Origin of the sequence: Micromonospora sp. NPDC023814, from assembly GCF_040639595.1 — a bacterium.
In the GTDB taxonomy this organism is placed as follows: Bacteria; Actinomycetota; Actinomycetes; order Mycobacteriales; family Micromonosporaceae; genus Micromonospora.
Genome location: NZ_JBFAAF010000027.1, coordinates 1 through 56,528 on the forward strand (window position 1 = coordinate 1; position 56,528 = coordinate 56,528).

At 75.0% G+C, this 56,528-nt stretch carries 53 protein-coding genes (1 of these 53 running past the window's edge); 22 read left to right on the top strand and 31 right to left on the bottom strand.

Annotated elements, in window-relative coordinates; all coding sequences use genetic code 11:
* Positions 1–221 precede the first annotated feature (221 nt).
* A complete protein-coding gene (locus AB0G14_RS16505; RefSeq protein WP_357459430.1) occupies positions 222–1,643 on the top strand; it encodes a WGR domain-containing protein in 1,422 nt (473 codons plus the stop codon).
* A gap of 67 nt (positions 1,644–1,710) precedes the next feature.
* On the opposite strand, the gene AB0G14_RS16510 is transcribed toward AB0G14_RS16505, so the two are convergent.
* The gene (locus AB0G14_RS16510) at positions 1,711–2,979 is read right to left on the bottom strand and encodes a hypothetical protein (RefSeq protein WP_357698074.1); all 1,269 of its coding nucleotides are present in this window, start codon (positions 2,977–2,979) and stop codon (positions 1,711–1,713) included.
* The gene (locus AB0G14_RS16515; RefSeq protein WP_357698076.1) at positions 2,976–3,497 is read right to left on the bottom strand and encodes a SigE family RNA polymerase sigma factor; all 522 of its coding nucleotides are present in this window, start codon (positions 3,495–3,497) and stop codon (positions 2,976–2,978) included. Before AB0G14_RS16515 ends, AB0G14_RS16510 begins: the two co-directional genes overlap by 4 nt.
* Positions 3,498–3,568: 71 nt before the next feature.
* Here AB0G14_RS16515 and AB0G14_RS16520 point away from each other — a divergent pair, with 71 nt between their 5' ends.
* Entirely contained in the window at positions 3,569–4,465 is an 897-nt protein-coding gene (locus tag AB0G14_RS16520) for an aminoglycoside phosphotransferase family protein (RefSeq protein ID WP_357698078.1), read from the top strand.
* A 12-nt stretch (positions 4,466–4,477) separates the two neighbouring features.
* On the opposite strand, the gene AB0G14_RS16525 is transcribed toward AB0G14_RS16520, so the two are convergent.
* On the bottom strand, positions 4,478–5,287 hold the full coding sequence (locus tag AB0G14_RS16525; protein ID WP_357698080.1) for a DNA-formamidopyrimidine glycosylase family protein: 810 nt from the start codon (positions 5,285–5,287) through the stop codon (positions 4,478–4,480).
* A 138-nt stretch (positions 5,288–5,425) separates the two neighbouring features.
* Between AB0G14_RS16525 and AB0G14_RS16530 the strand changes: the two genes are divergently transcribed.
* The 3 genes from AB0G14_RS16530 (at position 5,426) to rocD (ending at position 8,721) form a co-directional block, all read left to right on the top strand.
* Positions 5,426–6,223, top strand: coding sequence for a UbiA family prenyltransferase (locus tag AB0G14_RS16530; protein ID WP_357698082.1), 798 nt, complete (start codon positions 5,426–5,428; stop codon positions 6,221–6,223).
* Positions 6,224–6,694: 471 nt separating this feature from the next.
* Positions 6,695–7,510 carry a dimethylargininase gene (gene ddaH, locus AB0G14_RS16535; RefSeq protein WP_357698221.1) on the top strand — a complete coding sequence of 272 codons (816 nt, stop codon included), beginning with the start codon at positions 6,695–6,697 and terminating at the stop codon, positions 7,508–7,510.
* Positions 7,507–8,721: an ornithine--oxo-acid transaminase gene (gene rocD, locus AB0G14_RS16540; RefSeq protein WP_357698084.1), complete on the top strand. Its 1,215-nt coding sequence runs from the start codon at positions 7,507–7,509 to the stop codon at positions 8,719–8,721. The genes ddaH and rocD overlap by 4 nt, the downstream gene beginning before the upstream one ends.
* A 63-nt stretch (positions 8,722–8,784) precedes the next feature.
* Here the strand turns inward: rocD and AB0G14_RS16545 are convergent, their stop codons facing one another.
* Together AB0G14_RS16545 and AB0G14_RS16550 are read right to left on the bottom strand one after the other, a co-directional pair.
* Positions 8,785–9,930, bottom strand: coding sequence for an FHA domain-containing protein (locus AB0G14_RS16545; protein WP_357698086.1), 1,146 nt, complete (start codon positions 9,928–9,930; stop codon positions 8,785–8,787).
* Positions 9,927–10,220 (bottom strand): 4a-hydroxytetrahydrobiopterin dehydratase, encoded by a 294-nt coding sequence (locus AB0G14_RS16550; protein ID WP_357698088.1) that lies wholly within the window; start codon positions 10,218–10,220, stop codon positions 9,927–9,929. Before AB0G14_RS16550 ends, AB0G14_RS16545 begins: the two co-directional genes overlap by 4 nt.
* A 185-nt stretch (positions 10,221–10,405) precedes the next feature.
* Between AB0G14_RS16550 and AB0G14_RS16555 the strand changes: the two genes are divergently transcribed.
* Entirely contained in the window at positions 10,406–11,173 is a 768-nt protein-coding gene (locus AB0G14_RS16555; protein ID WP_357698090.1) for a hypothetical protein, read from the top strand.
* A 56-nt stretch (positions 11,174–11,229) separates the two neighbouring features.
* Here the strand turns inward: AB0G14_RS16555 and AB0G14_RS16560 are convergent, their stop codons facing one another.
* From AB0G14_RS16560 to AB0G14_RS16625, 14 genes are all read right to left on the bottom strand, one after another.
* On the bottom strand, positions 11,230–12,279 hold the full coding sequence (locus AB0G14_RS16560) for an acyl-CoA desaturase (protein WP_357698092.1): 1,050 nt from the start codon (positions 12,277–12,279) through the stop codon (positions 11,230–11,232).
* 154 nt (positions 12,280–12,433) lie between these two features.
* The gene (locus AB0G14_RS16565) at positions 12,434–16,180 is read right to left on the bottom strand and encodes a hypothetical protein (protein ID WP_357698094.1); all 3,747 of its coding nucleotides are present in this window, start codon (positions 16,178–16,180) and stop codon (positions 12,434–12,436) included.
* Between the two features lie 47 nt (positions 16,181–16,227).
* Positions 16,228–16,548, bottom strand: coding sequence for a divalent-cation tolerance protein CutA (gene cutA / locus AB0G14_RS16570; protein ID WP_350703705.1), 321 nt, complete (start codon positions 16,546–16,548; stop codon positions 16,228–16,230).
* Positions 16,549–16,557: 9 nt separating this feature from the next.
* Positions 16,558–17,574: a 1-acyl-sn-glycerol-3-phosphate acyltransferase gene (locus AB0G14_RS16575; protein WP_357698096.1), complete on the bottom strand. Its 1,017-nt coding sequence runs from the start codon at positions 17,572–17,574 to the stop codon at positions 16,558–16,560.
* Complete coding sequence (locus tag AB0G14_RS16580; protein ID WP_357698098.1) at positions 17,574–18,407, bottom strand: patatin-like phospholipase family protein; 834 nt, start codon at positions 18,405–18,407, stop codon at positions 17,574–17,576. Before AB0G14_RS16580 ends, AB0G14_RS16575 begins: the two co-directional genes overlap by 1 nt.
* A 125-nt stretch (positions 18,408–18,532) precedes the next feature.
* Positions 18,533–19,594 carry a glycosyltransferase family 4 protein gene (locus tag AB0G14_RS16585; protein ID WP_357698223.1) on the bottom strand — a complete coding sequence of 354 codons (1,062 nt, stop codon included), beginning with the start codon at positions 19,592–19,594 and terminating at the stop codon, positions 18,533–18,535.
* Positions 19,595–19,781: 187 nt separating this feature from the next.
* Positions 19,782–20,453: a BON domain-containing protein gene (locus AB0G14_RS16590; RefSeq protein ID WP_357698100.1), complete on the bottom strand. Its 672-nt coding sequence runs from the start codon at positions 20,451–20,453 to the stop codon at positions 19,782–19,784.
* Positions 20,454–20,626: 173 nt separating this feature from the next.
* Positions 20,627–22,279: a trypsin-like peptidase domain-containing protein gene (locus tag AB0G14_RS16595; RefSeq protein ID WP_357698102.1), complete on the bottom strand. Its 1,653-nt coding sequence runs from the start codon at positions 22,277–22,279 to the stop codon at positions 20,627–20,629.
* A gap of 62 nt (positions 22,280–22,341) precedes the next feature.
* The gene (locus tag AB0G14_RS16600) at positions 22,342–23,898 is read right to left on the bottom strand and encodes a HAMP domain-containing sensor histidine kinase (RefSeq protein WP_357698104.1); all 1,557 of its coding nucleotides are present in this window, start codon (positions 23,896–23,898) and stop codon (positions 22,342–22,344) included.
* Positions 23,895–24,596: a response regulator transcription factor gene (locus tag AB0G14_RS16605; protein WP_091103329.1), complete on the bottom strand. Its 702-nt coding sequence runs from the start codon at positions 24,594–24,596 to the stop codon at positions 23,895–23,897. The genes AB0G14_RS16600 and AB0G14_RS16605 overlap by 4 nt, the downstream gene beginning before the upstream one ends.
* A gap of 75 nt (positions 24,597–24,671) precedes the next feature.
* Positions 24,672–25,289: a PadR family transcriptional regulator gene (locus AB0G14_RS16610; RefSeq protein ID WP_357698106.1), complete on the bottom strand. Its 618-nt coding sequence runs from the start codon at positions 25,287–25,289 to the stop codon at positions 24,672–24,674.
* Positions 25,286–26,116: a DUF4097 family beta strand repeat-containing protein gene (locus AB0G14_RS16615; RefSeq protein WP_357698108.1), complete on the bottom strand. Its 831-nt coding sequence runs from the start codon at positions 26,114–26,116 to the stop codon at positions 25,286–25,288. Before AB0G14_RS16615 ends, AB0G14_RS16610 begins: the two co-directional genes overlap by 4 nt.
* Before the next feature lie 108 nt (positions 26,117–26,224).
* Positions 26,225–27,238, bottom strand: coding sequence for a lysophospholipid acyltransferase family protein (locus AB0G14_RS16620; protein WP_357698110.1), 1,014 nt, complete (start codon positions 27,236–27,238; stop codon positions 26,225–26,227).
* Positions 27,235–28,008, bottom strand: coding sequence for a GNAT family N-acyltransferase (locus AB0G14_RS16625; protein WP_357698112.1), 774 nt, complete (start codon positions 28,006–28,008; stop codon positions 27,235–27,237). Before AB0G14_RS16625 ends, AB0G14_RS16620 begins: the two co-directional genes overlap by 4 nt.
* Positions 28,009–28,169: 161 nt before the next feature.
* Here AB0G14_RS16625 and AB0G14_RS16630 point away from each other — a divergent pair, with 161 nt between their 5' ends.
* The 7 genes from AB0G14_RS16630 to AB0G14_RS16660 all read left to right on the top strand — a co-directional run bounded on the left by AB0G14_RS16630 (position 28,170) and on the right by AB0G14_RS16660 (position 38,382).
* Complete coding sequence (locus AB0G14_RS16630) at positions 28,170–28,832, top strand: hypothetical protein (protein WP_357698114.1); 663 nt, start codon at positions 28,170–28,172, stop codon at positions 28,830–28,832.
* A gap of 131 nt (positions 28,833–28,963) precedes the next feature.
* On the top strand, positions 28,964–29,899 hold the full coding sequence (locus AB0G14_RS16635; RefSeq protein ID WP_357698116.1) for an ATP-binding cassette domain-containing protein: 936 nt from the start codon (positions 28,964–28,966) through the stop codon (positions 29,897–29,899).
* Entirely contained in the window at positions 29,896–30,708 is an 813-nt protein-coding gene (locus tag AB0G14_RS16640; protein ID WP_357698118.1) for an ABC transporter permease, read from the top strand. Before AB0G14_RS16635 ends, AB0G14_RS16640 begins: the two co-directional genes overlap by 4 nt.
* A 282-nt stretch (positions 30,709–30,990) precedes the next feature.
* Positions 30,991–34,716, top strand: a complete 3,726-nt coding sequence (locus AB0G14_RS16645) for a multifunctional oxoglutarate decarboxylase/oxoglutarate dehydrogenase thiamine pyrophosphate-binding subunit/dihydrolipoyllysine-residue succinyltransferase subunit (RefSeq protein ID WP_357698120.1) — start codon at positions 30,991–30,993, stop codon at positions 34,714–34,716.
* Positions 34,717–34,874: 158 nt separating this feature from the next.
* Positions 34,875–35,054, top strand: a complete 180-nt coding sequence (locus AB0G14_RS16650; RefSeq protein ID WP_357698122.1) for a DUF6104 family protein — start codon at positions 34,875–34,877, stop codon at positions 35,052–35,054.
* A 143-nt stretch (positions 35,055–35,197) separates the two neighbouring features.
* Positions 35,198–37,267 (top strand): phosphate acetyltransferase, encoded by a 2,070-nt coding sequence (gene pta / locus AB0G14_RS16655; RefSeq protein WP_357698124.1) that lies wholly within the window; start codon positions 35,198–35,200, stop codon positions 37,265–37,267.
* Complete coding sequence (locus AB0G14_RS16660; protein ID WP_357698126.1) at positions 37,264–38,382, top strand: acetate kinase; 1,119 nt, start codon at positions 37,264–37,266, stop codon at positions 38,380–38,382. Before pta ends, AB0G14_RS16660 begins: the two co-directional genes overlap by 4 nt.
* Before the next feature lie 83 nt (positions 38,383–38,465).
* Here AB0G14_RS16660 and AB0G14_RS16665 read toward each other — a convergent pair whose 3' ends face one another.
* The gene (locus AB0G14_RS16665; protein WP_357698128.1) at positions 38,466–39,125 is read right to left on the bottom strand and encodes a DUF3592 domain-containing protein; all 660 of its coding nucleotides are present in this window, start codon (positions 39,123–39,125) and stop codon (positions 38,466–38,468) included.
* 5 nt (positions 39,126–39,130) lie between these two features.
* The gene (locus tag AB0G14_RS16670) at positions 39,131–39,301 is read right to left on the bottom strand and encodes a hypothetical protein (protein WP_357698130.1); all 171 of its coding nucleotides are present in this window, start codon (positions 39,299–39,301) and stop codon (positions 39,131–39,133) included.
* Positions 39,302–39,459: 158 nt separating this feature from the next.
* Here AB0G14_RS16670 and AB0G14_RS16675 point away from each other — a divergent pair, with 158 nt between their 5' ends.
* From AB0G14_RS16675 to AB0G14_RS16685, 3 genes are all read left to right on the top strand, one after another.
* Positions 39,460–40,350, top strand: a complete 891-nt coding sequence (locus AB0G14_RS16675; RefSeq protein WP_357698132.1) for an alpha/beta hydrolase — start codon at positions 39,460–39,462, stop codon at positions 40,348–40,350.
* An 80-nt stretch (positions 40,351–40,430) separates the two neighbouring features.
* Positions 40,431–40,970: an aminoglycoside adenylyltransferase gene (locus AB0G14_RS16680; RefSeq protein ID WP_357698134.1), complete on the top strand. Its 540-nt coding sequence runs from the start codon at positions 40,431–40,433 to the stop codon at positions 40,968–40,970.
* Between the two features lie 149 nt (positions 40,971–41,119).
* Positions 41,120–42,088 (top strand): chlorophyllase, encoded by a 969-nt coding sequence (locus tag AB0G14_RS16685; protein ID WP_357698136.1) that lies wholly within the window; start codon positions 41,120–41,122, stop codon positions 42,086–42,088.
* Between the two features lie 48 nt (positions 42,089–42,136).
* Here the strand turns inward: AB0G14_RS16685 and AB0G14_RS16690 are convergent, their stop codons facing one another.
* The 3 genes from AB0G14_RS16690 to AB0G14_RS16700 form a co-directional block, all read right to left on the bottom strand.
* Positions 42,137–43,099 carry a zinc-binding dehydrogenase gene (locus AB0G14_RS16690; RefSeq protein WP_357698138.1) on the bottom strand — a complete coding sequence of 321 codons (963 nt, stop codon included), beginning with the start codon at positions 43,097–43,099 and terminating at the stop codon, positions 42,137–42,139.
* Between the two features lie 106 nt (positions 43,100–43,205).
* Complete coding sequence (locus AB0G14_RS16695) at positions 43,206–44,381, bottom strand: NADP-dependent malic enzyme (protein ID WP_357698140.1); 1,176 nt, start codon at positions 44,379–44,381, stop codon at positions 43,206–43,208.
* A 140-nt stretch (positions 44,382–44,521) separates the two neighbouring features.
* The gene (locus tag AB0G14_RS16700; RefSeq protein ID WP_357698142.1) at positions 44,522–44,872 is read right to left on the bottom strand and encodes a S24 family peptidase; all 351 of its coding nucleotides are present in this window, start codon (positions 44,870–44,872) and stop codon (positions 44,522–44,524) included.
* An 83-nt stretch (positions 44,873–44,955) separates the two neighbouring features.
* Between AB0G14_RS16700 and sodN the strand changes: the two genes are divergently transcribed.
* The 3 genes from sodN to AB0G14_RS16715 all read left to right on the top strand — a co-directional run bounded on the left by sodN (position 44,956) and on the right by AB0G14_RS16715 (position 46,374).
* Positions 44,956–45,360: a superoxide dismutase, Ni gene (gene sodN, locus AB0G14_RS16705; protein ID WP_357462334.1), complete on the top strand. Its 405-nt coding sequence runs from the start codon at positions 44,956–44,958 to the stop codon at positions 45,358–45,360.
* A gap of 62 nt (positions 45,361–45,422) precedes the next feature.
* Complete coding sequence (locus AB0G14_RS16710) at positions 45,423–45,941, top strand: GNAT family N-acetyltransferase (protein WP_357698225.1); 519 nt, start codon at positions 45,423–45,425, stop codon at positions 45,939–45,941.
* 25 nt (positions 45,942–45,966) lie between these two features.
* Positions 45,967–46,374, top strand: coding sequence for an anti-sigma regulatory factor (locus tag AB0G14_RS16715; protein WP_357698145.1), 408 nt, complete (start codon positions 45,967–45,969; stop codon positions 46,372–46,374).
* Between the two features lie 54 nt (positions 46,375–46,428).
* Here the strand turns inward: AB0G14_RS16715 and AB0G14_RS16720 are convergent, their stop codons facing one another.
* The gene (locus AB0G14_RS16720; protein ID WP_357698147.1) at positions 46,429–46,818 is read right to left on the bottom strand and encodes a hypothetical protein; all 390 of its coding nucleotides are present in this window, start codon (positions 46,816–46,818) and stop codon (positions 46,429–46,431) included.
* Between the two features lie 43 nt (positions 46,819–46,861).
* On the opposite strand from AB0G14_RS16720, the gene AB0G14_RS16725 reads away from it, so the two are divergent.
* A complete protein-coding gene (locus AB0G14_RS16725) occupies positions 46,862–47,812 on the top strand; it encodes a diacylglycerol kinase family protein (RefSeq protein ID WP_350703759.1) in 951 nt (316 codons plus the stop codon).
* Positions 47,813–48,261: 449 nt separating this feature from the next.
* Positions 48,262–48,519: a WhiB family transcriptional regulator gene (locus AB0G14_RS16730; RefSeq protein ID WP_007072794.1), complete on the top strand. Its 258-nt coding sequence runs from the start codon at positions 48,262–48,264 to the stop codon at positions 48,517–48,519.
* A gap of 97 nt (positions 48,520–48,616) precedes the next feature.
* Here the strand turns inward: AB0G14_RS16730 and AB0G14_RS16735 are convergent, their stop codons facing one another.
* The 4 genes from AB0G14_RS16735 to AB0G14_RS16750 form a co-directional block, all read right to left on the bottom strand.
* Positions 48,617–49,357 (bottom strand): CbiX/SirB N-terminal domain-containing protein, encoded by a 741-nt coding sequence (locus AB0G14_RS16735; protein WP_357698228.1) that lies wholly within the window; start codon positions 49,355–49,357, stop codon positions 48,617–48,619.
* Between the two features lie 62 nt (positions 49,358–49,419).
* Positions 49,420–50,205: a phosphoadenylyl-sulfate reductase gene (locus tag AB0G14_RS16740; RefSeq protein ID WP_357698149.1), complete on the bottom strand. Its 786-nt coding sequence runs from the start codon at positions 50,203–50,205 to the stop codon at positions 49,420–49,422.
* Positions 50,202–50,360: a hypothetical protein gene (locus tag AB0G14_RS16745; RefSeq protein WP_350703763.1), complete on the bottom strand. Its 159-nt coding sequence runs from the start codon at positions 50,358–50,360 to the stop codon at positions 50,202–50,204. Before AB0G14_RS16745 ends, AB0G14_RS16740 begins: the two co-directional genes overlap by 4 nt.
* A gap of 67 nt (positions 50,361–50,427) precedes the next feature.
* Positions 50,428–52,143, bottom strand: a complete 1,716-nt coding sequence (locus AB0G14_RS16750; RefSeq protein ID WP_357698151.1) for a nitrite/sulfite reductase — start codon at positions 52,141–52,143, stop codon at positions 50,428–50,430.
* A 407-nt stretch (positions 52,144–52,550) separates the two neighbouring features.
* Here AB0G14_RS16750 and AB0G14_RS16755 point away from each other — a divergent pair, with 407 nt between their 5' ends.
* Positions 52,551–54,005, top strand: a complete 1,455-nt coding sequence (locus AB0G14_RS16755) for a glycosyltransferase family 39 protein (RefSeq protein WP_357698153.1) — start codon at positions 52,551–52,553, stop codon at positions 54,003–54,005.
* Between the two features lie 17 nt (positions 54,006–54,022).
* Here AB0G14_RS16755 and AB0G14_RS16760 read toward each other — a convergent pair whose 3' ends face one another.
* Positions 54,023–55,573 (bottom strand): histidine kinase N-terminal domain-containing protein, encoded by a 1,551-nt coding sequence (locus tag AB0G14_RS16760; RefSeq protein ID WP_357698155.1) that lies wholly within the window; start codon positions 55,571–55,573, stop codon positions 54,023–54,025.
* Between the two features lie 25 nt (positions 55,574–55,598).
* A protein-coding gene (locus AB0G14_RS16765) for an SIS domain-containing protein (protein WP_357698230.1) crosses the window boundary here: on the bottom strand, positions 55,599–56,528 show its 3' portion. Its footprint extends 102 nt past the window's final position; 930 of the gene's 1,032 nt are visible here — the last part of the coding sequence; its start codon lies off the right edge, out of view; the stop codon is at positions 55,599–55,601.

Below are 56,528 nucleotides of genomic sequence, written 5' to 3' on the forward strand. Positions count from 1 at the left end.
AGCTTCTTCGGACCCTGCGGCCTGCGATCCCCACGGATCTCGAACACTGCAACCCCTGATCACGTCAGGCGTTGCAACGATCCCTAGAACCCGAGCACCTGAGGTTAGGAAGGGGCCTTCCTTACCAAGCGGTCGATCCTTGTCGGGGGTGGCGGTTACCGTGTGCCCGCTGTCGCCGCGCCGGCCACATCGGGCCGGTCGCTGACCCCTCGGAGGCCCCCTTGTCGCAGGAGACGACCTACCTCGAACTGTCCGAAGTGGATGGTGGCGCGCACAAGTTCTACGAGGTCGTGGTCGACGACGCCGCGCTGACCGTCCGCTACGGCCGGATCGGCGACCAGGGCCAGGTCAAGACCACGGCATACCCGGACAACGCCCGGGCCCGCGCGGCCGCCGCAAAGAAGATCGGCGAAAAGGTCCGCAAGGGATACGCGCCGGCCGTACGCGGTGCACGGCAGAAGCGCGCCGTCTCCCGGCGACAGATCGTCAGCACCCGCTCCACCGCCCGCACCGCCCCGGTGCTCTGGCGCTACGACTCCGGCGCCCCGGCCTTCGGCATCTTCGTCGACGGGCAGACCTGCATGGTCGGCAACGAGCGCGGGGTCATCACGACCCTCGGTCACGACGCCCGGGTGCTGGACCAGGTCCGCCTCCCCGACGGGGTGAAGTGCATCGTCGCCGACGACGCCTGGATCTACGCGGGGTGCGACGACGGCAACGTCTACGACCTGTCCGGCAAGGTGCCCCGGGTGGCGTACGCGATCGCCCCCGACATCGACATCTACTGGCTCGACATCCACGACGGGGTGCTGGGCGTCTCCGACGCGGACGGCGGCATCGCCGCCGTCGACCACGAGGACGAGTTCCTCTGGCGCCGGGCGGGACGCGGCCGGTCGGCCTGGATGGTGCGCTGCGACGCCGACGCGGTCTACCACGGCCACTCGCAGGGGGTGACCGGCTACGACTGGCGCACCGGGCAGGAGCTGTGGCACACCCGCACCGGCTCGGTGCTCTTCGGCTGGCAGGAGCCCGGCGCGGTGTTCGCCGGCACCGGCACCCGTGAGGTGGTGCGGCTGGCGAAGGACGGCCGCACCGAGCGCACCTACCGGTGCGACGCCCCGGTCTTCTCCTGCGCCACCGCCGAGGGCGGCCGGTTCGTCTTCGCCGGTGACAGCCAGTCCTCGATCTACTGCTTCGACGCGGCCGGCAACCGGCTGTGGAAGCTCGGCACCGGCTGTGGCTCGGCCTACTCGATGCAGTACCACGAGGAGCGGCTCTACGTGGTCACCACCGGCGGCTACCTGGCCTGCGTCGACGCCAGCGAGCCGGCGATCCGGGCGGCGGAGGCCGGCAGCGTGCCGGAGGTGGTCGACGTCAAGGCCCCGCCCCGGCTGCCGGAGCCGGCGGCGTGGACGACGGTCGAGGTGACCAGCGACGTCGACGGCGGCGTGGTGGTGCAGTGCGTCGAGGACCGCGGCCGGCTGCGCGTGCACGTGCTCTCCCCCGGCTACCGCCAGGACTGGTCGGTGCAGTTCCCCAAGGGCATCCGCGAGCCGGGCGCGCGCTACCTGGTCACCCAGGTCCGCGAATCCGGCCGGGGCGGCTTCTACCGGGCGTACGGCGACATCCGCCGGCTGCGCTGAGATGCTCCGGTCCGGGGGGCGGTGCGGGACCGCCCCCCGGACCGGTCAGCGCCAGGCCAACGGCCCGTCAGCGGCAGGTCCAGCGCACCGCCCAGCCCCTGTTGTTCAGGTAGAGCTGCCCGCCGAGTACGCGAGCGTCATCGCTGATGCTCCGCACCCAGCCGTCTACGCCGGTCTTACCGTCCGGCCCGGGCAGTGTCACCGTTTTCGTGTCGGTGACCACGACGGGGACGTTGGATGACAGCACGCCGGCTATCCAACCCCGACTGTTCACGGCTCCGGTGGTCACGTCGGCCGACAGCACGTCCGCCTGCCCGGTCCGCAGATCGATCCGCACTCGGTACCCCTTCAAGCTGCCCCGCTCTCCCGGTTTCGTCTCCCGGTAGGCGGTCCCGGTCACCCAGCCCCCGGCCAACGAGACGGGAAAGAACTGAAAGGCGACCCCGCCAGGCACCCGGGGCAGCGGCAGCACCTCAGGCCGGGTGGCGCCCGGCCGCCACACGACCGCGCGCCGCGGCTGGCCCGGATCCCCGTTGGTCAGGTCGGCCATGTTGGCCAGGACGGTGCCGTCCTCGTCGATGCCGATCGCCGAGCCCGCCCACCCTGGGCCGGGCAGCGGCAGGTCGACCGCCTTGGCCTCGTACGAGTCCCAGACCACGGGCCGATCCTGGCGCCAGGGCTCCCGCACCTCCTCCGCCCTCCGGTAGCCGACGATCCGGCCGGCGTCGTTGACTGCTCTCGCCGCCCCGGGGCCAATCACGGACAGGCGTACGGGCTGGCCGTCGCGTACCGCCCACGCCTCCAGCCCTCCGCCAATGCGCCTCGTCGAGCCCACCGCCAGGCCGGCCCGGTTGACGTCGCGCAACTCCTGGTACGTGCCAGGGATCTCGACCTCCCGGGCCCGGCCGGCGTCCCAGATCAGCACGCGGTGGTCCGGCGACCCGTTCGGGCTCAGGTGGCCGACCAGCCACCGGCCGTCGGGGTCACCTCCGGTGACCTCGCTCCCGGGAGCGGCACTGTCCGGCGCCGGCAGCAGCGCGGCTTCGCACTTTCCCTGCCACGGGCCGGGCGGCGACGGCTTCGGGGTGGGGGGCACGGGGCTGACGCTCACTCCCGCCGGAGCAGGGGTCGCCCCGTCGCCGCCGTGCAGGGCCGCCGGCAGGGCGGCCGCCGCCAGCACGCCGAACGCGGCTGCGCCGGCCACCGCCACCCGGCGGTTGCGCCGGCGGCGGCGCGCCTCCCGGATCGCCCCCGGCACATCGATCCGGGGCGGCCCGGCGGGCTCGTCGTCGAGCCGACGCAGCAGGTCGGTGACGCGCTCCTCGTCCATCCTCATGATCTCCGCTCCCCTCCGGCCCGACCGGCCAGTTCCCGGCCGCCGAGTAGTCGTCGCATCGCCGCCAGCCCGTGCGAGGTCTGGCTCTTCACCGTGCCGGCCGAGCAGCCCAGCGTCCGGGCCACCTCGTCGACCGGCAGGTCGTGCACGAACCGCAGCACCAGCACGGCCCGCTGGCGTGGCGGCACCTGGGCCAGCGCCTCGCGCAGCACGGTCCGCTCCTCGGCGCCCCGGTCCTCGGTGGACCGGACGTCGGGCGGCCCGCCGAACAGGTGCACCCGCCACCAGCCGCGCCGTCGGGTGTCCAGGAAGAGCCGGACCAGCACCGTGCGGACGTACGCGTCGAGCTGCTCGACCTCCCCGATCCGCGCCCAGCGCCGATAGAGCCGGGTCGCGGTCTCCTGCACCAGGTCGTCGGCCTGGTCGGCGTCGCCGCAGAGCGCGTACGCGAGCCGGCGCAGTGCGGGCAGGCGTGCGGTGACGTACTCGATGTATTCCTGGTCCGATGCGTCCGGCATCCGGCCACCTCCGTGGGGTTCCCTGTTCCAGACGGTCCCGGCCCGGAAACGGTTGTACGCGACGAGCCGGCGTGGCCGAGGATGACCGGATGGCCGTGGACCTGGAGATCCCCGACGGGCTGCGCTGGACCGAGGAAGTCGAGGCGGGCCGGGCGTGGCGGGCGGTGCTGCCGGCCCGGCTGGCGGAGTGCGTCGAACGCTGGCACCTGCGGGTGGGACGCCCCTTCCCGTACGCCTTCGCGTCACTGGCCCTGCCGGCCGCGCTGCCCGACGGCACGCCGGCGGTGCTCAAGCTCCAGTACCCGGACCCGGACAGCGTGCACGAGGCGACGGCGCTCGAACACTGGGCCGGGGCGGGGGCGGCCCGGCTGCTCGCGCACGACCCGGACCGGCGGGCGCTGCTGGTGGAGCGATGTGTGCCCGGCAGCGCGCTGCACGAGCTGCCCGCCGACGCGGCGCTGGACGTGGCGGTCGGGCTGCTGCCCCGGCTGTGGCGACCGGCCGGCCCACCGTTCACCCCGCTCGCCGAGGAGGCCGCCGGGTGGTGCGAGCGGCTGCCGGTGAACTGGGAACGGGCCGGCCGGCCGTACGAGCGGCGGCTCCTCGACACGGCGCTCGGGCTGCTCGGCGACCTCGTCGGCAGTCAGGGCGAGCAGGTGCTGGTCAACCAGGACCTGCACGCCGGCAACGTGCTGCGGGCGACCCGGGAGCCGTGGCTGGTGATCGACCCGAAGCCGCTGACCGGCGAGCGGGAGTTCGGCGTCGTGCCGCTGGTGCGCGGGGCGGAGCTGGGGCACTCGCCGGACGCCGTCCGGCACCGGCTGGACCGGCTGAGCGCGGAACTGGGGCTGGACCGGGAGCGGGTGCGGGGCTGGACGGTCGGGCAGACGCTGGCGTGGAGCATCGGCGAGGGGCAGGTCTTCCCGCAGCAGGTCGAGGTGGTCCGCTGGCTGCTCGGCCCAGGGTGAGCGCGGCGGACGTCAGGCCGGTTGGCAGGTGGGGCACCAGTAGAGGTTGCGGCCGGCCAGCTCGCCCCGGCCCACCGGCGTGCCGCAGACGTGGCAGGGCGCGCCGGGGCGGCGGTAGGCGTACACCTCGCCGCCGTGCCGGTCGACCCGGGCGGCGCGGCCCATCGCCTCGGGCAGGTGCGCGTCGCGGACGGTGTCGATCCGGCCGCGCGCGACGGCGAGCCGCATCAGCGTCACCAGGTCGGCCCAGAGTGCGTCCCAGCCGGCGCGGGGCAGCCGCCGCCCCGGTAGCGTCGGCGGCAGCCCGGCCCGGAACAACGCCTCGGTGACGAAGATCAGCCCGGTGCCGGCCACCACCGACTGGTCCAGCAGCAGCGCGGCCAGCGGCGTGGGGCTGCGGGAGATCCGGGCGTACGCCCGGTCGGGGTCGGCGTCGGCGCGCAACGGGTCGGGGCCGAGCCGGCCACGCAGCGCCGCCACCTCGGGTGGGGTGAGCAGTTCGCAGGCGGTCGGGCCGCGCAGGTCGAGCCAGTGCCGATCGCTGGTCAGCCGCAGCCGCACCTGGCCGACCGGCTCCGGCGGTTCCCCCGCGCCGTCGGTGAACTTGCCGTAGAGCCCGAGATGGACGTGCAGCGTCAGCTCGCCGGCGTGGTGGTGCAGCAGGTGCTTGCCGTACGCCTCGGTTGCCTCAAGCACGGTGCCGGTGAGCCGGGCCGCGCCCTCGGCGAAGCGGCCCTGCGGGCTGGCGGCGTGCAGCTTGTCGCCGGCGAACAGCTCGGCGTGCCGCGCGGCGAGTCGGTGGATGGTGTGTCCCTCAGGCACGACGGCAACGGTAGCCGGGACGGGGCCGGCGCCGACGCGGCCGGGTGTCGCGGAGTTCGCGGCTGGGTACCTCGGGTTCGTTACCGCGCGGGCGCCACCCGCTCCATCGGCCGCCGCGCATTCATCAGGAGGTGTGTTGTGGTCAAGATTCCTTCCCTGTCGCGCCGGACGGAGCCGGCCCCGACGGACGACGACGCGGGCGGCCGGGACCGGGCCGAGGACACGGGCCGGGCCGACCGCCCGGTGGTGACCGACCGGGACAGCGACCAGGCGACCTACCGCAGCAGCGCCGCGGCCGGAACCGACGGTCGGGCGACCGGACCCGACGGGCGGGGCGGCGACGCCGAGCGGCGGGCGGCCGAGCGCGCCGCCGTCGCGCGGGCGGCCACCGCCCGGCCGACCGACGCCGACACCCGGCGCAGCCCCCGGATCTCCGACGCCGACTCGGCCCTCGAACGGACCGTCGACGGCCGGACGGTCGACCTGGACCGGGACGCGGCGGCGGCGCGGGCCGCCGGGACGGACCTGGACCGCCCGGTGGACCACCCCGTGGACCGGGACGGCGACGTCGTCGCCGACCGCGCCCCGGAGCGGCCGGTGGTCGCCGGCCCGAAGCCCCGGGCCAGCCTGCTCGCGACGCTCGGCCTGGTCGTCGGCGTCGCCGGCGCCCTCTTCGTGCTCACCGGCACCCTCGCCGGGTACGGCATCGGGCTCGGTGCGGTCGGCGCGGTCCTCGCCGTGCTGGGTCTCCTGGCCACCCGGCGCCGGCACATCGCGGGCAAGACCGACGCCCTGCTGGGCATCGCGTTCGGCCTCGGCGCGGTGGTCCTGGGCGTGCTCGCGATGACCGGCCAGTTCGACTGGCCGACCACCGACGGCGACTGGGTGGGGCGCCTGCGGGAGTGGCTCGACTCACAGTTTGCGGACCGCTTCTAGCGGGCACTGTCGGGCTCGCCGGCGGTGCGCCGGCAGTGCCGGTGGTGCACCGGCGACGCCCGACCAGCCTGGTGGTTCACCAGCCGGGCACATCCTTTCGGGGGCGGCGGTTCGCCGCCCCCGAAGTGCGTCCGGGGTCGGTCGGTCCCGCACCGGGTCCGGCCCCGCACCGGGTCCGGGCCCCGCCATGCCCTCGCGGGCGTCCGACAGGTCGTCGCGGCCCGGAGCCGCGTGCGGGGGTGCCGGACCCGGGGTGGCCGACGGACGGGCGGGCGGTGACCGCGGCCCTCTCCCGCCAGGACGCAACGATTCGACGGCAGCGCGGTCTCATACGCAACGATCGTCCGCCCCACGCAACCATCACCGGTGGATCCTGTCGGCCCGGCCCGCATAGCGTTGACGGACGGCGCCAGCCCCGTGGGTCGAAGATGGCCGGGGCGCGCCCGACCCCCTGGGAGCAGGACAATGACGATGGACGCCACCAGCCAGCGCTTCCTGATGTGCCGGCCGACGTACTTCGCCGTCGACTACGCGATCAACCCGTGGATGGACCCGACGGCCCCGGTCGACGCCGACCTCGCCGTCCGGCAGTGGGAGCAGCTGCGCCAGATCTACCGGGACCTGGGCCACACCGTCGAGGAGATCACTCCGGTGCCCGGGCTGCCCGACATGGTCTTCGCCGCCAACGGCGGCACGGTGATCGACGGCAAGGCGATGGCCGTGCAGTTCCGCGACCCGCAGCGCGCCGACGAGGCCCCCGCGTACCGTTCCTGGTTCGAGGCCGCCGGCTTCGAGATGCACGACCCGAAGCACGTCAACGAGGGCGAGGGCGACATCCTCCTGGCCGGCGACTTCCTGCTGGCAGGCACCGGCTTCCGCACCGCGCACGCCTCGCACGCGCAGCTCCAGGAGGTCTTCGGCTACCCGGTGGTCACGATGCAGCTGGTCGACCCGCGCTTCTACCACCTGGACACCGCGCTCACCGTGCTCGACGAGCGGACCGTGGCCTACCTGCCGGAGGCGTTCTCGCCCGGCAGCCGGGCCGTGCTGCGCCGGCTCTTCCCGGACGCGGTGCACGCCACCCTGGCCGACGCCGAGGTCTTCGGGCTGAACGCGGTCAGCGACGGCCGGCACGTGGTGCTGCCCGCGCAGGCCACCGGCCTGGCCGCGAAGCTGCGCGACCGGGGCTACGAGACCATCGGCGTCGACCTGTCCGAGCTGCGGAAGGCCGGCGGCGGGCCGAAGTGCTGCACGTTGCGACTCCGTCAGGGAAAGGCGAGCAAGTGATCGAGGACATGCTGCGGACGCCGGAGGCGGTCCGCGACGCGGAGCGGTGGACCGCGCACAACTACCACCCGCTGCCGGTGGTCATCTCCTCCGCCGAGGGCTCCTGGCTGACCGACGTGGACGGCCGCCGCTACCTCGACTGCCTGGCCGGCTACTCCGCGCTGAACTTCGGGCACCGGCACCCGCAGCTCGTCGCGGCCGCGCACGCGCAGCTCGACAAGCTGACCCTCACCAGCCGGGCGTTCATCCACGACCAGTTCGCCGACTTCTGCCGGGAGCTGGCCGAGCTCTGCGGCAAGGACCTCGTGCTGCCGATGAACACCGGCGCCGAGGCGGTGGAGACCGGCATCAAGGTGGCCCGCAAGTGGGGCTACCAGGTCAAGGGCGTGACGCCGGGCCAGGCCAACATCGTGGTCGCCGAGGGGAACTTCCACGGCCGCACGACCACCATCGTCAGCTTCTCCACCGATGAGGACGCGCGCGCCGACTTCGGGCCGTACACCCCGGGCTTCACGGTCGTGCCCTACGGCGACCTGGACGCGCTGACCGCCGCCATCGACGAGAACACCGTCGCGGTGCTGCTCGAGCCCATCCAGGGCGAGCAGGGCGTCGTCGTGCCACCGGAGGGCTACCTGCCGGGCGTACGCCGGGTCTGCACCGAGCGGAACGTGCTCTTCGTCGCCGACGAGATCCAGTCCGGCCTGGGCCGCACCGGCGCCACCTTCGCCTGCGAGCACGAGGGCGTCGTGCCGGACATGTACCTGCTCGGCAAGGCGCTGGGCGGCGGCATCGTGCCGGTCTCCGCGGTGGCCGCGAACTCCGACGTGCTGGGTGTGCTGAAGCCGGGCCAGCACGGCTCGACCTTCGGCGGCAACCCGCTGGCCTGCGCGGTCGCCACCGAGGTGGTCCGGCTGCTGGCCACCGGCGAGTTCCAGCGCCGCTCGACCGAGCTGGGCGCCCGGCTGCACGCCGGCCTCCAGTCGCTGGTCGGCAAGGGCCTGGTCGCCGTGCGGGGCCGCGGACTGTGGGCGGGGCTGGACATCGACCCGGCGCTGATGAGCGGCCGGGAGGCGTGTGAGCGGCTCGCCGAGCGCGGCGTGCTGGCCAAGGACACCCACGGCTCCACCATCCGGCTCGCCCCGCCGCTGGTGATCACCGAGGAGGAGATCGACCACGCGGTGGCCCAGCTCGCCGCCGTGCTGGCCGGCTGACCCCGTACGACGGCGGCGGGCGCCGGGACCATGGTCCCGGCGCCCGCCGCCGTTTCCCGGCAGTCAGCGGGGCAGGCGCATCGCCATCGTGGGGGCCTCGGCCATCACCGAGTTCGGCGTGTACGGGGCGCCGGCGGGAAGCTCGCCGGGCCGGCCGACCTGCACCCCGGGGTAGAGCTCGACCATGTCACCCTCGGTCAGCACCCGCGACTGCTTCGGCGCCAGCGGGACGCGGTCACCCTCCGCCATCGACCCGCCCGGCCGGATGCCGGAGCCGTTGGTGCTCACGTCGGTCACGATCACCTCGCCGACCCGCAGCTCGAACCGGACGTGGCTGCGGCTGATCCAACGGCGCGCCTCGTCGTTGAGCCACTGGCCGAGCACGATCCCGCCGGCCTGGTCGGGCGCCCGGCCGACCAGCGCCGGCTGGTCCTCGGTGAGCACGAAGCGGCGCCGGATCAGCCCGCCGACGCGGACGGCCAGGACCTCGCTGCGCGGTCGCGGACCGGCGTCGCCGAGCCGGGCGCCGTGCCGCGGGCAGGTGGGCGCGCCGCCGCGCAGGGAGGGCGGCGGCTGGGCGGCGGGGCTGCGCTCCACCCGGGCCAGGTCGGCGAAGGACCCGCCGCCCCCGCCGCCGAAGAGCGCGCAGCCCGGCTCCGGGCAGCGCCACTGCCGGGAGAGCAGCTTCACCCCGGCCGGCGACCGGTCGCCGGCGACCGGGGTGTGCCCGCCGCCGACGTGGGCGACGAAGGCCGGCCCGCCGGCGCCCGGCACCGGGGCGAGCACGCGGCCGGGCTGCTCGACCAGCCACGGGTAGCGCCCGCGCAGGCCGTCCGTCCGCACCCGGGTGAGCACCGGCAGCCCGAGCAGGTCGGCCACCTCCAGCATCCGGTCGCCCGGGTTGTCGAGCACCTCGACCAGCCCGTCGTCGGCCCACCGGCGGACCACCATCCGCTCGTTGGAGGTGAGGTCGGCGTCGGAGAGCAGCGCCCGGTGGACGACCGCGTAGACGGGGACGCTGTCCTCCTCCAGCTCCCGGGCGAGGGCGTCGATCACCATGCCGAGGCGGAGCAGGCTGGCCGGCCGGCCGCCGTCGAGGTCCTGGTAGCGGATCACCTCGGCCAGGTCGAGGACGGCCCGGGCCAGCGACGGGTCGGTGCAGACCCGCCCCTCGATGGCGTCGAGCACCTTGCTGATCTCGAATCTCATCGGACGCTCCCCACGATCTCGTCGATCCGCCGGGCCAGTTCCAGATCCCGCCGGGTGACCCCGCGCGCCGAGTGCGTCACGCAGCGGAACGTCAGGGTGCGCCAGCGGATGTCGATGTCGGGGTGGTGGTCCAGCTCCTCCGCCGTCACGGCGACCCGGTCGACGACCGCGATGGCCTCCGGGAAACTGGCCAGCTCCACGGTGCGGGTGATCCCGGTCGGGTCTCCCGACCAGCCCGCCAGCCCGCTTAGCTCGTCTCGCACCGCCTCGGCGGTGAGCACGTCTGCCATGGGGAGACCCTACCGGGAGGGGTCGGAACGACGCCGACCAGCGGCGGGAGGTGTGTCCCACCCGGCGGGCGGCGGGGTGGGGCATAGATCCGCGGCTGTGGACGGCGGACGTTAGGCTGACCGGCGGCCCGGCCGGGCCGCGACCGGCGTCGCCCCGGCCCACCCTGCCAGAGGAGATTCTCAGCATGAACACTCGACGGCTGGCGACCACGGGGGTCGCTATCGTCGCCGCGCTCAGCCTCGGTCTCACCGGGTGCGGCACGAAGACGGACGCGGACGCTCCAGCCGGCAACGGCACCAGCGCGGCACCCGCCAGCTCGGCCCCGGCGGACGCCCGCGCCGAGCTGACCGCCGCCGCGCAGAAGCTCAACCAGCAGAGCGTCCGGATGGAACTGAAGTCGGCGGTCGTCAACGGCAGCGGCGTGATGGACCCGGCGACCAAGACCGGCGACATGACGATGAAGCTGGGCCCGGAGGGCACCTTCCGGATCCTGCTGCTCGGCGACGACGCCTACCTGAAGATCACCGGCATGCAGGGGATGCCGAAGAAGTGGCTGCACATGGACACCACCAAGCTCGGTAAGAGCGGCCAGTTCAACCTGATGCCCGAGGGCGACCCGGGCGGCGCGAAGCAGATGATCGAGAGCGTGGTGGACGTCGAGAAGACCGGCACCGGCAGCTACGCCGGCACCCTCGACTACACCCGCACGAAGGCCGACGACCCGTCCATCAAGGCCCTCGGCGAGAAGGCCAAGGCCGTCCCGTTCACCGCCAAGGTGGACGACCAGGGCCGGCTCGTCGAGTTCGCCATCGACACCAGCGTGCTGCACGAGTCGCTGGGCATGATGACCACCACCTACTCGGACTTCGGCGCCCCGGTCACCGTGAAGAAGCCCGCCGCGAGCGAGACGCAGGAGGCCCCGCAGGAGCTGATCGAGTCCATGGGCTCCTGAGCCCGAACGCACGGAGGCGGGGGCGGCGCCGGACGGCGCCGCCCCCGCCTCGCGTCTCAGCCGCGCAGCGGCCGGCCCACCTCGTGCAGGTGCGCGAGCGCCTGGCGGTACGACTCCACCAGCCCCGTCTCGGCGTACGGGATGCCCCGCTCGACGCAGTACGCGCGCACGATCGGCTGGGCCCGGCGCAGGTTCGCCCGCGGCATGTTCGGGAACAGGTGGTGCTCGATCTGGTAGTTGAGCCCGCCGAGCGCGACGTCGACGATCCGGCCACCCCGGACGTTGCGGGAGGTGAGCACCTGCTTGCGCAGGAAGTCGAGCTCGTCGTCGGCGGTCGGCATCGGCATCCCCTTGTGGTTGGGGGCGAACGAGCAGCCCATGTAGAGGCCCCAGAGCCCCTGGTGGACGGCGACGAACAGCAGCGCCTTGCCCGGGGACATCGCCAGCAGCAGCCCGCCGAGGTAGCCCACCGCGTGCAGGCCCAGCAGCAGCGCCTCCACCCTCCGGTGCCGCATCGGGGTGCGGAACCCGCCGTCCGGCTCCCGCCCGACGACCGCCTGCACGCTCGCCACGTGCAGGGCGAGCCCCTCCAGCAGCAGCATCGGGAAGAACAGCCACGCCTGCCGGCGGGCGAGCCAGCGGTTGACGCCGCGCGTCGCGGCGGCCTGCTCGTACGTCCAGACCAGCGCGCCCGCCCCGACGTCCGGGTCCTCGTCCTCGTGGTTCGGGTTGGCGTGGTGCCGGTTGTGCTTGTCGACCCACCAGCCGTAGCTGAGCCCCACCGCCAGGTTGCCGGTGAGCAGGCCCACCGCCTCGCTCGGCCCGCGCCGGCGGAACATCTGCCGGTGGCCGGCGTCGTGGCCGAGGAACGCGACCTGCGTGGTGGCAACGGCCAGGAACACGGCGACCAGAAGCTGCGCCCACGAGTCCCCGACCAGCCCGACCGCGACCCAGCCCGCCGCGAAGACGCCCAGGGTGAGCACGATCCGCGTCACGTACCGGCCCGGGCGCCGCTCCAGCAGCCCCGCCCCGCTGATTCGCCGGGACAACTGCGAGTAGTCACTGCCCCGCCGTACCGGCGGGTCCGCCACCGCTGCGAGCACCATTGCGGCTCCCGTTCCTCGATCCCGGATACCGCGCCGGCCGGCGCGCCCCTGCCGTCCAGTCTCCCGAGAACGGTTGCGCTGAGTAACCCTGTCCACCCCCCGAGCGGGGGTAGGGCAGACCCTACCCCCGGCCGCCGGGGCGCGGACCCGGCGGTCAGCCCATCCGGCCGACGGCGGCCCGGAGCCGGGCCAGGTCCCGCCGCCGTCGCTCGTACGTGGCGGCGAGGCCGATCAGCGCGAACCCGCCGACGGCCAGGAAGATCCACCGGGGCAGCAGGTCCCACCCGCGGACCAGCTCGTGCAGCGCGAGCAGCGCCAGGGTCACCCCGCCGAGCAGCACCGGCGCCTGCCAGCGACGGGTCGCCCCGGCGAGCACCGTGCCGAGCGCGGCGGCCCCCAGCAGCAGCCGCCGCCACGGCTGGGGATCCGGTGCCACCAGCACCGACACCAGGCTCGGCAGCAGCGCGGCCGCGAGCCCCGGGCCGAGCGCCAGCCAGCTGGTCAGCCCGGCCCGGGTGCGCAGCGCCGCCACGCCCGCCCCGAGGGCCAGCGCCGCCGCCGGCACCGTGTACGCCTCCAGGACCGCCACTCCCCCGGCGGCCAGCAGCAGCCAGCCGCCGAGCAGCTCGCTGCCGCCGGCGATGCCCGCGAACGCCCAGCGGCGGCCCGCCGGCTCGCCCCGGCGCAGCACCCGCAGCGCGACGGCGGCGCCCCACAGCACGCAGACCGCCGCCGCGTGCCGGAGGGCCCCGACCGCGAGCAGCAGCGCGACCAGCGCCACCGCCTGGGCGGCCGCGTCCAGCACCGCCGCCGGGGCGGACCCCTGGCGGGCCGGGGCGGCCCCGACCGGCGCCCGGTGGCCGCCGAGCAGCGCGGCGGCGGCCAGCGTGAGCACCGCGACGGCGAGCACGCTGAAGGCGGCCGTCCGCAGCGGCAGCCCGCCGGCCAGCGGCGCGGTGACCGCGAGGCCGGTCGCGGCGGCGACCGCGACCAGGCGACCAACGAGCCGGGCGTCGCCCCGGCGGGCGGCCACGCCGACCACGGTCGCCGCCACCACCAGCACGCCCAGGCCGGCGAGCGTGCCCGCCCTGGTGGCCAACAGCCCGAGCAGCCCGGAGGCGGTCAACGCCAGCCCCACCGGCACCCCGACCGGGGCGAGCAGCGGGCGCGGCGCGGCCAGCGCGGCGACCAGCACCGCGACCACCCCGACGACCAGCGTGGCGGCCGGCGCCACCGGCCACGGCGCGCCGACGGCGACCAGCAGCACCGGCAGGGCGGTCGCCGCGAACGGCAGCGCGACGAGCGCGGCCCGCCACCACGCGCCGCGCGCCGACGCTCCGCCGCCGGCCCCGACGGCGCCTGGCATGCCCGCACCGGACCCGAACGCACCCGGCGTGCCAGCACCGCCCCCGACCGGTGCCAGACCTGCCGGCGCCGGGCCGGACCGCGCCCGGGGGACAGTCCGGTCGGTCCCCGCCGCCAGCAGCGCGGCCACCGCCAGCGCGGCCAGCGCCACGCCGGCCGGGAACGCCTCCGGGACGGGCTCGACCGCGGGCGCCCCGGACCAGGGCGACACCCCGCCGTACGGGGCGAGGTGCACCGTCAACGCCACCGGCGCGGCGGCGGCGAGGGCGATCACCAGCAGCCCGACGCCGGCCACCCGCAGGACGGTGTCGGAGCGCGCCGCACCGCTCAGCGTCACCAGCAGGACCGCCACGGCGGCGTAGAGCGCCACCGGTTCGTCGGCCGGTACGACCACCGGCGCCAACCCGACCAGCGCGACCGCCACGGCGAGCCCGACGGAGGCGTACGTCCGCAGGTCGGGCCAGTGCCGGCGGACCGCGAGCAGCCCGACCGGCAGCACCGCGACGGCGGCCAGCGCCGCCCGCGCCTGCCACCAGGCCGGCGCTCCGGCCGCGATCAGGGCGACGGCCGCGACGGCCGGCACCGCGGGCGACGCGGCGGCCAGGGACACCCCGGCGATCCCGCGCTGGACGGCCGTGCCGCGCCGCCCGGCGGCGGCCACGGCGAGCCCGGCGGCCAGGACCACCGCGAGCGCCGCCCCCACCCCGCCGGGGGCGGCGAGCCCCACCAGCAGCCCGTGCCCGAGCAGGAGGGCTCCGGACGCCGCCGCCGTCACCGCCGTCCAGGACCGGGCGCCGGGCCGCCCCACCCCGACGGTCAGCAGGCCCGCCCCCGCCACCAGGTCCAGGGCCACCACGGCGGGCCACGGCGACGGCCAGCCGGCGGGCACGGCGAGCACGGTGGCCGCCACGCCGAACGCGGCCAGCGCGGGTCGGGCGGCCCGGGGCAGCAGCAGCCCCACGGCCGCCAGGGTCAGCGCGATCACCACCGGCAACTGCCAACCCCGGGCGATGTCCGGCCCTACGGCGGCACCGTGCCACGGCGGCAGCGACCGACCGACCGCACCGCCGGCGAGCACCACGGCCACCAGCACGGCGAGCTGGGCGGTCCCCCCGGCCACCAGCAGCGCGCCGACCCGGGGACCGGTCCGCCAGCCGGCGGGCAGCAGCCGCACCGCGCCGGCCAGCGCCACCACGACCAGCGCCGTGAGCACCGGTGCCGTCCCCAGCTCCGCGGCGGGGCGGACGACCGCCCCGGCCAGCACCGGCACCAGCAGCCCGGCGGCGACGGCGCGGAACACCCGACCGCCGGTGAGCACCGCCGCGCCGAGCAACGCCAGCGCCACCAGCAGCAGCGGGCCCCCGGCCAGCAGCGGGGTGCCGGCGGCCCGGCCGAGGGCCAGCGGCACCAGCGCGCAGCTCGCGGCCACGGCCAGCGCGCCGGCGTACCCGATCCAGGCGACGACGCGCCCGGCGATGACCACCGGACGCTCCCCCGATCCGCCAACCGCACCGGGCGGCGCGACCGCCGGTCCCGGCACCGCCGGTCCCGGCACCGCCGGCGTGGCCACCCCGGCCCCGGGTGCCGCGACCGTCGGTGACCCCCCGGGCTGGGTCGCGGCGCCGCCCGCCGGGCCGCGTCGAGGCCGCAGCGCGACCAGCACCGCCAGGTCGAGCAGCGCCACCCCGACGAAGACCACCGCCCAGCCGGCGGCGTCCGGCCGGGCCGCGACGGCGAACAGGGGCAGCACCGGATGCGCGGTCACCAGGGCCGCGAACCACGGCACGGTCAGCCCGCTGAGCCGGGCGTAGCCGGCCGCGACCGCCGCGCCGGCCCCCCCGACCAGCGCGGCGTAGCGGGTGCCGGGCCAGCCGGCCACCCCGAACAGGTCCACCGTCCAGGCGGCGTACCCGTCGAGGAGCACCAGCAGCAGCCCCACCGCGGCGAAGGTCTCCGCCGTGCCGCGCAGCCCCCGCCGCACCGCCACCAGCGGCGCGGCCAGGGCGAGCGCGGTGAACGCGGCCAGGATCAGGGCTCGGCCGGCGACGCCGACCGCTGCCCAGGCGACCGCCGTGAAGACCACCGCCGCGGTGCCCAGCAGCAGTCCACCGAGGACGAAGAGCAGGCTCTGGACCGTCCGGGTCGAGGTCTCCGCCCCGCCGACGGCGGCCGGCGCGGGAACCGGCGCGACCGGCCCCCCGGCGGGCCACGCCGGCGTCGGGCGGGCCGGCGTCGGGCGGGCCGGCGCGAGTGCCGGGACGGCGGCGGGAGCCGGACGCGCGGCGGGGCCGGGGAACTCCGCCCGGATCGCGGCGGCCAGCTCCGCCCGGCGCCGCCGGCTCGCCGCCAGCCGGTCGACGAGCCCCTGGTACGCCGCGCGGGCCCGCTCGACCTCGCCGCCGAGCGCGACGATCTCCCGGTCGAGCCGGATCACCTCGGCGGCGGCCGGGTACGGCGGTCGCCCGCAACCGGAGCAGCCGGAGCCGAGGGAGGCCGGCGCGCCGCAGGCGGGACAGGGGTAACCCGTGGTCTGCACCCGGCCATTGTCGGCCGGCTCCCGTCACCGCCCCAGAGTGCGCGTACTCAGGGCCGGGTGTGCTCGTGCACCCAGGCGGCGTACGCGGGGTCGCCGCTGTCCACCCGGGTCACCAGGATCTCCGGCACCTCGTACGGATGGCTGGCGCGGATCTGCTCCACCAGCGCGGCGGCCCGGTCCGGCGCGGTCTTGAACTGCACCGACCACTCGGTGCTGGTCTCCACCCCGGAACGCCACCAGTAGGTGCTGTCCACCTGGCCGCCCACCTGCGCGCAGGCCGCCAGCCGCCCGGCGACGGCCGCAGCCGCCAGTACGTCGGCGACCGACCGCGCGTCCACCACCGTCGTCACCACGCAGATCTGGTCCACCAGCGCACCCTACGCGGCGCCGTCCCGATTGGCCGCGATCCACTCGTCGATCCGCGCCCACCAGTCGAAGAGCCAGTCGATCCGCTCCTGCCGGCCGGTCGGCACCTCCTCGGGCGGCACCGACCAGAAGCGCATGACGATCTGCTTGTCCATCGGCAGTTCCCGCCACACGTCGGCCACGGTGAGCATCCGGTCCAGGCCGGTGTGCGCCACGAAGATCACCCCGGCGTCGGGGGCGGCGTCCAGGGCCGCGAGCAGCCCGCCGGGCTGCGGGGCGAGCACGTGTCGCATCCGTTCCGCACGCAGCGCCATGCGCTCCAGGCCCAGCGCGCGCAGCCGCGCGATGGCCCGCAGCCGGCGGCGCGGGGTGAAGTTGCCGCCCTCCGGGAAGATCACGAAGGCGTCGTCGTCGTCCAGGCCCTCGGCCAGGTGCCCGATCTGCTCGGTCACCGAGCCCCGCCCGTCCGGACCGGGCGCGAGGAAGCGGTTGGGCAGCCGGTTGAGCAGCACGTCGATCGCCGGATCCCACTGGAGGCTGTCCTTGAGCACGATCCGCGGCTCCCGGTTGAACCAGTTCACCAGGGCGTGGATCAGGATGAACGAGTCGCCGGGGCCGGCATGCCGGCAGAGCACCAGTTCCGGCCGGCCGGGCAGGGCCGTGTCGGGATCGGTGCCCACCACGTCGATGCTCAGGTGCAGCGTCCAGCGGGCCTGCCAGAAGAGCACCCGCAGGAACCAGCCGGCGAGCACGTAGTGGGCCCGCTGGAAGGCCGGCGAGCGGGCCCGCCACCCGAAGCCGGAGGCGACCCAGAGCCCGAAGAGCGCGAGCAGCGCCGCCGCGTCCCAGACCAGGTAGACGCAGCCGATCCAGAGCAGCCGCAGCGGCCGAAGCCGGCCCGGGACCAGCGGCGAGGCGGCCGCCGCGAGCAGCGCCCAGACCGGCAGGGTGGTCACCACCAGGAAGGCGAGCAGCACCACGCCGGGGGCCAGGAGCACCCGGCGTACCCACCGCGGCGGCAGGGGCATCAGCGCTCCACCTGGGTGGCCAGGTAGTGCCGGGAGGCCGTGTAGGCCCGGCTGATCCGCCGCCCCACCGCCGCCATGTCCCGGTACGCCCACGGCGTGTCGTCGCGCGGGTTCAGCCCGCCGGTGGGCAGCACGTGCACCTCCACCCCGTCGGGGAGGGCCGCCATCTCCCGGGCGAACCGGTGCCGCCGGGCGATCTCGAACGCGACCTGGGCGATCTCCCAGGGCCGCCGGGGCGGGGTCAGCTCCCGCTCGATCCGCCCCACCTGGAGTACGAAGATCCGCCCGGCACCGGCGGCGACGGCCTCGCCGATCGGGATGGAGTTGACGATCCCGCCGTCGACGTAGTGCTGGTCGCCGATCTGGGCGGGCGGCAGCAGCCCCGGCACCGAGGCGGAGGCCAGCACGGCCGGCACCAGCGGACCGCTGTCGAACCAGTGCTCGGCGGCCCGCTCGATGTTCGCGGCACAGCAGCGGAACGGCACCCGGAGGTCGGCGAAGGTGGTCTCCGCGCCCAGCTCGCCCTCCAGCAGCTTGCGCAGCGGGCGGGGAGAGTGCAGGTGGGTCCGGGCGGCGAACCGGCGCAGTTGCCGGGCCACCGAGTCGCCGTACACCTCGCTCGCCTCCGGCGAGGCCCAGAGCCGGACCAGCCGGTCGGTGACCGCCTCGGACGGCTCGGCGGCGACCAGGGCTCCGTTGACCGCCCCGATCGACGTGCCGAGCACCATGTCGGGCCGGATCCCGGCCCGGAACAGGGCCCGCAGCATGCCCACCTCGACCGCGCCGAGGACTCCCCCGCCCCCGAGCACGAACGCCACCGGTCCCCGCGCCATGGCCTCATCCTGGCACGGGCCGGAAAGCGGCCGTCCGGTGCCGGTGCCGGCCGGGCCTCGGTGCGCCGGGCGGCGCGGGCTGAGCGGGTCGCCGGAGAGGGCCGGTCAGGTACGGCCGGCCACGGTCAACACCCGGCCACCCGGGCCGGCTCCCGGACCCCGGCGGACCGGGCCGCGTCGGCGATGAAGCGGCGGTACACCTGCTCGTAGCCGGCGGCCATCTGGGCCGTGGAGAAGTTCCGCGCCACGTGCGCGACGCAGTCCGCCGGGTCGAGGTCGGGCACGGCACGCAGCGCGCCGGGCAGGTCGTCCACGCCCTCGCAGATCAGGCCCGTCACCCCGGGCCGGACGAGTTCCGGCACGGCTCCCCGGTTCAGGGCCACCACCGGGGTGCCCGTCGCCATGGCCTCCACCATCACCATGCCGAACGGCTCCTCCCACTGGATCGGCATGATCAGGCACCGGGCCTCGACCAGCAGCCGCAGCGCCTCCGCCCGGTCGGCGTCGAGCACCACGTGGACGTCCTCGCCGAGCAGGGGCCGGACCGCCTCGTCGAAGTAGCGGCGTTCGGGCGGCTCGTTGCACTTGCCGGCGAGCACCAGCGGCAGACCGGCCACCCGGCACGCCCGGATGGCGACGTCCGGACCCTTGTCGGGGCTGAACCGGGCCAGCCAGAGCACCGGGCCGTGGCTGGGCGCGGTCTTGTGCGGGATGCCCTGGACGTCCATCGCGTTGTGCACCGTGCCGACCCAGGGCAGTCGCGGGTTGAGCCGGCGCTGTGCGTGGGAGATGGCGACCAGCCCGACGCCCGGGTCGGTGTCGCTGAGCACGTCGCCGTACTCGCCCACGGGGTTGCCGTGCACGGTGGCCACGGTGGGGACCGCCCGGCGGCCGGCGACCAGCGGGCCGATCGTGGTGTGGTCGTGGACGACGTCGAAGTCGGCCGCGTCGACGAGGTGGTTGACCCGGGCCAGGTGGGCCAGCTCGGGCAGCGCCTCGCCGAGCCGCTCGTACTGCAGTTCCGGCACGGTGGAGACGAAGGCGGCGGGGGTGCCGTGCTCCTGGCCCGCCCCGAACACGGTCACCGCGTGTCCCCGCTCGCTCAACGCCTCCACCAGGCCGGTCACCACATGTTCCAGCCCGCCGTAGCCGGGCGGAGGCATCGACAGCCACGGCGGCACCACCATCGCGATCCGCAACGGCCATTCCGCCGCCCGGTCGGTCGGCAGGTGGTTAACGGCCACGAGTCCTCCCCGTCGGTCGGTGGTGCGGGTGGGCAGCCGGTGCCGGATGCGCTCCGGCCGGCCACCCCACACGGCGGGATCGAGGGCGGTTTCCCGGTGACAGCGCGACTAAACCGGACAAGCCGGGCGTTCACCCGCCCACGAGGAGCCGGTCCCGCACCGCCCGCACTCCCGCGGCGGACCAGGCCAGCCGCTCCGCCTCGTCCCGTTCCCACCAGGAACGGACCACGCCCCCGAGGATCACCGTGTCCCCGTCCAGCTCGACGGTCACCCGTTCGGTGCCGATCCCCCGCAGCAGCGCCCGCTGCAGGTCGCGCCGGATCCGCTCGGCGTCCGGACGGGTGGCGGGGCGCACCTCGACCAGGTTCGTCACCCCGCGTACGCCGCGCAGCCGGCGCACCTCCCGTTCGGCGGTGCGCCGCTGCCAGCCGAACTCCACCTCGCCGCGCAGCATCACCCACCCGTTGGCCACCGTGACGTCCAGCAGCTCGGCGGGGACGAAGCTGTCCCACTCCAGCGCCCGGCTCACCGCGATCGCGATCTCGGCGTCCGTACGCCCCGCCTCGCCGGGCAGGCGCACCTCGATGTCGTCGGCGACCGCCCGCACCCCGCGTACGCGCTGCGCGCAGCGTTGCGCCGCCCACCTGTGGGCGTAGCCGTCCACCCAACCGGTCAGCGTGACCACGCCGTCGGCGACGGTCACCCCGATGTCGTTCGGCTGCACCTGGGCGTCCCAGGCCAGCTCGTCGAGCACGTCCCGTTGGATCCGATCGTCGGTCCGGACGGCCGCTGCCGTGGTCATCGCATCCCTCCGTACGCCTCGCCGGGTCTGCCACCGACGATGCCGACCCGACGGGTGACGGCGGCTCACCCGCACCGGGCGAACCGCCGTCAGAGGAAGCGGCGGGTGACGGAGCCAACCCCCTTGGCCCCGCCACCCGCCGCCGGAGGGAGGAGGAAAGTTTCGGTTACGGGTTACGACGTCTCGGCGAGCGTCACGGTTGCCGTGGATTCGGCGCCGTTGCGCTTGTACGTCACCACTACCCGGTCGCCGACCTTGCCGGCCTGCACGGCGCCGACCAGGTCGTCCGAGTCGTTGACCGCCTTGTCGCCGAACCGGGTGATCACGTCGCCGCGCTGGAGCCCGGCCTTCTCGGCGGCGCTGCCGGAGGTGACGGCGGCGACCAGCGCCCCGCCGCCCTCGGCGGCCGTCACGCTGACCCCGAGCGACGGGTGGCTGACCTTCTCGCCCCGCTGGAGCTTGCCGGCCACGTCCTTGGCCTTGTTGCTGGGGATCGCGAAACCGACGCCGATGTTGCCGGTGCTGCCCTGACCGGCGGTGGCGATCGCGGTGTTGATGCCGATCACCTCGCCCCGGGTGTTGACCAGCGCGCCACCGGAGTTGCCCGGGTTGATCGGCGCGTCGGTCTGGAGCAGCCCGGCGATCGAACTGGCGCCCTGGCCCGGCTCCTGCCGCTGCTGGCCGCTGCCGGCCTGGATGGTGCGGTCGCGGGCGCTGAGGATGCCGGCGGTGACCGAGCCCTGGAGGCCCAGCGGGCTGCCGAGGGCGAGCACCTGGTCGCCGACCTGCATCGCGTCGCTGTCGCCGAACGTGGCCGGCTTCAGGTCGCTGACGCCGGCGGCCTTCACCACCGCCAGGTCGGTCTTCGGGTCGGTGCCGACGATCCGGGCCTGGACGGTCTTGCCGTCGGCGAAGACCACCCGGACGCTGTCCTGGCCGGCGGAGGCGACGACGTGGTTGTTGGTGAGCACGTAGCCGTCGGCGGTGAGGATCACGCCGGAGCCCTCGCCGCTGTCGGTGGCGATGGAGACGACGCTGGGCTGCACGGCGGCGGCGATCCGGGGCAGGTCGGCGCTGTTGATCACCGGCGCGGCGGAGTAGGTGCGGGTGGTCCCGGAGTCGCCGTCCACGGCGAGCGCGAGCGCCCCGCCGGCGACGCCCGAACCGAGCATCAGGGCGAAGACCGCGACGCCGGCGCCGGCGAGCTTCGCGATCCGGCCCGGCCGGGGGCCGACCGCCGGCGCGGGCGCCCAGGGCGGCACCGGCTGGCCCGGGTGATGCGGGTGCTGGCCGTAGCCCGCCCCCGGTTGTCCCGGCTGTCCCCCGCCGCTCCAGCCGGACTGCTGGCCGTACCACGGCGCGCCCGGGTACGGCGTGCCCTGCGGCTGGCCGGGCTGCCCGGCCGCGTGCGGGTGGCCGCCCGGCGCCTGACCGGACACGGGGTAGGGCGGGGCGGACGGGCCGGCCGTGGCGGGTGGGAACGGTCCCGCCGGGGCGGGCTGCCCGGCCGGGACGCCGGGGCCACGGACCGGGTCCGGGGCGGTGGTCTCGGGGGTGCGGGCCGGCTCCGGGGCGCGCGTTGCGACGTCGCCCGCGACCGGGGCGTCGGTGGTCCGGCCCGGCTCGGCGGTACGGAAGGCGTCGCCGCCCGTCGCGGCGGGTGCGGCCGACGCCGGAGCGACGGGGTCGCCCGGGGCGGTCGGGGCGGGGTCGGGGTGGGAGTCGGACTGCGCGCGCTCGGCGCGCGGCAGCTCGGCGGTGGGGTGCGACGGCTCGGCGTCGGTGGCGGCCGGCCGGCGCTGCGGGTCGGACTCGTACTCGGTCATGGATCCACCTTCGCTCGGGCCACTGCGACCAGCCTGGAACCGGCCTGAATGTTGGCTGAAAGTCACTCTCCATCACCCTCGATGTCCGGCACGAGCGGCAGCCGGACCCGGAAGGTCGCGCCCCCGCCCGGGGTGTCGGCCACCTCGACGGTGCCGTGGTGCGCGCGCACCAGCGCCGCCACGATGGCCAGGCCGAGGCCGGTGCCGGTGTTGCCGCCGGCCCGCCGGGTACGCGCCGCGTCCACCCGGTAGAAGCGCTCGAAGACCCGCTCCGCCTGATCGGGGGTGAGCCCCGGGCCGGTGTCCGCCACCTCCACCACGGCCAGGTTGCCCGACTCGGCCCGCAGCCGCAGGGTCACCGAGGCGTCCGGCGGGGTGTGCGTGAGGGCGTTGGTCATCAGGTTGCCGATCACCTGACGGAGCCGGGCGTCGTCGCCGTAGACCACCAGCGGGCCGGACCCGGGCTCGATCTCCAGCTCCACCCGGCGCTCCGGCGCCACCACCCGGGCGGCCTCGACCGCGTCGCTGGCCAGCACGGGCAGCTCCACCGGGGCGAGGGCGAGCGGCCGTTCCCGGTCCAGCCGGGCCAGCAGCAGCAGGTCCTCCACCAGCAGCCCCATCCGGGCCGCCTCCTGCTCGATGCGGCGCAGCAGGTCGGCGGTCTGCTCCGGCGCGCTCGCCGCGCCCTGCCGGTACAGCTCGGCGAAGCCCCGGATGGTGGTCAGCGGCGTCCGCAGCTCGTGCGACGCGTCCGCGACGAACTGCCGCATCCGCTCCTCCGAGCGCCGGGCCCGCGCCTCGGACGCCCGCGCCGCGCCGGCCGCGTCCCGCGCCGTGGTCTCGGCGGCCCGGGCGGCGGTCTCCGAAGCGGCCCGGGCGGTGAAGGCGGCCTCGATCTGCGTCAGCATGGCGTTCAGCGCCCGGGAGAGCCGGCCCAGCTCCGAGGTCGGGACGGGTTGCCCCTCCTCCGGGTCGGGCACCCGCCGGGTAAGGTCGCCGCCGGCGATGGCGGCAGCCGTACGCTCGATCTCCACCAGCGGTTTCAGGCTGGTCCGGACGATCGCCGCGCCGATCGAGGCGAGCAGGATCAGCACCGCCCCGCCGACCAGCATGTCAATCCAGATCAGCTGCTTCACGGCGCGATCCACCTGGGTGAGCGGCTGCCCCACGGCCAGTACCGAGCCGTCCTCCTGCCCCGCGTAGACCACCCGCCAGCGGGTGTGACCGTCCCGGGACAGGACGTAGACGGGCTCGCCTTCGAGCGCGACGAATCCGCTCAGGTCGGTGGGAAACCTCGGCAGTTGCTCGGGGTCGAGGCTCTTGACGTCGTAGACCGGCCGGTACACCTGTTCCTCGTCGGCGATCGAGACGACGTAGCTGCTGGGCAGCATCGCCTGGACCTGACCGCTGCGCAGCCAGGGAAGTGCCTGGCCGAGGCCCTGGCTGGCCGACTTGATCTGGCCGTCAACCTGGCCGACCAGATAGTTGCGGAGAAAGAAGGCGGTCAGCGAGCTGATCACCAGCAGCGCGGCGGCGACCAGGGCCAGCACAGCGGCGACCAGCTTCACCCGCAGCGGGACGCTGCGCAGCCGCGCCTTCCCCTGGTCGAGCGGGCTCACGCCGCCGGCTTGCGTAGCACGTACCCGACGCCCCGCAGGGTGTGGATCAGCCGGGGCTGGGTGTTGTCCACCTTGCGGCGCAGGTAGGAGATGTAGGACTCGACGATGTTGTCGTCGCCCCGGAAGTCGTAGTTCCACACGTGGTCGAGGATCTGCGCCTTCGACAGCACCCGGTTGGCGTTCAGCATCAGGTAGCGCAGCAGCTTGAACTCCGTCGGCGACAGCTGCACCCGCTGGCCGGCCCGGTGCACCTCGTGGGTCTCCTCGTCCAGCTCCAGGTCGGCGAAGGTCAGCCGGGAGGGCGCCTGCTCGCCGGTGCTGGTCCGCCGCAGCACCGCCCGGATCCGGGCGGTCAGCTCCTCCAGGCTGAACGGCTTGGTGACGTAGTCGTCCCCGCCCAGGGTCAGCCCGCGGATCTTGTCGTCGGTGGCGTCGCGCGCGGTGAGGAAGACCACGGGCGTACGCGTGCCGCCCTCGCGGAGCATCCGGATGACCTCGAAGCCGTCCAGGTCGGGCAGCATCACGTCGAGCACGACCAGGTCGGGCCGGTGGTCCTTGGCGGCGTGCAGGGCGGCGCTGCCGCTCGTCGCGGTGGCCACGTCGAAACCCGCGAAGCGCAGGCTCGCGGAGAGCAGTTCGAGGATGTTGGGATCGTCCTCGACGACGAGCAGTCGCGCCTCGGTCTGGGTAGCGGCCATGCGCCCATCATCCGCGCTCTCGCTGCGTCCGCGCTGGGCACTTCCTGGAAAAAGCCTGTGAGCCGACCGCCGTGATCAGCGCAGCAGCCGCCGCAGCCCGTCCAGCGCGCCGTCGAGCAGCCGGATCGCCGTACGCAGCTGCGAGTCGGTGAGCCTGCGGGCCCGTACCAGGGTGCCCACCTCGACGGCGAAGGCCGCCAGCCGCTGGTCGAACTCGGCGAGCGACGTCGTTCCCGGCCCTGCCGCGGGGGCGGGGGCGGGCGCCGGACCGGGCGCGGGGGGCGTCCAGCGGGCCCGTCGGGTCTGCCGCGCCGCCTCGCGCAGCTCCCGCTTCAGGTCGCGGACCGAGCCGCGTACCTCGTCGCGGATCTCCCCGGCCAGCGCGGACAGGTCCTCGACCGAGGCCGCGATGTCCGACTCCAGGGCGGCCAGTTCGCCGGCCCGCTGGCGCAGCTCGGCCCGGCCGGCCTCGGTGATCTCGTAGACCTTGCGGCCGCCGACGGCGGTGTGGGTGACGAGCCCGTCGGCCTCCATCCGTTGCAGCCGGGGATAGATGGTGCCGGCGCTGGGCGCGTAGTGGCCGAGGAACCGCTCCTCCAGCAGGCGGATCAGCTCGTAGCCGTGCTTCGGGCCGTCGTCGAGGAGCCTGAGCAGGTAGAGCCGGAGCCGCCCGTGACTGAACACGGCGGTCACGGCAGCTCCTCTTCCTGGTCGTCCACCGGGCGGGCGAGCAGCGCGATGCTGCCCGAGGTGGCGGAAGCCCAGAGCTTACCCTCGCCCGCGCCGAGCACTCCCTCGCTGTCGACCACCGCCCCGGGGGCGGCACTGCCCCGCACCTGGGCGAAGCCGCTGGTGATCCGGCCCGACGTGGTGTGCAGGCGCACGGCGAGGTCGCTGTCCTCGCGGACCCGGACGGTGATGCCGCCGGAGATCGTGCTGAGCCGGATGTCGCTGCGCCGGGGATTGTCCAGGTCGCAGGTGATGGCGCCGGAGACGGTGGTCGCGCGCACCTGCCCGGCCGCGCTGTCGGCGAGGGTCACCTCGCCCGAGACCGTCTCCAGGTCGAGGTCGCCGGACACGCCGAGCGCCTCGACCGGGCCCGACGTGGTCTTCGCCGACGTCGGGCCGCGCAGCCCCATCAGCGTGATCCGCCCCGCCGTCACCTCCACCCGGGTCCGGCCGCGCAGGCCCGACGCGACCAGCGAGCCCTCGACCAGTTCGAGGTCGGCCAGCACGTCGGCGGGGACCGCGACGGAGACGTCGACCCGGGACAGCCGGGACAGCGGCCCCACCCACCAGACGAACTCAGACCACCGCCGGCGCCGCTGCTGGCGTACGGAGAGCCGACCGTCCCGGTGCTCGACCAGGACCGGCCGGCGACCGACCCGGGTGACGTCGACCCGGGCCGGGCCGTCGGTGGCCACCACGTTGAGGCGGCCACTGAGCAGGTGGACGTCCAGCCGGGTGACCGGCCCGTCCAGGGTGAGCCGCTGCGGGGCGTCCACGGTCCAGCCGGTCATCGGTCCTCCCTCCGGTGACGCGCCGGCCCGACGCGTCCCACGGCAGGACAGTAACGCGATACATCGCGATATGGCAAGCGGTGCCGCCGGGCGGCGGACGGTCGGGGGTCAGGCGGCCAGGTCGAGCCTCCGCTCCGGTCCGGCCGGCCCGGCGGGAGGCCCCGGTTCCGACGGCGCGGCGACCGGCGGGGACGGCACCGGCGCGGCCACCGGCGGAAACAGCGCCGGCACGGGGACCGGCGCGGACAGCGCCGGCACGGGGACCGGCGCGCCCGGGGCCGCCGACCCGGCCGGCGGCGGCACGAGGTGCACGGCCGACTCGGCCGTCCGGGCGAGCAGTCGACGGTCGGCGTCCCGCGCGGGGTGCAGCGCGGCGGAGACGGTCACCCGGACCTCCAGGTCGCGGGCGGCGAGCACCCGACCCAGCGAGCGGAACAGGTTGTCGTCGCCGACGAAGGCGGCGGCCGTGGTCGGCACGCCGGTCGCGGCGCACGCGTACCCGATCCGCAGCGGCACCACCGGCGCCCCGGCGTCGATCGCCGCCTGGAACAGGGCCGGGCGGAACCCCCGGCCGGGGCGGCAGCCGACCGCGTCGGCGGCCCCGCACCACGTCGTACCCTCCGGGAAGACCGCCACCGGGCGGCCGGCGCGCAGCACGGCGGCGACCCGGGCCACCGTCGCCGGCAGGTCGCGCGGCCGGGCCCGGTCGACCAGGACGGTGCCAGCCGCGGTCGCGAGCAGCCCGACCAGCGGCCAGGACCGCACCTCCCGCTTGGCCACCATCCGGGCCGGCGCGACGGCCAGCAGCGCCAGCACGTCCAGCCAGGAGACGTGGTTGGCCACCAGCAACGCCGGCCGCCGCGGCGCCCGGCCGCGCACCACCAGGCGGACGCCGAGGACGCGCAGCGTCCCCCGGGCCCAGCCGCGCACGGCCACGGCCCGTTCCGCCGCCGGCAGCACCGGCAGCAGCGCGGCCAGCACCGTGCCCGCCAGCAGCATCCCGAGCACAGCCAGCAGCCGGGCCGCCCGCCGGGCCGCCGGCGCGGCCGGCGGCTCGCCGGCGACCGGGAGGCAGGCCGGCCCGCAGCCCGACGCGGGCAGCCAGAGAGGTGTCGCACTCACCGCTCGGTCCCGCCCAGGAAGTGCCGCAGGTAGCGGGGGTTCATCCGGTCCAGGGAGAAGAGCACGTAGAAGTCGGCCACCCCGAAGTCCGGGTCGTACGCGGGTTCCCCGCAGACCCAGGCGCCGAGGCGCAGGTAGCCGCGCAGCAGCGGCGGCAGCACGGCCCGCCCCGCCGGACGGTCGGCCGGCCCGGTCGTCGCGCCCGGCTCGGCAAACCAGGGACGGCGCGGACGCACCCGCAGCGGCGGCGGGGCCAGGTGCCGGGCCCGGACCTCGTCCCACACCGCGGCGGCGGCCCCGCCCCCGTCGGCCACCGGCACCGACGCGCAGCCGCCGAGCCAGCGCGACCCGCGCAGGTGCAGGTAGCGGGTGATGCCGGCCCACATCAGGTTGATCACGGCGCCGGAGCGGTGGTCGGGGTGCACGCAGGAGCGGCCGGCCTCGACCAACTGCTCCCGGAGCGGGTCGAGCGCCGCGAGGTCGAACTCGGTCTCGGCGTACCGACGGTCGGTGCGGTCCGGCGGGAGGAGCCGGTACGTGCCGACGACCTCGCCCGTGCTCTCCTGCCGGACGATCAGGTGGTCGCAGTACGGGTCGAACTCGTCGACGTCGCGCCCGGCGGCGTCGGGGCGGAGGGTGGCGCCGAGCTCGGTGGCGAACACCTCGTGACGGAGGCGTTGCGCGGCCGCGACCTCGCTCGGGTCGTCGGCGATCAGCAGGGTGTATCCGCTGGTCGTCAGGGGTGCGCCAGCGGCGTGCAGAACGGCCATGGCACCTGTGTAGGCGGCCCGGGTTGCCGGGCGTTGGGGTGAGGAGTGTCGATGAGGTGAACGGCGGTCGGCGACCCGTGGCGGGGCCGGCCGGCGGGCGTGCGAGGCTGCCGGGGGCGGGCCGGCGACGGGGCCGGACGCCGCGCCGCAGGAGGTGTCTGATGATCATCGAGTCGCGCCACAACGGGCCGCCCGGCTCGGGCAACGGCGGCTGGAGCGCCGGGGTCTTCGCCGCCGCGTCCGGTGCCCCGGGGCCGGTCGAGGTGACGCTGCGTCGCCCGCCCCCGCTGGAGACCCTGCTCACTCTCGTCGACGGGGAGGTCCGCGACCCGGAGGGCCTGGTCGTCGCCCAGGTCCGCCCCACGGAGGATCCCCGCGCGGTCGTGCCGCCGGTGGACCTGCCGGCCGCGCGGGCCGCGTCGGCGGCGTACCCCGGACTGGTGGACCACCCCTTCCCGGGCTGCTACGTCTGCGGCCCGGGCCGCCCCGACGGCCTGCGGATCTTCCCGGGCCGGCTGCCGGACGGCCGGACCGCCGCGCCGTTCCGCGCGCCGGGGTCGGTCACTCCCGCCACGGTCTGGGCGGCGCTGGACTGCCCCGGCGGCTGGGCGGTCATCGCCCCCGGCCGGCCGTACGTCCTCGGCCGCATCGCGGCGGTGGTCGCGGCGCTGCCCGAGCCGGGCGACGAGTGCGTGGTGACCGGCGCGATGGTCGGCGGCGAGGGCCGCAAGGCACTCGTGCACACCAGCCTGTACGCCCCCGACGGCACCCTCCTGGCCTGGGCCCGGGCGACCTGGATCGCCGTGGCGGCGGCCGGCGGGTAGTCGTTCCTGGGGAGGAGGGCCTCCTGCCTGAGACGGAGGTGGATCTACGGAGCGCGCCTGATTGACCTCGTTGCGCCCGCCCGCCACGCTGTGTCACGGCGTACCCCGACGCCCCCGCACGAAGGAGAGCAATGACTGACGGGCAGCGAAGCCCCACAAGTGACGGTCAGATCGTGGTGTCCGGCCTGACGAAGCAGTACAAGAACGTCCGGGCCGTGAACAATCTGTCCTTCACGGTCGAGCCGGGGCGGGTGACCGGGTTCCTCGGCCCCAACGGTGCCGGCAAGACGACCACCCTGCGCATGCTGCTGAACCTGGTCACCCCGACCGGCGGACAGGCGACCATCAGCGGCCGCCGGTACGCCGACCTGACCGACCCGCTGCGGCACGTCGGCGCGGTGCTGGAGGCGTCCAGCGCGCACAAGGGCCGCACCGGGATCAACCACCTGCGGGTGCTCTGCGCGGCGGCGGGGCTGCCGAAGCAGCGGGCCGACGAGGCGCTGGCGCTGGTCGGGCTCACGCCGGCGGCGAACCGCAAGTTCAAGGGCTACTCGCTCGGCATGAAGCAGCGGCTCGGCATCGCCGCCGCGATGCTCGGCGACCCCCGGGTGCTGATCCTCGACGAGCCGGCCAACGGCCTGGACCCGGAGGGCATCCGGTGGATGCGCGGGTTCCTCAAGAACCTCGCGCACGAGGGCCGCACCGTGCTGGTCTCCAGCCACCTGCTGTCCGAGATGCAGCTGCTCGCCGACGACGTGGTGATCATCGCCGCCGGCCAGCTCGTCCGGCAGGGCACGGTCGAGCACGTGATCGGGTCGATGGCGCAGGGCGTCCGGGTGCGCGTGCGCACCCCGCAGGCCGACGCGCTGACCGTGGCGCTGAAGGACGGCCCGGCCACCGTCGACGTCGACGAGCACGGCGTCCTGCTGGTGGGCGGGGTGGACGCCCCGACCGTGGGCCGGGTCGCCCTGGCCGCCGGCGTCGAACTACACGAACTGACCACGGAACGGCCCGACCTGGAACGGGTCTTCCTGGAGCTGACGGCCGGAAAGGCGGGCATCCGATGAACCTCGTCCGATCCGAGCTGCTCAAGATCCGCACCACCAGCACCTGGTGGTGGCTGGCCATCGGCGCGTTCCTGTCGATCGCGTTGGCGTTCGCGGTCAACGCCTGGGTCGCCGACGAGACGCTGAGCGGCAAGGGCGAGAGCCTGGGCGTCACCGGCGACATGGCGTCCGCGGCGGCGCAGGCCGCCAACCTCTACACCTCCGGGCAGTACCTGGGCCTGATGTTCGTGATGCTGATCGGCATCCTGATGGTCACCAACGAGTTCTTCCACCAGACGGCGACCACGACGTTCCTGTCCACGCCGCGGCGCACGTCGGTGATCATCAGCAAGCTCGTCGCGGCGAGCCTGCTGGGCTTCGGGTTCTGGCTGGTGACCACGTTGATCGACCTGGCCGCCGGGGCGGTCTTCCTGTCGATCAACGACTACGGCACGATGCTCGACGAGTGGGCCGTGCAGCGGGCGCTGCTGCTCAACCTGCTGGCGTACGCGATCTGGACGGTCCTCGGCGTGGGCATCGGCACGCTGATCACCAACCAGCTCGGCGCGGTGATCACCGCCGCGGTGCTCTACCTGGTCGGCACGCAGGTGGTGGGGCTGCTGTTCATGCTGCTGGCGAACGCGCTGGACAACATGGCCGTGGCCAAGTGGCAGGTGATCTGGCCGGCCGTCGCCTCGACGGTCATGGTCAGCGAGGGCCAGACGGACTTCACCCCCGAGTGGTGGGTCGGCGCGCTCGTGCTGATCGGCTACGCGGTGGTCAGCGGGGTGGTCGGCATCGCGATCACCCGCCGTCGCGACATCTCCTGACGGGTTCGGACGACGGGGGGCGGGGGTGGTGCCGGGCACCACCCCCGCCCCCCGTCGTACCGGGCGCCGGCGACACGACGGGCCTTACCAGCAGCCGGCGGAACACGCAGCGTTTGGCCAACTTCTGGCATCTTCTGTGAAACGGACCACGCGGCGGAGGCGGAAATGCCTGCGGCATCCGCACGGCGTAGCCTGGGAGCCGTCTCGTGGGCGCTCGCAGACAGGGCGGCACGGGGACACCGCGTGACATACAAACCCGCGTGAAAGAGGCGATTACCGGCCGTGTCGACCCAGCAGACTTCGCAGGAGAACCCACTGGCGGGTTTCGGCCCGAACGAGTGGATCGTCGAGGAGATGTACCAGCGCTACCTCGCCGACCCCACCAGCGTCGATTCGGCCTGGCACGACTTCTTCGCGGACTACCGTCCGGCGCCCGGCGCCGGCACGCCCCGCGCCGAAAAGCAGGCCCCGAAGCCGGCCGCCGGGCCGGAGCCCGCCGGGCAGCAGGAGGCGACCACCTCGGTCGCGCAGCCGGCCGCCGCCAAGCCGGCGGAGAAGAAGCCGGAGAAGCCGGCCGCCAAGGCCGCCCCGGCCAAGCCGGCGCCCGCGAAGGCCGCCCCGGCCAAGCCCGCGCCGACCAAGCCGACCGCCACCGGCCCGCAGACCACGCCGCTGCGCGGCGTGGCGGCGAAGATCGTCCAGAACATGGACGCCTCGCTCGCCGTGCCGACCGCCACCAGCGTGCGCGCCGTCCCGGCCAAGCTGCTGGTCGACAACCGCATCGTGATCAACAACCACCTCACCCGTGGGCGCGGCGGCAAGGTCAGCTTCACCCACCTCATCGGGTACGCGATGGTCCGGGCGCTGGTCGCCCACCCGGAGATGAACAACTCCTTCGCCGAGGTCGACGGCAAGCCGGTCATGGTCCGGCCCGAGCACGTCAACCTGGGCATCGCGATCGACCTGGTGAAGCCGGACGGCAGCCGCAACCTGGTGGTCCCGTCCATCAAGGGCTGCGAGCAGATGGACTTCCGGCAGTTCTGGCAGGCGTACGAGGACGTGGTCCGGCGCGCCCGCCGCAACGAGCTGACCATGGAGGACTACTCCGGCACCACGATCTCGCTGACCAACCCCGGCGGCATCGGCACCGTGCACTCGATGCCGCGGCTCATGCAGGGGCAGAGCGCGATCATCGGCGTCGGCGCGATGGAGTACCCGGCCCCCTACCAGGGCATGTCCGAGGCCACCCTGGCCGAGCTGGCGGTCAGCAAGGTCATCACCCTGACCAGCACGTACGACCACCGGATCATCCAGGGCGCGCAGTCCGGCGAGTTCCTCAAGGTCATGCACGAGCTGCTGCTGGGCGAGCACGACTTCTACGACCAGATCTTCACCTCGCTGCGGATCCCGTACGAGCCGGTGCGCTGGATGCGCGACGTCGCGGTCAACAGCGAGGGCCAGATCAACAAGACCGCCCGGGTGCACGAGCTGATCCACGCCTACCGGGTGCGCGGGCACCTGATGGCCGACACCGACCCGCTCGAGTTCGAGATCCGCAAGCACCCGGACCTGGACGTCCTCCAGCACGGGCTGACCCTGTGGGACCTGGACCGCGAGTTCCCGGTCAACGGCTTCGCCGGCAAGCAGCGGATGAAGCTGCGCGACATTCTCGGCGTGCTGCGCGACTCGTACTGCCGCCGGGTCGGCATCGAGTACATGCACATCCAGGACCCGGAGGAGCGGCGCTGGATCCAGGAGCGGATCGAGCGCAAGTACGAGAAGCCGTCCCCGGACGAGCAGAAGCACGTGCTCAACCGGCTCAACGCCGCCGAGGCGTTCGAGACCTTCCTGCAGACCAAGTACGTCGGGCAGAAGCGCTTCTCGCTGGAGGGCGGCGAGTCGCTGATCCCGCTGCTCGGCGAGGTGCTGGAGGCTTCCGCCGAGGACGGGCTGGACGAGGTCGTCATCGGCATGGCCCACCGCGGCCGGCTCAACGTGCTGGCGAACATCGTCGGCAAGCCGTACGAGAAGATCTTCTCGGAGTTCGAGGGGCACCTGGACCCGCGCTCCACGCAGGGCTCCGGCGACGTGAAGTACCACCTGGGTCAGAACGGCAAGTTCACCACGCCGGACGGCGACCACGCGGTCAAGGTCTCGGTGGTGGCGAACCCGTCGCACCTGGAGGCCGTCGACCCGGTGCTGGAGGGCATCGTCCGGGCCAAGCAGGACCGGATAGACCTCAAGCTGGAGGGCTACACCGTGCTGCCGCTCGCGGTGCACGGCGACGCCGCCTTCGCCGGCCAGGGCGTGGTGGCGGAGACGCTCAACCTCTCCCAGCTGCGCGGCTACCGCACCGGCGGCACCGTGCACGTGGTGGTCAACAACCAGGTCGGCTTCACCACCGCCCCGGAGTACAGCCGCTCCAGCCTCTACAGCACCGACGTCGCCCGGATGATCCAGGCGCCGATCTTCCACGTCAACGGCGACGACCCCGAGGCCGTGGTCCGGGTCGCCCGGCTGGCCTTCGAGTACCGGCAGGCGTTCAACAAGGACGTCGTCATCGACATGGTCTGCTACCGCCGGCGCGGGCACAACGAGGGCGACGACCCGTCGATGTCCAACCCGCAGATGTACAAGATCATCGACTCGAAGCGGTCCGTCCGGAAGCTCTACACCGAGGAGCTGATCGGGCGCGGCGACATCACCGTGGAGGACGCGGAGGAGCTGCTGCGCGACTACCAGTCGCAGCTGGAGCGGGTCTTCAAGGCCACCCGCGACGCGGCCACCATGCCGCGCCAGCTCAGCCGCCCCAAGCGGGAGGACGAGCCGGAGCCGCAGGTGGAGACCGCCACGGACGCCGGCGTCGTCAAGGCCATCGGCGAGGCGCACGTCAACCTGCCGGAGGGCTTCACCCCGCACAAGCGGATCCAGCAGCTGCTCGACCGGCGGGCCAAGATGTCCGTCGAGGGCAACATCGACTGGGGCTTCGGCGAGATCATCGCGTTCGGCTCGCTGCTGCACGACGGGATCACCGTCCGGCTCGCCGGTCAGGACTCCCGCCGGGGCACCTTCGTGCAGCGGCACGCCGCGGTGGTCGACGCCGAGACCGGCCAGGACCACCTCCCCCTGCAGTCGCTGACCGGCGACGGCGAGCGGTCCCGGTTCTTCGTGCACGACTCCCTGCTCAGCGAGTACGCGGCGATGGGCTTCGAGTACGGCTACTCGGTGGAGAACATCAACGCGCTGGTCTGCTGGGAGGCGCAGTTCGGCGACTTCGTCAACGGCGCCCAGTCGGTGATCGACGAGTTCATCTCCTCCGGCGAGGTAAAGTGGGGCCAGCGCTCCGCGGTCACCCTGCTGCTGCCGCACGGCCACGAGGGCCAGGGCCCGGACCACACCTCCGGCCGCCCGGAGCGGTTCCTGCAGATGTGCGCCGAGGACAACATGCGGGTGGCCATCCCGACCACCCCGGCGAACTACTTCCACCTGCTGCGGCGCCAGGCGCTCTCGCCGAAGCGCAAGCCGCTGGTGGTGTTCACGCCGAAGTCGCTGCTGCGGCACAAGCTCTGCGTCTCCTCCGTCGAGGAGTTCACCACCGGCACCTTCCAGCCGGTGCTGCGCGACCCGGGCGCCCCGGCGCCGGAGGCGGTGAAGCGGGTGCTGCTCTGCTCGGGCAAGGTCTACTACGACCTGTTCCAGGCCCGGCAGGAGCGCGGCATCACCGACACCGCGATCATCCGGCTGGAGCAGCTCTACCCGATGCCGGTGGAGGAGATCCGGGCCGCGCTGGCGGCGTGCCCGAACGCCGAGGACTACGCCTGGGTGCAGGAGGAGCCGGCCAACCAGGGCGCCTGGTCGTTCGTCGCGCTCAACCTGCTGGAGCACCTGGCCGACGTCCGGCTGCGTCGCATCTCCCGTCCGGCCGCGGCCGCCCCGGCCGTCGGCTCGGCGAAGATGCACGACGTGGAGCAGACCGCGCTGATCGAGGCGGCTCTCCCCCGCCCGTGACCTGACCGCACCGCCGAGCGCACCGGGGCAGAGCCCGTCACCCTGACGGCTCTGCCCCGTCGGCGTCCCGGCCCGTCCGAGGCGGTCCCGGCCGGCGTCCGCCCCGGGACGGTCGGGACGCCCACACACAGCAGACAGACGAGCGAGGAACGGACGACATGTACTTCACCGACCGCGGCATCGAGGAACTGGTCGAACGCCGGGGCGACGAGCAGGTCAGCATGGAGTGGCTCGGCGAGCGCCTCCGCGACTTCGTCGACCTGAACCCCGAGTTCGAGACCCCGATCGAGCGCTTCGCCACCTGGCTCGCGCGCCTCGACGACGAAGACGACGAGTGACCCGCCCCCTCACCTTGCGTTGATCATGACGTTGGTGTCGCGACACGCCCCGAGGCGGGCGACAACAACTTCATGATCAATGGCCCGGGCGGGTGGGGCTAAGGTCCCGGGCCGAGGGGGGCGCGATCTTCTAGGGTGGGTGCGTGGCGCGGAGTGTGTACCTGACCAGCGTGGGATCCGGCGGTGGCAAGTCGACCGTCGCGCTCGGACTGGCGGAGCTGTTGTCCCGGCAGGTCGAGCGGATCGGCGCGTTCCGGCCGCTGGTCGGCGGGCACGGCCCCGACCCGATCCTCGCCCTGCTCAGCGACCGGTACCGGATCGGGCTGCCGCTGGCCGACCTCAGCGGCACCACGTACGCCGAGGCCACCGCGCTGGTCGCCGACGGGCGGCGGGAGGAACTGATCGCCGGCATCGTCACGCGCTATCGGGAGGTCGAGCGGCGCTGCCCGGCGGTGGTCGTGGTGGGCAGCGACTTCGCCGACGGCGGCGACGGCGCCGGGCCCCGCGAGCTGGCCTTCAACGCCCGGCTGGCCACCGAGTTCGGCAGCGTGGTGGTGCCCGTGGTCGACGGCTTCGGGCAGGAGCCGGCGGCGATCGCGGCGGCGGCGCGCGGGGCGTACCACGATCTGGAGGACCTCGGGGCGACGGTGCTGGCGGTCGTCGCCAACCGGGTGCCCGGCCCGATGGCCCTGCCGGACCTGCCGGTCCCCGCGTACGCCATCCCGGAGGTGCCGACCGTGTCGGCGCCGACGGTGGCCGAGGTGGCGGCGGCGCTCGGCGCCACGCTGCTGGCCGGGGACGACGACGCGCTCGGCCGCGACGTGCTCGACTACGTGGTCGGCGCGGCGCACGTGCCGACGCTGCTGGACCACCTGACCGAGGGCGCCCTGGTGATCACCCCCGGGGACCGGGCGGACCTGCTGGTGGCGGCGAGCGCGGCGCACGTGGCCGGGCAGGTCTCGGTCGCCGGGGTGGTGCTCACCCTCGGCGAGCAGCCGGACCCGCGCGCGATGCGGCTGGTGGAGGGGCTGAGCACCGGGCTCGCGGTGCTCTCCGTGCCCAGCGACAGCTACGACACGGTGGCCGCGTCCAGCCGGATCGAGGGCCGCCCCAGCGCGGCCAACCCGCGCAAGGTGGAGGCCGCGCTCGGCGCGTTCGAGCGCTGCGTGGACACCGACGACCTGGCCCGCCGGCTGCGGGTCAGCCGCTCCGGGCGGGTCACCCCGCTGATGTTCGAGAACGACCTGATCGACCGGGCCCGGGCCCGGCGCCGGCACCTCGTGCTGCCCGAGGGGGCGGAGGAGCGGATCCTGCGGGCGACGGAGATCCTGCTGCGCCGGGGCGTCGCCGACATCACCCTGCTCGGGCGTCCCGACGACGTCGTACGGCGGACTCGCGAGCTGGGCATCGACATCACCGGCGCGCGGGTGGTCGACCCGGTCACCAGCGAGTGGCGCGACGAGTTCGCCGTCGAGTACGCGAAGCTGCGCGCCCACCGGGGGGTCACCGCCGAGCTGGCGCACGACATCGTCGACCAGCCGAACTACTTCGGCACCCTGATGGTGCAGACCGGGCACGCCGACGGGATGGTCTCCGGGGCGACCCACACCACCGCCGCCACGATCCGGCCGGCCTTCGAGATCATCCGTACGGTGCCGGGGGTCTCGGTCGCCTCCAGCGTCTTCTTCATGCTGCTGGCCGACCGGGTGCTGGTCTACGGCGACTGCGCGGTCAACCCCGACCCGGACGCGGCCCAGCTCGCCGACATCGCCATCTCCTCGGCGGACACCGCCGCCCGGTTCGGCATCGAGCCGCGGGTCGCCATGCTCTCCTACTCCACCGGCAGCTCCGGGGCGGGCGCCGACGTGGAGAAGGTCGCGGCGGCCACGAAACTGGTCCGGCAGCGCCGCCCCGACCTGCTGGTCGAGGGGCCGATCCAGTACGACGCGGCGATCGACCCGGCGGTCGCGGCGACGAAGCTGCCCGGCAGCGCGGTCGCCGGCCGGGCCACGGTCTTCGTCTTCCCCGACCTGAACACGGGCAACAACACGTACAAGGCGGTGCAGCGCTCCGCCGGGGCAGTGGCCGTCGGGCCCGTGATGCAGGGCCTGCGCCGGCCGGTGAACGACCTGTCCCGGGGAGCCACCGTGCCGGACATCGTGAACACCGTGGCGATCACCGCCATCCAGGCCGCCGCCGAGGAGTCGTCATGAGCCGGGTGCTCGTACTCAACTGCGGGTCGTCGTCGGTGAAGTACCGGCTCTTCGACGGCGACCGGGTGCTCGACAGGGGCACCGTGGAGCGGGTCGGCGAACCGGGCGGCGGCCCGGCCGACCACGAGACCGCCGTCCGGCAGATCCTCGCCGGGCTCGACCTGGCCGGGCTCGCCGCCGTCGGGCACCGGGTGGTCCACGGCGGCAAGCGGTTCGGCGAGCCCGTCCTGATCGACGACGCGGTGCTCGCCGCGATCCGCGACCTGATCCCGCTCGCGCCGCTGCACAACCCCGCCAACCTGACCGGCATCGAGGTCGCCCTGGCCGCGCTGCCGGACGTGCCGCAGGTCGCCGTCTTCGACACCGCGTTCCACACCACGCTGCCCGAGGCCGCCGCGACCTACGCGGTCGAGCGGGACACCGCCGAGCGGTACGGCATCCGGCGGTACGGGTTCCACGGCACCTCGCACGCGTACGTGTCCCGGCGCGCCGCCGAGCTGCTCGGCCGCCCGTACGCGGAGGTGAACACGATCACCCTGCACCTGGGCAACGGGGCCAGCGCCTGCGCGGTCGCCGGCGGCCGGAGCGTGGCCACCTCGATGGGGATGTCCCCGCTGGAGGGCCTGGTGATGGGCACCCGCAGCGGCGACCTCGACCCGACCGTCATCTTCCACCTGCGCCGGGAGGGCGGGCTCTCCGTCGACGAGATCGACGACCTGCTCAACCACCGCAGCGGCCTGCTCGGGCTGACCGGCGCCAACGACATGCGCGAGGTCCTCAGGCGCCGGGCGGACGGCGATCCGGCGGCCACGCTCGCCTTCGACGTCTACTGCCGGCGGATCACCGGCTACGTCGGGGCGTACTACGCGCTGCTCGGGCGGGTGGACGCGATCGCCTTCACCGCCGGAGTCGGCGAGCACGCCGCGCCGGTGCGCGCCGCCGCGCTGGCCGGCCTGGACCGGCTCGGCATCGCGGTGGACCCGGAGCGCAACGCCGGCAGCGGCGACCGGGTCATCTCACCCGAGGGCGCCGAGGTGACGGTCTGTGTCCTCGGCACCGACGAGGAGCGCGAGATCGCCCTCCAGACGCGGGCCGTGGTCGGCGCGGTCGGCTGACCGACCACCCCGGGCACGGCCCGGGCGGGTCGGGGCGTCGGGCCCCGCCGGCGGTCGAGTTCGGCGCGCGGTCGCCGCCGGCCTCAGCGCCGAGTCTTCCCGCGACGCCGCGCGGCCCGGGTGCGCCGGACCCGGTCGCGTCCGGGCCCTCTGCGGAGTCGTGCGGGTGTGGGCCGGTCGAACATCCCCGTCGGGACGAGGGCCGCGAACACGAATGCCCCGCCCAACGCGGCGACCAGCAGCCCGAACGGGATGCCGCCCCAGGAGTTGAGGAAGAAGACCGAGTCGTCGGTGTTGCCGTTGGCGGCCACGAACTCCGCGGGGCGCTCCGGGTCGACCCAGAGCGTCATCACCTCCGGCGGCTCGTGGAGACAGCCACCGGCCGAGCCACAGCGGATCCGCCGGGTGCGCTGGACGCCCTCGTAGACGTACCAGACCCGGACCGTGTCGGTGCCGCCGCCGCGCCCGACGTCGTCGCGCCGGTCGGTCACGGTGGCCCGGACCGGAACGCCGTCCGCCCGCAGCCGCTCCGCCTTCGCGTGCAGGTGCCATTTGTACGCCCCCGTGGCCACCGCGTTCGTCAGCCCGGCGACCAGCAACACCAGGCCGATGACGGCGGTGCGCCGGTGCAGGCCGCGAAGGCGGGAGCGGAGGTCCGTCCACCGGCCCGGGCCACGCTCCGGACGCGCCGCGTCGGGTGGCGCCTCCACCGCGCCCGGCTCCGGGTCGCCCGGTGGCTCCACGCCGTTCAGCCCAGGGCGAGCCAGGCGAGGAGGGCGACCAGCACGACCGCGACCGCCGCCCCGCCGACGAGCAGCGGCGTGCGGGACGCGCCGGCCGGTGCCTCGGGCTCGGCGGTGTTGGCGAAGGCGCGGAACGCCGCGGTGTTGCCGCTCGGGTCGGTGTGGTTCTCAGGCATGCCGGTGACCCTAGCCAAGCCGGCCCCGCGCGGCGGTCCCCCGCGGGCTCCCCGGCGGCAGGTCGGTCCGGCCGGTGGACCGAGTCCGGCCGGGTGGCGGGGGTGTCCGGGCCGGACGGCGGGGACGATCCGGGCAGTCGGGCACCTACCGTGGAACGGTGGGGGTGAAGCGGCTGGTCGCCGTGCTGATGACGGCGCTGCTGGCGGGCTGCGCGCCGGCCACCGCCGCGCCCGGGAGCGGCGCTCCGCCGGCCCGTCCGGCCCCCGAGACGACGTACGCCGTCGGGGTACGGACGTTCACCGTCGACCCCACCTCGGCTCGGCCGCTGCCGGTGACCGTCTGGTACCCGGCGGACGGGGACGCGGTGGCGGCGGGCCGGTTCCCGGTGGTGGTCTACAGCCACGGGCTGCACAGCCTCCCCGAGCTGCACGCCGGGCTGACCACGCGCTGGGCCGCCGCCGGCTTCGTGGTGGCCGCCCCGGCCTACCCGCACACCCGGCGCGGGACGCCCCGGTTCAGCCGCGCCGACGTACGCCACCAGCCGGCCGACGGCTGGCGGCTCGTCCGGCACCTGGTGCGGCTCGACGCCCGGCGCGGCGACCCGCTGGCCGGGCACCTCGACGTCACCCGCTTCGCCGCCGCCGGCCACTCGGCGGGCGGCTTCACCACGGCGGGGATGTTCACCTCGGGACGGTCGGGGCGGCTGCGGGCCGGCATCGTGATCGCCGGCGGCGGCATGGCGGGCAGTTTCGCCGGCCCGGCGGCGCCGCTGCTGTTCGTGCACGGCACGGCCGACCCGATCGTGCCGGCGTCGGTCGGCCGGGCCGCGTACGACCGCACGACCGGCCCGGCCGCCTTCCTGAGCCTGCTCGGTCAGGGCCACGGCGAGTACCTGACCCCGGGGCGGCACGGCTTCGACCAGGTCCTCGCCACCACCACGGACTTCCTCCGCTGGACCCTCTACGGCGACCCGGACGCCGGCCGGCGCCTGCCCGGCGGCGCCCGCCTTCCGGGCGTGACGGCGTTCGAGACCCGCTCCGCCCGCTGACCGCCGCACCGGCCGCCCTGGACGCCCCCGGTACGGGTAACGCCGTGGCGCGGGGACGGCCGCCGGGCTACGGTGCCGCCGTGGACGGTCTGGCGGGGCGACAACTCGACGGCATCGCCGAGCTGGTTGGGCTGGCGTCGGCGGCCGGCATCGAGGTGTGGCTGCGGGGCGGCTGGGCGATGGACTTCCACCTGGGCGAGGTGACCCGGCCGCACGTCGACGTCGACTGGTACTGCTGGCGTGCCGACGCGGAGCGGCTGGCCGGCCTGCTGCGGGCGCACGGCTGGCGGCCGGACCCGAGGATGCCGGTCCACATGCAGCTCGACCTGGTCCGCGACGACGTCGAGGTGAGCGTCGCGTACCTGGCGCGGGACGCGGCCGGCCGGGTGGTGGTGGGCGCCGGCCCGTGGGCGGGCACCCCGCTGCCCGACGGCATGCTGACCGGTCCGCCCGGCCGGATCGGCCCGCTGGCCGTCCCGGTGATCTCGGTGGCCGCCCAGATCGAGTTCAAGGAGATGTTTCCCGTCTGGATGCCGGGGCGCCCCCGCCGCCCCAAGGACGCCGCCGATCTGGCGCGCCTCCGCGCCGCCGGCGCCGACGCCCCGCCCGTGACCGGTTGACGCCCGGCCGACCGGCGAACCGGGCGAGCGGACCCGCCTCGTCGCGTCCGGCACCCGAGTCGGACGAGCCGGCACGAGCCGGTCACGCGGCCGGCGCGCTGCGTCGATCCCGGGTGGGGCGGGTGGCGCGGCGAGGCACAATCGGAGCCATGTCGCGTCGCGCCACCCCCGCCCTGCTCGCCACGGCCATGCTCGCCGCCGGTCTGGTCGGCTGCTCCGCCGACGCCGGTCCGGTCGCCCGCCCGGCCGCTCCCGTCGAATCGCCGAAGGCGAGCACCCCGGCGCCGCTGGTGCCCGCCGGCACCGCCCCCGAGAAGGCGTTCGCCGTCGGCGTACGACAGCTCGAGCTGAACCGCGACGGGGACCGGCCGCTGCCGGTGACCGTCTGGTACCCCGCGGCCGGGGAGGCCGGCGGGCAGCCGGAGCGCTCGGCGGCGGCAGCCAGGGGGAAGTTTCCCGTCGTCATGTTCAGCCACGGCCTGAACGGGCGGCCGGCCGACTACGAGACGCTGCTGACCCGCTGGGCGGCGGCCGGGTTCGTGGTGGCCGCCCCGACCTTCCCGCACACCGCGCGGGGCGGCGACGGCAACGTGCTCGACGTGCTCAACCAGCCCGCCGACGTGTCGTACGCGCTCACCCGGGTGCTCGCCCTCGACGGCCGGAGCGGCGACCCGCTGCGCGGCCGGCTGGCCACCGACCGGGTGGCCGCGGCCGGGCACTCGGCCGGCGGGGTGACCACGATCGGCCTCTTCACCGCCGGCCGCGACGAACGGCTGGACGCCGGGGTGGTCTTCGCCGGCACCGCGCTCGGTGTCGGTACCGCCTTCGCGGGCGCCGCCGCGCCGCAGCTCTTCGTGCACGGCGAGGCCGACGAGGTGGTCGAGTACGCCGCCGGCAAGGCCGCCTACGACAAGGTGCCCTGGCCGAAGGCCATGCTGAGCCTGCCGAAGGGCGACCACGGCCGGGCCCTGCTCAGCGACGGCGACGCCCTGCGGGTGGTCTCGGACACCACGGTCGAGTTCCTGCGCTGGTCCCTCTACGGCGACGAGGCCGCCAAGCGCCGCATCCCCACCGACGCCACCCGCCACGACATCGCCACCCTCGACAACCGCCTCTGAGCGGCCGCGCCCCGCCGGACGGCGAGCGGGCGCGGCCGCCGGGGGCCGTCAGGCGGTGTGGTCGACGACGACCTTGCCGAAGACCTCGCCGGAGTGCAGGCGGGCGAAGGCGTCGGCGACCCGGCTGAACGGGACGACCGAGTCCACCACCGGGCGCACGCCCCGCTCGGCGCAGAACGCGAGCAGGGCGGACAGCTCGTCGGGGGTGCCCATCGAGGTGCCCAGGATCTCCAGCTGCATGGCGAAGACCCGGCGCAGGTTGACCTTCGGCTCGTGCCCGGCGGTCGCGCCGGAGACCACGATCCGGGCCATCGGCGCGGCGGACTTCAGCGAGTGGTCGAACGTGGCCGCCCCGACCGTCTCGATCACCACGCCGACCCGCTCGGGCAGCCGGGCGCCGGGCTCGACGGCGGTGGCGCCCAGCTCGGCGATCCGCTTCCGCTTGCCGGCGTCGCGGCTGGTCGCGTACACCCGCTTGCCCATCGCCGCGGCGAGCGCGACGGCCGCGGTCGCCACGCCGCCCCCGGCGCCCTGGACCAGCACGGCGTCGGCGTCGTCGACCCGACCCACGGTGGTCAGCATCCGCCACGCGGTCAGCCAGGCGGTCGGCAGGCAGGCCGCGTCCGTCGCCGCCAGGCCCGCCGGCAGCGGCACCAGGTTGGACCGGGGTACGGCGACCCGCTCGGCCAGCGTGCCGGGGATGTGCTCGGAGAGGATGGAGACGCCGCGCGGGTCGCCCGGGGTGGCGACCACCGGGTAGACGACGACCTCGTTGCCGTCCGGGTCCACGCCGACGGCGTCGCAGCCGAGGATCATCGGCAGTTGCTCCGCGCGCAGCCCCAGGCCGCGCAGCGACCAGAGGTCGTGGTGGTTGAGGGAGCTGGCCCGCACCTGCACGGTCACCCAGTCGTCGGCCGGGTGGGTGGGCTCGGGCTGCTCGCCGACGGTGAGCGCGGCGAGCGGGTTGGCGTCGTCGAAACGGGAGGCGAAGGCGGCACGCATGATCGGCACGGTAACAAGCCGAGCGGCCGACAAGAAGGGCTGCTCGCCGTGCGACGGGTGTAAGGAAGGGCCCCTTCCTATCGCATAGCGATAGGAAGGGGCCCTTCCTTACACCTCAGCGGGTGACGCCGTCGCGGCGGGCGGCCTCGGCGACCGCCTCGGCCACCGCGGGGGCGACCCGGGGGTCGAGGGGGGACGGGACGATCGCCTCGGCGGTGAGCGACTCGGCCACGACGCCCGCGATGGCGTCGGCGGCGGCCACCTTCATGCCGTCGGTGATGCGGGTGGCCCGGGCGTCCAGCGCCCCCCGGAACACGCCCGGGAACGCCAGCACGTTGTTGATCTGGTTGGGGTAGTCGCTGCGGCCGGTGGCGACGACGGCCACGTGCCGGGCGGCCACCTCGGGATGCACCTCGGGCGTCGGATTGGCCAGCGCGAAGACGATGCCCCCCGCCGCCATGCCGGCCACCGCCTGCTCCGGGATCTGCCCGCCGGAGACGCCGATCAGCACGTCCGCGCCGCGCAGCGCCTCGGCGATGTCGCCCTCGCGGCCGTCGGCGTTCGTCATCGCGGCCAGCTCGGCCTTCGTGCCGGTCAGCCCGGCCCGGTGCCGGCCGATGATGCCCTTGGAGTCGCAGACCACCACCTGGTCCGGGTCCACGCCGCCGGCGACCAGCATCTTCGTCACCGCCACCCCGGCGGCGCCGGCGCCGCTGACCGCCACCCGCAGGTCGCCGAGCTTGCGGTTGAGCAGCGTGGCGGCGTTGCGCAGCGCGGCGAGCACGACGATCGCGGTGCCGTGCTGGTCGTCGTGGAAGACCGGGATGTCCAGGGCCTCGTCGAGTCGGCGCTCCACCTCGAAGCAGCGCGGGGCGCTGATGTCCTCCAGGTTGATCCCGCCGAACGACGGCGCCAGCGCCCGCACCACCGCGACGATCTCGTCCACGTCCTGCGTGTCCAGGCAGACCGGCACGGCGTCGACGCCGGCGAACTGCTTGAACAGCACCGCCTTGCCCTCCATCACGGGCAGCGCCGCGCGCGGGCCGATGTTGCCCAGCCCGAGTACGGCCGAGCCGTCGGTGACGACGGCCACGGTGTGCGCGGCCCAGGTGTAGTCGTCGGCGACGCCCGGGTCGGCGGCGATCGCCTCGCAGACCCGGGCCACACCCGGGGTGTACGCGAGAGAGAGGTCCTCCCGGCTCGTCAGCGGCACGGTCGAGGCGACGGCCATCTTGCCGCCCCGGTGCAGCCGGAAGACGGGATCAGCGGGGTCCACGGTGGACGATGACATGGTGACTCCAGGATCTGTCGAGCAGACGGAGCGGCCGGCGCGGGCGCGAGGTGAGGCGCCCAGCGGCGACACGCGGTGCGGGGGTCACCCGGGCACGCCCCGAGCATAGTGTCGCCACCATCACACCGATGTGAGCGGGGTCATAACCGACGCCGACGCACCCGTCCGGGGCGGGGCCAGTAGCGCGCCACCACCCGGCCCCGCACGTCGGCCACCCCGTACGCCCGGGAGTCGTCGGTGACGAGGTCGTTGTCGCCGGCCAGCCACCAGCCGCCGTCCTCGGCGCGGACCGCGCGCTTGACCACGAGCAGCTCGGGGCGGCTGCGGAACACCGCGACCACGACGTCGCCGGGACGGACGGCCCGCCCGCCGGGGCGGACCAGCACCGCGTCGCCGTGCCGCAGCGTGGGCGACATGGACGGACCGGTCACCAGCACGGCGGTCAGCGGCCACCGCAGCCGGGGTGCCCCTGCCGGGTGATCGGCCCCCATCGGTTCACCTCCACCCGGCCTCTCGGCACGCGTCCAGGAGTAATGTCGTGGTGGATCATCGCAAACTTCCCAGGAGGATCCTGATGCGACTTCCGCGCATCCTTACGCCCCGCGTGACCGCCAGCGCCCACTGCGACCTGCCCTGCGGCGTCTACGACCCGGCCCAGGCCCGGATCGAGGCCGAGTCGGTGAAGGCGATCTGCGAGAAGTACCAGGCCAACACCGACCCGGAGTTCCGCACCCGCGCCATCCTGATCAAGGAGCAGCGCGCCGACCTGGTGAAGCACCACCTGTGGGTGCTCTGGACCGACTACTTCAAGCCGGCCCACTTCGAGAAGTACCCGCACCTGCACCAGCTGTTCAACGAGGCCACCAAGCTGGCCGGCGCCGCCGGCGCGAAGGGCGGCACCGACCCGGCCAAGGCCGACGAGCTGCTGCAGAAGATCGACGAGATCTCCAAGATCTTCTGGGAGACCAAGAAGGCGTGACCCTCGCCGGTCCGCCGACGATCCGGCCGGCACGTCCCGGGGACGTGCCGGCCGTCGTCGCCATGGTGCACGAGCTGGCGGCGTACGAACGCGCCCCCGACGAGTGCCACCTCACGGAGGAACAGCTCAGCGCCGCCCTGTTCGCGACTGCTCCAGGTCGCGGCGCGGCGTCAGACGCGCCGAGCTGGAGCAGTCGTAGGCCGGCCCCGGCGCTCTACGGGCACGTGGCCGTCGACGCCGACGACGAGCCGGTGGGCTTCGCGCTGTGGTTCCTCAACTTCTCCACCTGGGCCGGGGTGCACGGCATCTACCTGGAGGACCTCTACGTCCGCCCGGCCGCCCGGGGCACCGGCGCGGGGCGGCTGCTGCTGGCGACCCTCGCCGCGATCTGCGTGGAGCGGGGCTACCAGCGGCTGGAGTGGTGGATGATCGACTGGAACCCGGCCGCCGGCTTCTACGCCTCGATCGGGGCGCGGCAGATGTCCGAGTGGGTCCCCTACCGGCTCAGCGCGGACGCCCTGGCCGGCCTGGCCGCGCAGGCACGTGGCGGCCCCCACACGTCCGGGCGACCGAGCGGGTAGAGTCCCCGACCGGGGGGGATGAGTGGTGACTCAACTGACCGGGCAGCCGACGACCGACGACGACGTCGTGCACCTCACCGTGCCCGCGGACGGGGGCTACCTCGGGGTGTTGCGTACCGCCACCGCCGGGCTCGCGGCGCGGCTCCAGTTCGCCCTCGACGAGATCGAGGACCTGCGCATCGCCGTGGACGAGGCGTGCGCCATGCTGCTCGCCATCGCCACCCGCGACGCCGAACTCGACTGCCGGTTCGCGGTCACCGACGACGTGCTCACCGTCGAGGTGACGGTGCCGACCGTCCGGGGCGCCAGACTGCCGGCGGAGTCGTCGTTCGCCTGGAAGGTGCTCACCGCGCTCACCACGTCGGCGTCCGCGAGCGCCGCCGACGGCCGGGCCACCATCTCGCTGCTCACCCGGCGCGCCTCCGGGTACTGAGCCGCCCGTCCCCGGCGGTGCGCCGCCGGACGCTCCGGCACCCCCGGCGGGACGTCACTCGAAGCCGAGGGCCCGCGTGGTCGGGGTGCTCACCAGCAGCGCGGTGACGCCGAGACCGAGCGCCATCAGCGGTACGCCGAGCCAGGCCACCCCGCCCTGGACCATGAACCACCCCACCGGCAGCAGCATGAGCTGGAGCACGATCGCCGGGGCGCGGGCGCCCGCCCGGCGCCGGGCCAGCGCGCCGCCGAGCGCCCAGAGCGCCGCCGCCGCACCGACCGCGAACGCGGTCACCAGCAACGCCGAGGTGAGGTCGGTGGTGGTGGCGGTGAGATCGGCCCAGACCAGCCAGGCGGCGACCAGCCCCACGGCGACCGCCTCGCCCCACAGCAGCCGGACCGCCCAGCGGAGGGTGACGGGAATCGGGTCCGAGTCGATGGTCACGCGCGCCACGATACCCGGGCTACCGCGCGGTACAGTGCCGCCCATGCGGGCCGTCCTGGTGGTCAATCCGAAGGCCACCACCACGAGCGAGCGCAGCCGGGACGTGCTGGTCCGGGCGCTGCGCAGCGAAGTCGACCTCTCCGTGCGCTACACCCGCCGGCGCGGGCACGCGACCGACCTCGCCCGGGAGGCGGCCGAGGAGGGCGTCGACGTCGTCGTCACGCTCGGTGGCGACGGCACGGTCAACGAGGTGGTCAACGGCCTGATGACGGCCGAGCCGCCGACCATGCCGGGCGCCGCCTCGCCGGCCGAGCGGCTGCCCGCCCTGGCGACCGTGCCCGGGGGCTCGACCAACGTCTTCGCCCGGGCGCTCGGCCTGCCCCGGGACTGGCCGGACGGGGCCAGCATGATCCTGGAGGGCCTGCGGCTGGGCCGGTACCGGACCATCGGGCTCGGCCGCGCCGACGACCGCTACTTCACCTTCTGCGCGGGCTTCGGCGTCGACGCGGCGGTCATCCACCGGGTGGAGCAGGCCCGCCGGCGGGGCCGGGTCTCCACCCCCGCGCTCTACTTCCGCGCCACGGTCGCCCAGTACTTCCTCAACTCCGACCGTCGGCATCCGGCGATCAGCCTGGAGCGGCCGGGCGAGCCGGCGGAGGGCGAGCTGGCCACGGTCATCATCCAGAACACCGCGCCGTGGACGTACCTGGGCGACCGGGAGGTCAACCCGAACCCGGAGGCGTCGTTCGACCTGGGCCTGGACGTGCTGGCGTTGCGGCAGCTCCGGGTGGCCAGTACGACACGGACGGTGACGCAGTTCTTCGCCCGGACGCCCGACCCGCACGGCCGCCAGGTGCTGCGGCTGCACGACGTCGCGGAGTTCACCCTGCTCTCGGCCCGCCCACAGGCGTTCCAGCTCGACGGCGACTATCTCGGCGAGCGGGAGAAAGTCAGATTCACATCCATCCCCGCCGCACTGAGAGTAATCTGCTAGGTCTCGGGTACTGCCGTAGGTCGACGCGGCGACGACCGCACCGACCGGAGCGGCCGCCACACCGAGAGGCAGGTGCCGGAAATGTCAGCAATGTCACGCGGACTGTACTATATTGATCCTCGACTGTGGTACGCCGGGTAACCGGGAAGACGCCGGAATCCGGACAAATGGGTTGTGGGCTTGCTCACCGCCTGGAGTTTTTCCGAGCGCCACCCTTGACATCCCGAGCGTTCGTGAAAGTATTCACAAGCGAACTTGAGTTACCGGGACATTGCCTGGATATGCTCGGCAGGTTGAGCTGTTCCAGCAGGTCCGCGGGGCCAACAACAGCCTGCTCACGCACTGCCGAATAAGCGGACGCGAACCGTCACCATCGGCGCTGCGGATGCATATAGGAAAAGCACCAAAGCAATATCTGCCACCCACCCAGAATGAGGAGTGTTGCCGCCATGGACTGGCGTCACCATGCTGTCTGCCGCGACGAGGACCCGGAGCTGTTCTTCCCGATCGGGACGTCCGGACCGGCTCTCCTGCAGGTCGAGCAGGCCAAGGCCGTCTGCCGGCGCTGCTCCGTGACCGACCAGTGCCTGCAGTGGGCGCTGGAGTCCGGTCAGGACGCTGGCGTCTGGGGCGGGATGAGCGAGGAGGAGCGGCGCGCCGTGAAGCGCCGCGGTGGCCTCCGGGTGCTGCGCGCTCACTCCGCCTGATCCCACGCACCACAGCTGCACGCCCCGGCCGGGTCCGCCCGCCGGGGCGTCTCGCTGTCCGCACCCCGCTCACCTACCCACCGGGGCGCCTTTCCGATCATGGTCGGGCCGTGACCCCGGCCACCCCGGCGGCGGCGTCGACGCGCCGCAGGACCACGTCGGCCAGCTCCGGGGCGTCGGTCAGCGGGGCGGACACCGCCACCGCGCCGGCCTCCCGCGCCGCCCCGGCCACGGCGTCGTGGAAGAGGCCGGGAGCCAGGAAGTAGGCCGACACCACCACCCGCCGGGCGCCCCGGGCACGTAGCCGGGCCACCGCCGCGTCGACGGCCGGCGGGGCGGCCGAGGCGTACGACACCCGGGTGGGCACCCCGAGACCGGCGCGCAGCGCGGCGGCCACCCGCCCCACCGACCCGCGCGCCCGGGCGTCCCTCGTGCCCGCGGCGGCGAGCACCAGCCCGTCGAACCGCCCCGGCTCCGCCTCGCCCAACCGCCGGCGCAGGCCGGCCAGCAGCCCGCCGTCGACCTCGCCGTCGGCGGGGCCGAGCACGTCGGTCACCCGTACCGCGATCGGCGGCCCCGCCGCGCGGGCCGCCGCCACCGCCGCCGGGATGTCCACCCGCCGGTGGTACGCGGCGGTGAGCAGCAGCGGCACCAGCACCGCCCGGGGATGCCCGGCGCCGGCCAGGTCCCGCAGCACCGCGGCCGGTCCCGGCTCGGTGTGGTCCAGCCAGCTCGCCAGCACCGGCGTGCCGGGCCGGGCGGTCGCCACCGCCCGGGCCAGCGCCAGGGTCGCCTCGGCGGCCCGCGGATCCCGGCTGCCGTGGGCGACCAGGACCACGGGGTCGGCCGCCCCCCACGGCCCGGGCGCCCCCGGTGCGGGAGCGGCCGGGCCCGGCCCGGTCAGACGTGCAGACCGCACTCGGTCTTCTCGAACAGGGCCCACCGGCCGGCCCGCGGATCCTCCCCCGCCTTAGTGCGGCGGGTGCAGGGCCAGCAGCCGATCGAGCCGTAGCCCTGCCTGAACAGCTCGTTCACCGGCACGTTCCAGCGGGCGACGTAGGCGTCCACGTCCGCCTGCCGCCAGGCCGCGATCGGGTTGACCTTGACCTTGCCCCGGCGGGCGTCGAAGGTCACCACCGGCGTGTTCGCCCGGGTCGGCGACTCGTCCCGGCGCAGCCCGGCGGCCCAGGCGTCGTACCCGGCCAGCGCCCGCTCCAGCGGTTCGACCTTGCGGAGCTGGCAGCAGTCGTCGGGGGACTTGTTGAACAGCCGGGGGCCGTACTCGCCGTCCTGCTGGCCGACGGTCAGCCTCGGCCGGATCGACCGGACGTTCACCGGCAGCGTCCGGGCCACCTCGTCGCGGACCTTCAGCGTCTCCGGAAAGTGCAGGCCGGTGTCGAGGAAGACCACGTCCACCCCGGGGGCGACCTGGGAGACCAGGTGGGCCAGCACGGCGTCGGCCATCGAGCTGGTGACGCAGAACCGGTCCCCGAAGGTCGCGACCGCCCAGCGCGCGATCTCCAGCGCGGGCGCGCCCTCCAGCTCCCGCCCGGCCTCCTCGGCCAGCGCGCGCAGCTCGTCCGGGTCGCGACGCGCCGGGTCGGCCGGCTTCGGGCCGCCGACGCCGACCAGGCCCAGGCCCGCCGCGGAGACGAGGCCCGACGGGTCGCCCGTGCCCCCGCTCACCGGGCCACCGCCCGGCCGAGCAGGCCGGTGAACCTCACCGAGAACACCCGGGCGCAGGCGTGGCACTCCCAGGCGCCGTGGCCGGCCTCGCTCGGCCGCAGGTCCTCCTCGCCGCAGTAGGGGCAGTACAGCGGCGCGGAACGGGTCTCGCTCATCGCGTCACCCCGCTGTGGCCGGCGCCGCGACGGCGCTCCACCACACTCGGCCGGCTGACTCGTTCGCTCATCGGAGTTCCTCCTCGTCGACCCTGATCACCCAGTTGGCGAACGTCTCGCCCGCTTCCCGCCCGGCCAGGTAGCGCCGGGCGAGGCGTTCCACGTACTCCGGAAGCTCCTCGGCGGTGGTCTTCAGGCCGCGCAGCTTGCGGCCGAAGCCGGCGGTCTGCCCCTCGGCCATGCCGAGCCCGCCGCCGAGGTGGACCTGGAAGCCCTCCACCTGGCGACCGTCCGGGCCGACCACCAGCTGGCCCTTCAGGCCGATGTCGGCGACCTGGGTGCGGGCGCAGGCGTTGGGACAGCCGTTGAGGTGGATGGAGATGTCGGCGTCGAAGTCGCGCAGCCGCTCCTCCAGCCGGGCCACCAGCTCCTCGCCCCGGGCCTTGGTCTCGACGATGGCCAGCTTGCAGTACTCGATGCCGGTGCACGCCATGGTGCCGCGCCGCCAGGCCGACGGCTGCGCCTCCAGCCCGATCTCCCGCAGCGCCCGCACCAGCGCGTCGGTCCGCTCCGGCGCCACGTCGAGCACCAGCAGCTTCTGGTACGGGGTGAGCCGCACCCGGTCGCTGCCGTGCGCCTCGACGACGTCGGCCAGCCGGGCGAGCTGCCCGCCGGAGACCCGCCCGACCACCGGGGCGGCGCCCACGTAGTTGCGCCCGTCGCGCTGCGGGTGCACGCCGATGTGGTCCACCGGCTTGTCGGGCAGTTGCGGGGCCGGCCCGTCGAGCAGGGCGCGGCCCAGGTACTCCTTCTCCAGCACCTCGCGGAACCTCGCCACGCCCCAGTCGGCGACGAGGAACTTCAGCCGTGCGCGGTTGCGCAGCCGGCGGTAGCCGTAGTCGCGGAAGATGCCGACCACGCCGGCCCAGACGTCCGGCACCTCGGCCAGCGGCACCCAGACGCCGAGCCGCTGGGCCAGCATCGGGTTCGTGGACAACCCGCCGCCCACCCAGACGTCGAAGCCCGGGCCGTGGTCCGGGTGGTCCACGCCGAGGAACGCGATGTCGTTCGCCTCGTAGGGCGTGTCGACCAGCCAGGAGACGGAGGTCTTGAACTTGCGCGGCAGGTTGGAGAACTCCTTGTCGCCGACGTACCGGCGGACGATCTCGTCGACCGCCGGCGTCGGGTCGACCAGCTCGTCGCGGGCGACGCCGGCCACCGGGCTGCCCAGCACGACCCGGGGGCAGTCGCCGCACGCCTCGGTGGTCTGCAGGCCGACGGACTCCAGCCGGCGCCAGATCTCCGGCACGTCCTCGACCCGGATCCAGTGGTACTGGATGTTCTGCCGGTCGGTGATGTCGGCGGTGTCCCGGGCGAACTCGCGGGAGATCTCCGCGACCACCCGCAGCTGCGCCAGGCTGAGCTCGCCCCCGTCCACCCGGACCCGGAGCATGAAGAACTCGTCCTCCAGCTCGTGCGGCTCCAGCACCGCGGTGCGACCGCCGTCGATGCCCGCCTTGCGCTGCGTGTAGAGCCCCCACCAGCGGAACCGGCCGCGCAGATCCTGCGGATCGATCGAGGCGAACCCGTGGTGGGCGTAGATGTTCTCGATCCGGGCCCGCACGTTCAGCGGGTCGTCGTCCTTCTTGATCCGCTCGTTGGCGTTGAGCGGCTCGCGGTGGCCGAGCGCCCACTGGCCCTCACCGCGCGGGCGGCGCGGGGTCCGGGCTGGTCGGGGGGCCGTCGGATCGCCGGCCCGGGCCGGGATGCTGCTGACCGCCATGGCGGCGTCCTCCGTTGTCTGGGGTGCCTCGGGATGCGCGGGCGCGGCGGCCGGCCCGTCGGGACGGGCTGGGGACAACGGTGTCGGAACAGCCGGCGCGGGGGCGCGCCCGAGACAGATTGGTCGGGCGTCGTCAGTGGGCCGGACAGATGGCGCTGCGCACGCGGCCGTAGTCGACGTGGCGGCGGGCCACGAAGCGGCGGACGACGGCGGCGGTCATGGAGTCATGCTGCCACACCGGGTGGGGGCCGGCCAACGAGCGCGTGCGTGATCCCACATCACGGGCGACGCGCCCGGAAACGACGCCGGCGGCTGATCCGTGGACCGGCACAACGGCACGGCCCGGCTGTGTGACGCTGCGATATGTGACCGGTTCTTCTGATTTGTCTGCCGGCGGTCCAGGCCGGGTGACCGCGCCGCCGCCCGCCGGCGACGCGCCCGGCGGGCCGGTCCGCGCACCTCGCCTGGTCTGGGTCGGCCCGACGCTGGCCACCCTGGCCGTCGTGCTGACCGGGATCGGCCACGCGCAACCGTGGCGCGACGAGTTGGCCACCTGGAGCGCGGCGACCCGGTCACCCGGGGACCTGGTCCGGCTCGCCGGCACCATCGACGCCGCCACCGGCCCCTACTACCTGTTCATGCACGCCTGGGTGGCGCTCGCGGGCGACTCGGTCGCCGCGCTGCGGCTGCCCGCCGCGCTGGCCATGGCCGCCACCGCCGGGTTGACCGCCGTACTCGGGCAGCGGCTGGCCGGCACCCGGGCGGGGCTGCTCGCCGGGCTGCTCCTCGCGGTGCTCCCGGGCACCTCGCGGTACGGCCAGGAGGCGCGCCCGTACGCGCTGGCGGCGTTCTTCGCGGTGCTGGCGACCCTGCTCCTGGTCGAGGCGCTGGCCCGGCCCGGGTGGCCCCGCTGGGCCTCGTACGCCGCCGCCGTGGCCGCCCTCGGGCTCACCCACCTGGTCGCGCTCACCCTGCTCGCCGCGCACGCGGTGGCGGTGTTCGCCGCCCACCGCGAGGGGCCGCCGAGCCGCCCACTGCGCTGGGCACTCGCCCTGGTGCCGGCCGCGCTGCTGGTGACCCCGCTGGTGCTGCTGGCCAGGGGCCAGCGGTCCCGGCAGCTCGACTGGGTGGACACGGTCCGGCTGACCGACCTGACGGCGCTGCCGGGCGGGGTGGCGCAGAGCGGCGTGGTGGGCGGGCTGCTGGTGGGGTTGGCGGCGCTCGGGGCGGCCGGGCTCCGCCGGCGCGCCCTGCTGCCCGGGTGCGCCGTGCTGCTGCCGGTGCTGCTGCTCTTCGCCGCCGGCGCCGTCGTGCCCCTCTGGGTGTCCCGCTACCTGTTCTTCGTCGTGCCGTTCGGCTGCCTGCTGGCCGGCGCGGCGCTCGCGACGGTGCCGCTGCCGCCCGCGCTGGCCGTGGTGGCCCTGGCCGGGCTGCTCGGCCTGCCCGACCAGGCGGCGCTGCGGCGAACGCACGAGTGGCCTCGCAGCGCCCCGGTCGACTACCGCGGGGCGGCCCGCGTGGTCGCCGACGGCCAGCGGCCGGGGGACGCCGTCGTCTACTCGCCCCGCGAGAGCTGGCTCTTCCTCGACCTCGGCCTCGGCTACCACCTGGGCGACCGCCGCCCCCGGGACGTGCTGGCCACCGAGGACCAGGCCCGCCGGGGCGACCTGTGGGCCGCCGAGTGCACCCGGCCGGCCGAGTGCCTGGCCGGCGCGCAGCGGGTCTGGCTGGTCGTGGCCGGCCGCCGCGACGACCCGCTGGCCACCGTACCGGGCGCCAAGGGCGACGCGCTGCGCTCCGGCTACACCGTCGAACGGGTCTGGCACCGCCCCGGCCTGACCGTCGCGCTGCTCACCCGCTGACCCGACCCGCCCGCGGGTCAGCCGGCGGCGCGGCCCTCCGGGGCGCTGCGGGCCAGCGGCACGACGAGCGTCGCCTCGGTGCCGCCGGTCGCGCCGTCGCGCAGTTCGATCGTGCCGCGCAGCTCGCCGGTCACCAGCGCCCGGACGATCTGCAGACCGAGGTTGCCGCCCCGCTCGGCGTCGAAGTCCGGCGGCAGCCCGCGCCCGTTGTCGGTCACCGAGACGTGCAGCATCTTCCGGAACCGGTGCGCCGACACCACCACCTCGGGCGCGGCGCCGGCCGCGTCCGGCGCGGCGGCCGCCTCGGCGGCCGGCGGGAAGCCGTGCTCGACGGCGTTGAGCAGCAGTTCGTTGAGGACCATCACCAACGACGTGGCGACCTCGGCGGGAAGCACCCCGAAGCTGCCCGTCCGCCGCATCCCGACCGTCGACTCGGCCGCCGCCACCTCGGTCGCCGCGCTGGCCACCCGGTCCACGATGCCGTCGAACTCGACCGCCTCGTCGCTGGACAGGGAGAGGGTCTCGTGCACCAGCGCGATGGAGGCGACCCGGCGTACCGACTCCTCCAGGGCGACCCGGGCCTCCGGCATGGACACCCGGCGGGCCTGGAGGCGCAGCAGGGCGGCGACGGTCTGGAGGTTGTTCTTCACCCGGTGGTGGATCTCCCGGATGGTGGCGTCCTTGGTGATCAGGGCGCGGTCGCGGCGGCGTACCTCGGTGATGTCCCGGACCAGCACCAGCGCGCCGATCGGCACCCCGGCGGGCATCAGCGGCAGCGCCCGGGTGAGCATCGTGGCGCCGCGGGCGTCGATCTCCCGACGGGGCGGCGCCTCGCCGCGCAGGGCGGCGAGGATGCCGTTCGCCGCGTCCGTCCCCTCCAGCGGGTCGCCGGCCAGCCGGCGGTGCAGCGCCGCCAGGTCCTCGCCCACCAGGTGCGAGGCGTAGCCGAGCCGCCGGTACGCCGACTGCGCGTTCGGGCTGGCGTAGGTGACCTTGCCGCCGGCGTCGAGCCGGACCAGCCCGTCGCCGACGCGGGGCGCCGAGGTGGTCTCCCCCGGGTGGCGCGGCGGCGGGAAGGTGCCGTCGGCGATCATCTGCGCCAGGTCGTCGGCGGTGGTGAGGTAGTTCAGCTCCAGCTGGCTCGGGGTGCGCGCGGTGGAGAGGTTGGTGTCCCGCCCGACCACGGCGACCACCTCGCCGGCCTCGCCGTCGGTCGTGCGCAGCCGGACCGGGATCGCCTCGTGCCGGGCGGGCACGTCGCCGTACCAGACCGGGTCGCCCTCCCGCCAGATCCGGCCCTGCCGGTGGGCCACCTCCAGGTGGGCCATCTCCGGCCCGCCGACGATCCGCCCCACCTGGTCGTCCAGGTACGCGGTGGGGGCGGTCGTCGGCCGGACCTGGGCGACGCAGAGGTACGTCCCGTCACCGTCCACGGGCACCCAGAGCAGCAGGTCGGCGAAGGACAGGTCGGACAGCAACTGCCAGTCGCCGGCGATCCGGTGCAGGTGGTCGATGTCGGCCGGACGGAGGCGGGTGTGCTCCTCGGCGAGGTCGCGCAGCGTGGACACGCTGACCAGCGTGCCACGCCGGGCGTCACATCGTCGCGGTGACCTTCTTCAGGCCGCGCGGCGCGTCCGGGTCCTCGCCCCGGGCCAGCGCCAGCGCCAGCGCCAGGCGCTGCAGCGGCAGGATGTCCAGCAGCGGGGCGTACCGCTCGTCGACCTCGGGGACGGCCATCCGGGTGGCGCCCTCGACGTCGGCGGAGCCGACCACCACCACGTCGGCGCGGCGCTCGCCGAGCCGGGGCAGCACCTCGCCCATCGACCGGCCGCCCGGCCCGGAGCCGACCACGGCGAGCACCGGCACGTCGGGGTCGGTCATGGCGAGCGGGCCGTGCAGCAGGTCGGCGCCGGAGAACGCCAGCGCCGGCAGGTAGGAGGTCTCCATCAGCTTCAGCGCGGCCTCGCGGGCGGTCGGGTACGCGTACCCGCGGCCGGTGGTGACGAGCTGGCCGGCGAACCGGTAGCGGGGCGCGAGCTGGGCCGGGGTGGGGTCGTCCAGGGTGCGGGCGGCCAGCTCGGGCAGGGCGGCGAGCGCGTCGCGCTCGTCGGCGGGCAGCGCGCCGTCGCCGGCCCGGATGCCCTCGACGAGCATCAGCAGGGCGAGCAGCTCGGCGGTGTACGTCTTGGTGGCGGCCACCGCGCGCTCGTGCCCGGCGGCGATGTCGACGCTCAGCTCGGCGACGTCGGCCAGCGGGGAGTCGGGCGCGTTGGTGACGGCCAGGGTCAGCGCGCCCGAGGCGCGGGCGGTGCGCAGCACCTCGGCGAGGTCCGGCGAGCCGCCGCTCTGGCTGACGCCGACGACCAGCGCGTCGGAGAGGTCCGGCCGGGCACCGTAGACGGTGACGGCGCTGGGCGAGGCGAGCCCCGCGGGCAGGCCGAGCCGGATCTCGGTCAGGTACGCCCCGTAGAGGGCGGCGTGGTCGGAGGTGCCCCGGGCGGTGAAGACCACGTGCCGGGGTCG

What these genes read in the sequence shown, in the direction of transcription:
- AB0G14_RS16510 (WP_357698074.1), bottom strand. Translation starts at nt 2,979, where the DNA reads ATGAGGATGGACGAGGAGCGCGTCACCGACCTGCTGCGTCGGCTCGAC.
- AB0G14_RS16515 (WP_357698076.1), bottom strand. Translation starts at nt 3,497, where the DNA reads ATGCCGGACGCATCGGACCAGGAATACATCGAGTACGTCACCGCACGC.
- ddaH (WP_357698221.1), top strand. Translation starts at nt 6,695, where the DNA reads ATGGACGCCACCAGCCAGCGCTTCCTGATGTGCCGGCCGACGTACTTC.
- AB0G14_RS16545 (WP_357698086.1), bottom strand. Translation starts at nt 9,930, where the DNA reads ATGAGATTCGAGATCAGCAAGGTGCTCGACGCCATCGAGGGGCGGGTC.
- AB0G14_RS16550 (WP_357698088.1), bottom strand. Translation starts at nt 10,220, where the DNA reads ATGGCAGACGTGCTCACCGCCGAGGCGGTGCGAGACGAGCTAAGCGGG.
- AB0G14_RS16555 (WP_357698090.1), top strand. Translation starts at nt 10,406, where the DNA reads ATGAACACTCGACGGCTGGCGACCACGGGGGTCGCTATCGTCGCCGCG.
- AB0G14_RS16560 (WP_357698092.1), bottom strand. Translation starts at nt 12,279, where the DNA reads ATGGTGCTCGCAGCGGTGGCGGACCCGCCGGTACGGCGGGGCAGTGAC.
- AB0G14_RS16575 (WP_357698096.1), bottom strand. Translation starts at nt 17,574, where the DNA reads ATGCCCCTGCCGCCGCGGTGGGTACGCCGGGTGCTCCTGGCCCCCGGC.
- AB0G14_RS16580 (WP_357698098.1), bottom strand. Translation starts at nt 18,407, where the DNA reads ATGGCGCGGGGACCGGTGGCGTTCGTGCTCGGGGGCGGGGGAGTCCTC.
- AB0G14_RS16585 (WP_357698223.1), bottom strand. Translation starts at nt 19,594, where the DNA reads ATGGTGGTGCCGCCGTGGCTGTCGATGCCTCCGCCCGGCTACGGCGGG.
- AB0G14_RS16590 (WP_357698100.1), bottom strand. Translation starts at nt 20,453, where the DNA reads ATGACCACGGCAGCGGCCGTCCGGACCGACGATCGGATCCAACGGGAC.
- AB0G14_RS16595 (WP_357698102.1), bottom strand. Translation starts at nt 22,279, where the DNA reads ATGACCGAGTACGAGTCCGACCCGCAGCGCCGGCCGGCCGCCACCGAC.
- AB0G14_RS16605 (WP_091103329.1), bottom strand. Translation starts at nt 24,596, where the DNA reads ATGGCCGCTACCCAGACCGAGGCGCGACTGCTCGTCGTCGAGGACGAT.
- AB0G14_RS16615 (WP_357698108.1), bottom strand. Translation starts at nt 26,116, where the DNA reads ATGACCGGCTGGACCGTGGACGCCCCGCAGCGGCTCACCCTGGACGGG.
- AB0G14_RS16625 (WP_357698112.1), bottom strand. Translation starts at nt 28,008, where the DNA reads ATGGCCGTTCTGCACGCCGCTGGCGCACCCCTGACGACCAGCGGATAC.
- AB0G14_RS16630 (WP_357698114.1), top strand. Translation starts at nt 28,170, where the DNA reads ATGATCATCGAGTCGCGCCACAACGGGCCGCCCGGCTCGGGCAACGGC.
- AB0G14_RS16635 (WP_357698116.1), top strand. Translation starts at nt 28,964, where the DNA reads ATGACTGACGGGCAGCGAAGCCCCACAAGTGACGGTCAGATCGTGGTG.
- AB0G14_RS16640 (WP_357698118.1), top strand. Translation starts at nt 29,896, where the DNA reads ATGAACCTCGTCCGATCCGAGCTGCTCAAGATCCGCACCACCAGCACC.
- AB0G14_RS16650 (WP_357698122.1), top strand. Translation starts at nt 34,875, where the DNA reads ATGTACTTCACCGACCGCGGCATCGAGGAACTGGTCGAACGCCGGGGC.
- AB0G14_RS16660 (WP_357698126.1), top strand. Translation starts at nt 37,264, where the DNA reads ATGAGCCGGGTGCTCGTACTCAACTGCGGGTCGTCGTCGGTGAAGTAC.
- AB0G14_RS16670 (WP_357698130.1), bottom strand. Translation starts at nt 39,301, where the DNA reads ATGCCTGAGAACCACACCGACCCGAGCGGCAACACCGCGGCGTTCCGC.
- AB0G14_RS16685 (WP_357698136.1), top strand. Translation starts at nt 41,120, where the DNA reads ATGTCGCGTCGCGCCACCCCCGCCCTGCTCGCCACGGCCATGCTCGCC.
- AB0G14_RS16695 (WP_357698140.1), bottom strand. Translation starts at nt 44,381, where the DNA reads ATGTCATCGTCCACCGTGGACCCCGCTGATCCCGTCTTCCGGCTGCAC.
- AB0G14_RS16700 (WP_357698142.1), bottom strand. Translation starts at nt 44,872, where the DNA reads ATGGGGGCCGATCACCCGGCAGGGGCACCCCGGCTGCGGTGGCCGCTG.
- sodN (WP_357462334.1), top strand. Translation starts at nt 44,956, where the DNA reads ATGCGACTTCCGCGCATCCTTACGCCCCGCGTGACCGCCAGCGCCCAC.
- AB0G14_RS16710 (WP_357698225.1), top strand. Translation starts at nt 45,423, where the DNA reads ATGGTGCACGAGCTGGCGGCGTACGAACGCGCCCCCGACGAGTGCCAC.
- AB0G14_RS16725 (WP_350703759.1), top strand. Translation starts at nt 46,862, where the DNA reads ATGCGGGCCGTCCTGGTGGTCAATCCGAAGGCCACCACCACGAGCGAG.
- AB0G14_RS16730 (WP_007072794.1), top strand. Translation starts at nt 48,262, where the DNA reads ATGGACTGGCGTCACCATGCTGTCTGCCGCGACGAGGACCCGGAGCTG.
- AB0G14_RS16745 (WP_350703763.1), bottom strand. Translation starts at nt 50,360, where the DNA reads ATGAGCGAGACCCGTTCCGCGCCGCTGTACTGCCCCTACTGCGGCGAG.
- AB0G14_RS16750 (WP_357698151.1), bottom strand. Translation starts at nt 52,143, where the DNA reads ATGGCGGTCAGCAGCATCCCGGCCCGGGCCGGCGATCCGACGGCCCCC.